The sequence below is a fragment of the Tepidiphilus baoligensis genome, assembly GCF_012911495.1.
GTDB classification, from domain to species: domain Bacteria; phylum Pseudomonadota; class Gammaproteobacteria; order Burkholderiales; family Rhodocyclaceae; genus Tepidiphilus; species Tepidiphilus olei.
Genome location: NZ_JAAAUB010000004.1, coordinates 57490 through 114587 on the forward strand (window position 1 = coordinate 57490; position 57098 = coordinate 114587).

The window sequence follows — 57098 nt, forward strand, 5'->3', positions numbered from 1 at the left end:
ACCGTGCCGGCGGGTTAGAATTCCGCCCTCTACCTTCTTTTGCCCCGATTCCACTTCCCAAAATTCCCGCATGACCCAAACGCTCCTTCCCGTGCTCGAGCGGCTGCGTTGGCCGCAAGCCGGCCAAACCTTCCGTATCCCTTGCCTCGCCGGCAGTGCCGATGCGCTCCTCGTCGCCGAACTCGCGAGCCGGCGCCGGCCGCTGGTGGTAGTCACCGCCTCGCCCCTGGACGCGCAGCGCCTCGCCGAAGAAGTGCGTTTCTTCGCCCCGCAGCTGCGGACGCGACTCTTTCCCGACTGGGAGACGCTCCCCTACGATCCCTTCTCGCCGCACCAGGATCTCGTCTCCGAACGCATCGCCACCCTCTACGCCTTCACCCAAGGCACGCTCGACCTCGTCTTCGTCGCCGCGGCCACGGCGCTCGGTCGCCTTCCTCCTCCCGCCTTCATCGCCGCACACACTTTCTCACTCAGGCAGGGCGCGGCCCTCGAGCTCGAGGGGCTGCGCCGGCAGCTGGCCTTGGCAGGTTACGAGCCGGTCGCCCAGGTGCTGCGTCCGGGCGAATTCGCCGTGCGCGGTGGCATCGTCGATCTCTTCCCCATGGGCGCGTCGCTCCCCTACCGCATCGAGCTCTTCGACGAAGAAATCGAGCGCATCAAGACCTTCGACCCCGACTCCCAGCGCACCCTCTACCCCGTGCCCGAAGTGGAGCTGCTGCCGGCGCGCGAATTCCCCACCGATGAAGAGGGTCGCACCACCTTCCGTCGGCGTTTCCGCGAGACCTTCGAAGGCGACCCGAGCCGCGCCATGCTCTACAAGGACGTCAGCCAGGGCGTATGGCCCGCCGGCATCGAGTACTACCTACCCCTCTTTTTCGACGAGACGGCCACGCTCTTCGACTACGTTGGCGCGGAAGCGACCTGGCTGCTCCACGGCGACTGCCCGGCGGCGATCGAATCTTTCTGGCAGGAACTGGAAGCGCGCCATCGGCTGCTGGGCGGGGACCGCAGCCGTCCCATCCTGCCGCCGTCTTCCCTCTTTCTCGATGCCGAAGGGTTCTACACCGCCTTGAAAGCGGTGCCGCGATTCGAGCTGCGCGGCGACGGGGCCGAGTCCGAAGAATCTCGCACTCCGCCGCCGGCGGCGATCGACGCGCGCGCACCCCAGCCCCTTGCGGCGCTGGAGCAAGCGGTGCATGCCGCCGCTGCGGCGGGCGAACGGGTGCTCCTGGTCGTCCAGACGCCGGGACGACGCGAAACGCTGCTCGAGCGGCTGCGCGAGGCCGGATTGGAGCCGGCGCTCGTCGAACATTGGCAAGCCTTCCTCGCCGGCGAAGCCCCGCTCGCGCTCACCGTCGGACCGCTCGAGCGCGGGTTTGCACTCCCTGCCGCGCGGCTCCTCGTCTATGGCGAGGGCGAGCTCTTCGCCACCGGCGCCAAACCCCGCAGCCGGCGCCAGACGAGCAAAGCCACCACGCCCGAAGGCTGGATCAAGGATCTCTCCGAACTCACGCCCGGCGCGCCGGTGGTGCATGAAGAGCACGGCATCGGTCGCTACCTGGGGCTCGTGCGCATGCCGCTGGGAGCGGACGAGGGCGAATTCCTCCAGCTCGAATACGCCGGCGGCGACAAGCTCTACGTACCCGTGGCCCAATTGCACCTCGTGTCGCGCTATCTCGGCGCCGACCCCGAGCACGTCGAGCTGCACCGCCTCGGCTCCGGCCAATGGGAAAAGGCCAAACGCAAGGCCGCCGAACAGGCGCGGGACACCGCCGCCGAGCTGCTCGCGCTCTACGCCCAGCGCGCCGCGCGTCCCGGCATCGCCTTCAGATTCGACGAACGCGACTACGAGGATTTCTGTGCCGGATTCCCCTTCGAGACCACGCCGGACCAGCAGGCGGCGATCGACGCCGTGCTCGCCGACATGCGCTCCGGCAAACCCATGGATCGGCTCGTGTGCGGCGACGTCGGCTTCGGCAAGACCGAGGTGGCGCTGCGCGCCGCCTTCGCCGCCGTGGCGAGCGGCAAACAGGTGGTGATCCTCACCCCCACGACGCTCCTTGCCGAGCAGCACTTCCAGACCTTTTCCGACCGCTTCGCCGACTGGCCGGTGCGCATCGCCGAACTCTCGCGCCTGCGCTCGAGCAAGGAGCAGAAAGAGGCCCTGGCGGGATTGGCCGAAGGGCGCATCGACATCGCCATCGGCACGCACCGCTTGCTGCAGCCCGATGTGCGCTTCGCCCGCCTGGGGCTGGTGATCATCGACGAGGAGCACCGCTTCGGCGTGCGGCAGAAAGAGGCGCTCAAGAAACTGCGTCAGGAAGTCGACGTGCTCACCCTCACCGCCACCCCCATCCCGCGCACGCTGGGCATGGCGCTCGAGGGGCTGCGCGACTTCTCCGTCATCGCCACCGCCCCCCAGAAGCGTCTGGCGGTGAAGACCTTCGTCGCCCCCCGCTCCGAGGGGCTCATCCGCGAGGCGGTGCTGCGCGAATTCAAGCGCGGCGGGCAGGTGTATTTCGTGCATAACGAAGTGCGTACGATCGAGAACGTGCGCGAAGAACTCGAGCGCCTGCTGCCGATGGCGCGCATCGTCGTCGGCCACGGCCAAATGTCCGAGCGCGAACTCGAGCGCGTCATGCGCGACTTCACGCACCAGCGCGCGAACCTGCTGCTGTGCACCACCATCATCGAGACCGGCATCGACATCCCCACGGCCAACACCATCCTGATCGACCGCGCCGACCGTTTCGGGCTCGCCCAGCTGCACCAATTACGCGGACGGGTCGGACGCAGCCACCATCAAGCCTACGCCTATCTCCTCACCGACCCACACGTCAAACCCAGCGCCCAGGCGCAGAAGCGGCTCGAAGCCATCGCCCAGCTCGAAGATCTCGGCTCGGGCTTCTATCTGGCGATGCACGACCTGGAGATCCGCGGCGCGGGCGAAGTCCTCGGGGAAGAGCAATCGGGCGAGATCCAGCGCGTGGGGTTCTCCCTCTACAGCCGCATGCTGGAAGAAGCCGTGCGCCGGCTCAAGAGCGGACAGGAGCCGGGCGATCTCACCCGCCCCTTCCGCACCGTGGCCGAGATCAACCTGCACGCCCCGGCGCTGCTACCCGACGACTATTGCCCGGACGTGAGCGTGCGGCTCGAGCTCTACAAACGGCTCGCCGACGCCGACAGCGACGCGGCGCTGCAAGAGCTCACCGAAGAGCTCGTCGACCGCTTCGGGCCGCTGCCGCCGCAGACGCGCACGCTGGTGGCCACCCACCGCCTGCGGATCGCGCTTGCCCCCTGCGGCGTCGCCAAGGTCGATGCGAGCGAAAAAAGCCTCAGCGTGCAATTCTCGCCGGACGCCCCCGTCGATCCGGCCAAGGTGGTCGCGCTCATCCAACACGATCGCAGTGTCAAGATGGTCGGACCCGACCGGCTGGTGCAGACCCGCCCCACCGCCGACGTAGACTCGCGCGTGCGCGCGGTGCGCGAGCTCGTCGCCCGCGTGCTCGCTCCGCGGGCGACCGAAACCGTATAATTCCCTTTTTGGCAGGACGCACGGACCCATGAGCAACCCACTGCTGGAAAACACCAACATCGAGCGCTTCGATCCCATGCCCTCGCCGGCCGAGATCAAGGCGCAGCACCCTCTGGGCGAGCGCGCCGCAGGCACGGTGGCGCAGGCGCGCCAGACCCTCGTCGACATCCTCGAGCGGCGAGATCCGCGGCTCTTCGTCGTCGTCGGCCCCTGCTCCATCCACGACCCCGTCGCCGGCCTCGACTACGCCAAGCGGCTCGCTGCGCTCGCCCGGGAAGTGGCCGAGACCATGGTATTGGTGATGCGGGTCTATTTCGAGAAACCGCGCACCGCCACCGGCTGGAAAGGCTACATCAACGATCCTTTCCTCGACGACAGTTTCCGCATCGACGTGGGCATGGCACGCGCCCGCGAATTCCTGCTCGCCGTCAATGAGCTGGGCCTGCCGGCGGCCACCGAAGCGCTCGACCCCATCGCACCGCAATACTACGGCGACCTCATCTCCTGGACGGCGATCGGGGCGCGCACGGTCGAATCGCAAACGCACCGCGAGATGGCTTCCGGCCTCTCCACCCCGGTCGGATTCAAGAACGCCACCGACGGCAGCCTGGACGTAGCCGTCAATGCCATCGTCTCGGCCTCGCGCCCCCACGCTTTTCTCGGCATCGACGAAGAGGGCCGCACCGCCATCGTGCGCACCCGGGGAAACCGCCACGGCCACCTCGTGCTGCGCGGCGGCGGCGGACGCCCCAACTACGACTCGGTCTCGGTGTCGCTCGCCGAGCAGGCGCTCGCCAAGGCGGGGCTGCCGCTGAACCTCGTCGTCGACTGCTCGCACGCCAATTCCTGGAAGAAACCCGAATTCCAGCCGCTGGTGTTGAAAGACGTGGTGCACCAGATCCGCGAGGGCAACACCTCCATCGTCGGCGTGATGCTCGAGAGTTTCCTCGAAGCGGGTAACCAACCCTTCCCCGCACCGCCCTCGCAACTCAAGTACGGTTGCTCGATCACCGACCCGTGCATCGACTGGGATACCACCGCCGCCATCCTGCGCTCGGCGAATGCGGTGCTGCGCGACGTGCTGCCCCAGCGAGGGCGCTGATGCCACAATTGCGCCTGCTCGCCGCCCCGGCGGCGCACCAGTGGCTGGCGCGGCACTCCCTGGCCGCGCACCCGCAAGGAACCTACCTCTCGCTCGCCCTGCCGGAGCGTCGCGCCGAGCTCGACCGCGAACTCTGCGCGATCGGCGCCGACTGGGCCTGGATCGACGAGGACGTCGCCCCGAACTGGCGGGCACTTCGGCTCTTCGTCACCGACATGGACTCGACGCTCATCGCCATCGAGTGCATCGACGAGATCGCCGATCTGGCCGGCCTCAAACCCGAGGTCGCCCGCATCACCGAAGCGGCCATGCAGGGTGAGCTCGATTTCCGCGAAGCACTGCACGCCCGAGTGGCGCTGCTGGCCGGCATCCCGGTGGCGCAGCTGGAAGAACTCTACCGCGAACGGGTACGCCTCAACCCCGGCGCGGCGCGGCTCGTGGCGGCGCTCAAAGCCAACGGCTGTTACTGCGTGCTCGTCTCCGGCGGATTCACCTTCTTCACCGAGCGCCTCGCGCGCGAGCTCGGTTTCGACGAACAGCACGCCAACGTGCTCGAAACGAAAGACGGCCTCCTCACCGGCCGGCTCGTCGGCCCCGTGATCGACGCCGCCGCCAAGGCCGGCATCCTGCGCGCCGCCGCCGCACGGCTGGGTGCGACCCGGCGCGAGATCCTCGCCGCCGGCGACGGGGCCAACGACCTCGCCATGCTCGCCCTCGCCGGCACCCGGCTCGCCTGGCGACCCAAGCCCCGCATCCTGCCCCACGTCAACGTCATCAGCATGGTGCAGGGGCTGGATACCGTGCTCGAACTCCTGCCCTAGGAAACGCTGAATCATTGGCTGCGCGGGCGAATCGCTGCGTTGCGCGGTGCTCGCTCCCTCGCCTATCCACTCGATATGTCTCGGTCGCTGCGCTACCTTCCGCCTTGCGCTTCATCCCGCTCGCTCATTTCTTCAGCGCCTCCCCTAAGCCGCCTTGCGCCGGAACACCGGCCGATCCGGATTCGAAGCCGCCGGATCGTAGGCATAGCCCTCGAGCGAGAAGTCGAGCAGTTCTTCCACCGTCTCCGCCCGTTTCAGGGCCGCATGGCGCACCATCAGCCCGCGGGCGCGCTTGGCGTAGAAGCTGATGATCTTGAAACGCCCGCCCTTCCAGTCCTCGAACACGGGACTCACCACCCGTGCGTCCAGCGCCGCCACGTCCACCACCTTGAAGTATTCCTCGGAGGCGAGGTTGACCAACACCGGCTCGCGCCCGGCCGCCGCCTGCGCCTCGAGCAGGCGCCGCAGACTTGCCGTCACCGCCTCCCGCCAATAGGCGTAGAGATCGCGCCCGAGCGGATTCTCCAGCCGCGTTCCCATCTCCAGGCGGTGCGGCAGGATGCGATCGAGCGGCCGCAGCACGCCGTAGAGGCCGGAGAGGATGCGCAGATTCTCCTGCAGCCAGGCGATCGCCGCCGCAGGCAGGCTCACCGCGTCCAACCCCTCGTAGACGTCGCCCGCATAGGCGAAGAGCGCCGCTTTCGCCTCTGCGGGCGCATGCTCGGGCGACCAGGCTGCGTAGCGCCCCACGTTCAGGGCCGCGAGCTTGTCCGACAAGTCCATGAGCGACTGCAACTCGGCCGGAGTCAGCCGCCGCAACCGCTCGACCAACCCCTGCGCCCGATCGAGGAAATCGGGCAGCGTCGTCTCCGCCACGGGAGCGGGCGTATCGAAGTCCATCGCTTTGGCCGGGGAGATCACGAGCAGCATGCATCGTCTCCTACTGTAGCAGAGCGGCACCAAGCCTTCTCAAATGTCATCTTGCCAATTTTCTACGATCAAACCAGGCACGCGGGAAAATTCGCCGACGTTGCGCGTGACCAGCCGTAAACCAGCAGATCGGGCAATGGCAGCGATTTGTAAGTCATAAGGACCGATCGGAGTTCCTTGGCGAGCCAAAAAAGCCCGAATCTCGCCACAATGTTCGGCAGCCCTGTCGTCGAATGGCAAACCTCGAACATAGGCGGCCAATTCCCGCAACCGTTGCTGATTCTCGGCGACCCGACCACTCTTGCAGGCACCGTACCATAATTCGGCCCACACGGGAGCACAGAGATAGAGTGCGTCGACGCCGATGCGACGAACGTTTTCCCGCACCTCGCGATGATTCTTCAACAAGGCAATCCAGACGTTCGTATCCAAAAGATAGCCCGTCATTCCAAGGACTCACGCGGCACATCAACGCCGAGATCGGCATCATCGATGTCATCGGGGAAATCCTCTCCCAGGCAACCCGCTATTTTTGCCAGAAACGATTCTGTTCGCTGCGCTGCAGCTCGAGCTGGGTTGCTGACGTATATTCCATGACGCCGTTCGATCCAGGAAATGAAATCAAGCGTCTCCTGTTGCAATTGGGGTGGCAAACGTTTCGCGTGCTCGAAAATGAGCTCGGAGAGATTCATGGATCGTTCCTCCCACTCGGCAGGGATCAGGAATGCCAACTTCTCGACTCCGACCAAAGAATCATACGTGAATTCCCCTGCCGTTGCGTTGCCGCACCGCCTCGAACAGACACACCGCCGCTGCCGCGGCGACGTTGAGCGACTCCATCGCCCCTGGCATGGGGATGCGCACGCAGGCGTCCGCCATGGCCAACCACTCGGGGCGCACGCCAGCGCCCTCCGTACCGAAGAGCCACAGCGCCGGCGCCCTCAGATCGAGCGTGTAGAGCGGCACGGCCTTCTCGGCGAGCGCCGTGGCGAAAACCCGGCCGCGGCGCGTGGCGAACCAGGGAGCGGGATCGTCGATCTGCGCGAACGGCAGCACGAAGTGCGCGCCCATCGCCGCACGCAGCACTTTGGGCGCCCAAGGATCGGCGCAACCCGGCCCAAGCAGCACCGCACCCACGCCCGCGGCAGCGGCGGTGCGCAGGATCGCGCCGACGTTGCCCGGCTCCTGCACCCCGTCGAGCAGCACGAGATCGCGCCCGGCGAGCTCCTGCGGCGCGAGCACCAGCGTACGGCGCGCGAACCGCGCCACGATGCCAGCGGGCGTCTCGGTGGCGGCAAGCGTGCGAAAAACCGGGGAAGCGACACGAATGCGAGCGCACGCGGGCGGCAGTGCCTCGAGCACGGCCGCGAAACGCGCTTCCCGACCTTCCTCGATGAACACCGCCTCCGGCATCCAGCCGGCCTGCAGCGCCGCGGTGAGCAGGTGATCGCCTTCGAGCACGATCCATGGCTCGCGCTTGCGAAAGGACGATTCGTTCAACCAGCGCCGGATCGCGCGCACTTGGGGATTGTCGCGCGAGCGGATCTCCTGCCAGGTGCTCATCGTTCGCTTCCGTTGGCCGCCGCGCGCACCGGGGCGAAACTGCGGCGATGCTCGGGACAAGGCCCGAGGCGCGCGAGCCCGCCAGATGCGCGGCGGTGCCGTACCCTTTGTGCCGGGCGAATCCATACCCGGGATAACGGCGATCCAGCGCCACGAGCCGCGCATCGCGGTGCGTCTTCGCCAGGATCGAGGCCGCCATGATGGCCGGCTCGAGCGCGTCACCACCGATGATCGTGCGTACCGGCACCTCCAGCTCCGGCGCCCGGTTGCCGTCGACCAGCACTTCGTCCGGCACCAGGGGCAATGCCGCCACGGCGCGCGCCATCGCCCGCAGCGTCGCCCGCAGGATGTTCCATTCATCGATCTCGGAGGCCGACGCCTCGGCCACCGCCCAGGCAAGTGCGCTGGCGCGAATTTCCGCCGCGAGCCGTTCGCGCCGGCTCGGGCTCAGTTTCTTCGAATCGTTCAAGCCCGACAGCGAGGCTCCGGGCGGGAGGATCACCGCCGCGGCCACCACCGGCCCGGCGAGCGGTCCGCGCCCCGCCTCGTCCACGCCACAGAGGTAACCCGCCATCGTCTATCTTCCCCCGAATCTCTGCCCGAACCGCGCCAGGATCGCCTCGCGTGCGCGACGGGCGGTGTCTTGGCGCAGCATGAGGTGCAATTCGGTGAAACGCTCGGTGAGCCGCTCGCGCGCTGGTGCGTCTTCGAACCAGCGCAACACCGCCGAGGCCAGATCGGCGGGATTCGCCTTGTCCTGCAGCAACTCGGGTACCACCGTCTCACGCAGCAGGATGTTGGGCAAACCCACCCACGGCAAATAGGCCATGCGCCGCAGCAGGCGGTATTGCCAGGGATTCATGCGATAGGCGATCACCATCGGGCGCTTGAGGAGCGCCGCCTCCAGCGCGGCCGTGCCACTGGCGAGTAGCACGACGTCGGCCGCCGTCATCGCCTCGTGCGCCCGCCGCGGCAGCACACGGGCCTCGAGCTCGGGCGCCTCGGCCAAGGCGGCGGCGACTAGGGTATCACCCAAGGCATTCGCCGTGGGCAAGAGCAAGACCAGCTCCGGCAGGGCTTGGCGCAGGCGCGCCGCGGCGGCGAGGAAGACGGGCAAGAGGTGCCGCAACTCCCCCTCGCGGCTACCCGGAAGGAGCGCCAGCACCGGCGCCTGCAGCGCGATTCCCAGCGCGGTCCGGGCTTCCGCCTGGTCCGGCACGAGCGGCAGCCGATCGGCGAGCGGATGGCCGACGAAACACGCCTCGACCCCGGTTTCGGCATAGAGCGGCGGTTCGAACGGAAAAAGGCACAGCATCAGGTCGACCGCGCGGGCGATCGTTTTCAATCGCCCACGGCGCCAGGCCCAGATCGAAGGGCTGACGAAATGCACCGTGCCGATACCGGCACGTTTGAGCCGCGCCTCCAGCCCCAGGTTGAAATCCGGTGCGTCGATCCCGATGAAGAGATCCACCGGCGGCGACTCGAACGCGCGCGCCAGTTCGCGGCGAAAACGCACGAGCTGCGGATAGCGCCTGAGCGCGTCGACGAAGCCATGCACCGCCAGCGGCTCGTAGGACCAGCGCGCCTCGAACCCTTGGGTACGCATCGCCTCGCCGCCCACGCCCCAGAAACGCGTCTCGGGCAGCGCCGGACGCAGTCCCTCGAGGAGCAGCCCTCCCAGGAGGTCGCCCGAAGCCTCTCCGGCCACAAGCGCGACCGAGGTCCTCTCAGCGGACGATGCCACGGCCCGGTTGCGCGAGAAAATCGACGAGCGGCTCCACCTCCGGCTGCTCGGCGGCGAGTTCGGCGATGCGCTCGCGCGCCTCGGCGAGCGTCAAGCCGCTGCGATAGAGGAGTTTGTAAGCGCGCCGGATGGCGGCGATCGCCTCGGGCGAAAACCCCCGCCGACGCAAGCCCTCGGCATTGATGCCATGCGGCGCGGCCGGATTGCCCGCCACCGTCACGTAGGGCGGAAGGTCTTGCAACAGCACTGTGCCCACCCCGCAGAAGCTGTGCGCCCCCACGCGAACGAATTGGTGCACGCCGGTAAAGCCGCCGAGGATCGCCCAGTCCCCCACCACGACGTGGCCCGCGAGCGTGGCGTTGTTGGCGAAAATCGTGTGATTGCCCACGACGCAGTCGTGTGCCACGTGCACGTAGGCCATGATCCAGTTGTCGTCCCCCACGCGCGTCTCACCCCCGCCCTGCACCGTGCCGACGTTGAAGGAGCAGTATTCGCGAATGGTGTTACGGTGCCCGATCGACAGCCGCGTGGGTTCTCCCGCGTACTTCATGTCCTGCGGCACCTGCCCCAGGGAGCAGAAAGGAAAGACGTGGTTGTCCTCCCCCAGCGTGGTGTGCCCTTCGAGCACACAGTGCGCCTCGATCCTCGTGCGCGCCCCGATCTTCACGTGCGGGCCGATCACGCAGTAGGGGCCGATCTTCACCCCCTCGGCGAACTCGGCGCCGGGAGCGACGATCGCGCTGGGATGGATTTCGACCGCGCTCATTTCAAGCCTTTCAGGGCGCACATGAGCTGCGCCTGGGCCGCGATCTCCTCGCCGACGCGGGCCGTGGCCGAATACTTCGAGATGCCGCGCACGTTGCGCAGCAATTCCACCTCCAACAGAAGCTGATCCCCCGGCACCACCGGACGGCGGAACCGCGCCTCGTCGATACCGGCAAAATAGACGATGGAATCGGCATTGGGGCGCGTGCCCATGGTCTCGAAGGAGAGCACGGCTGCAGCCTGTGCGAGCGCCTCCAGAATCAGCACGCCCGGCATCACCGGCGCGTGCGGGAAATGCCCCGGGAAGAAGGGCTCGTTGATGGTGACGTTTTTCAACGCCAGGATGCGTTTGCCCACCTCCATCTCGAGCACGCGGTCGACCAGGAGGAATGGATAGCGGTGCGGCAGATACTGCAGGATCTGTTCGATGTTCATCATGTCGCAGGGCTCGCGGCAAAAAATCGGGGAAAGCGAGGATCAGTCTTCGTCGGCGAGTTCGGCCAGACGCTTCTCGAGGCGGCGAATGCGCTCGGCCATGGCGTCGAGATGGCGCAAGTAGGCGAAGTTGCGCCGCCACTCCTCGTAGGGCTGTAGCGGGATGCCAGCGCCGTAGACGCCGGGCTTGGTAATGGACTTCATCACGCCGGAGCCGGCCATGATGGTCACGTCGTCGCAGATCTCCACGTGCCCGGCGATACCGACCTGCCCGCCCAGACGGCAACGGCGCCCGATGCGGGTGCTGCCGCCCACGCCGACGCAACCGGCCATGGCGGTGTACGCCCCGACGTGGCAGTTGTGTCCGATCTGGATCTGGTTGTCGAGGATGACCCCATCCTCGATCACGGTGTCTTCGAGCGCGCCGCGGTCGATCGAGGTATTCGCCCCGATTTCCACGTCGTCGCCGATCAGCACTCGGCCGATCTGCGGGATCTTCACCCAGCGCTCTTCCTCGCCGTCCCAGGCGAAGCCGAAACCGTCGGCGCCGATCACCGCTCCCGAATGGATGCGTACCCGCGCACCGATCACACAGCCCGGGTAGATCGTGACGTTGGCGGCGATGCGGCAATCGGACCCGACGCTAGAATTCGCGCCGATCACGCTGCCCGCGCCGATCACGGTACGTGCACCGATCCGTGCCCCGGCCTCCACCACCGCGTTCGGTCCGATGGTGCAGCTCGGATCGACCTCGCCCAGCACCACCGCGCTGGGATGCACCCCCGGCACGACCTCGGGTTCCGGGTGCAGCCACTGCGCCGCCTTGGCATAGAGCAGATAAGGATCGGCCGCGAGCACCAGCGCCAGATGGGACGGTGCGCGATCGGCGAATTTCGGCGAGACGATCACGGCACTCGCGCGGCACTGTGGCAGGCGCGCGAGATACTTCGGCTGCGCCACGAAGGTGAGGTCCCCAGGCCGTGCCGATTCGAGTGAGGCGACACGGCGCAGCTCGATAGAGGGATCCCCCCGAATTTCGACGCCAAACCGCGTGGCGAGATCCCCCAGCGTAACCATCGTCATCACAGATTACCCGATTCGAGCACCTTGATGACCTGGTCGGTGATGTCGATGCGCGGACTCGCGTAGACCGCATCCTGCAGCACGAGATCGTACTTACCGTCTTCTGCGACTTTCTTGATCGCCTTGTTGGCCTGGTCGAGCACGCGGGCGAGCTCCTCGTTGCGCCGCTGATTGAGATCCTCACGAAATTCACGCTGCTTGCGCTGAAAATCGCGGCTCAACTCGGCAAAAGCCCGCTCCTTGCGGTTGCGCTCGCCCTCGTTCATCGACGCGCCCTTGCGCTCCAGTTCCTGCTGCAGCGCCTGCAGCTCGTCGGCCATGCGTTTCAATTCCCGATCGCGCGGCTCGAATTCCTTTTCCAGCCGCTTCTGCGCCGCCACGGCCGGTGGCGCCTCACGCATCAGACGCTCCGAATTGACGAAACCGATCTTGGCTTCTGCCCAAGCCATCGCGCTCGTCAGCCCGAGCGACAATGCCAACAATACTGCCATGGATTTTCTCTTCACGCTGACCTCTCTCGTCTTCACAGGCATCAATAAATACCCCCCGTGACATCAAGCTTACGATGCCTTCTCCGGGAATGATATCGGGTTTAAAACATGGTTCCGAACTGGAATTGGAAGTTCTGCGTTTTGTCCTTGTAATTGGAACCACCGACGTCTTTACGCACCGGCACCGCGAAACTGAACTTCAACGGCCCCAGCGGCGAAGACCAGGAGAAACCTATACCCGTACTCACGCGCATGTCGTTGAACTTGACCGAATCGTCCTGATCCCAGACATAACCCGAATCGACGAAGACCGACATCCGGAAGGTCTTGTCCATTCCCAGACCCGGCAAGGGGAAATAATATTCCGCGTTGAGCACGAGCTTGCGCGTCCCACCATAGGCATCACCGTAATCGTCCTTGCGCCCGAGGCTGCCGGCGTCGAAGCCTCGGACCGAACCGATTCCACCAACATAGTAATTGCGGAAGAAGGGGACATCCTTTCCGCCCAAGGATTCGATCCAGCCGATTTCGCCGTTCAACATGAGCGCCTGACGCTCGGTGACCGGGATCCACCACTGGTGCTGGTAGGAAAGTTTGACGAGCTCGATGTCTCCCGGCGGAACGTCCACCTCGGCCAAGGCGCGCTGATAGCGACCTTTCATCGGATAGATACGCGAGTCACGGGTATCACGGGACCACCCCGCCGTCAGTGCCAGCGAAGAGACGCCATCGCAGTCGTAATCACCTCCGGATTCACAGAATTGTCGATAGCGAAAGGGGCTATCCCAATAGGTGTCGATCTTGGTCAAATCATAGGCCAAACCGAACTGGATCTGGTCATCCTCGCCAATGGGCCACCCCATACGCAACCCCGCACCGATGGAACGGGTTTTGTAGCGCGAAATGTTGTAGCTCTCCGAGGGATCGAAGGTACGGTAATAGAGATCGTACCCGAGCGAGACGCCGTCGATCGTATAGTACGGATCGGTGAAGGAGAGCGAGGCGGTTCGCTTCGAGCGGCTCGTATCGAGCTGAATGCCCAGCGACTTGCCGCTACCGAAGATGTTGTCCTGTGAGACCGCGCCCGAGAGCACGACGCTGTCCGAGCTCGAAAAACCCGCTCCGAGCATCAGGTTGCCGGTGGGCCTCTCCTTCACGGTAAAATTGACATCGACCTGGTCGGTGGTGCCGGGCACGGGCTGGGTCTCCACCTGCACCTCGTCGAAATACCCCAGCCGATCGACGCGCTGGCGGGATTTGTTGATTTTATCGGCGTCATACCACTCGCCTTCCATCTGACGCATTTCTCGCCGGATTACTTCGTCTCGGGTGCGTACGTTGCCCCCGATGTTGATGCGATTGACGTAAGTGCGTCGACCCGGATCGACGAAGATGGTGAAAGCCACCTGACGATTCTCGCGATCGATCTCGGGCGCGGCATTGACGTTGGCAAAGGCGTACCCTTCACTGCCGAGCCGGTCGACGACCGCTTTCACGGTCGCATTGAGCTTCTCGCGCGAAAAGACGTCGCCGGGCCTGAGTTGCGCGAGCTTGTGATATTCCTCTTCGGGCAAGATGAGATTGCCGGCGAAGCGCACCGCCGACACGGTATACCGTTCCCCTTCCCTGATCGAGACCGAGATGTAGATGTTCTGCTTGTCCGGGCCGATCGAAACCGACACCGACTCGATCTCGAAGTCCAGGTATCCCTGGTTCATGTAGAAGGAGCGCAACGCCTCCAAATCCTGCTGCAGCTTCTCACGCGAATAGCGATCGGACTTGGTGTACCAGGTCAGCCACCCCGGAGTGGTCAATTGGAACCTCCTGAGGAGTTCCTTTTCGGAAAAGGCCTTGTTGCCGACGATCTTGATCTCCGCGATCTTGGCCGGCTGGCCTTCGGTGATGTCGAAACGGATGGCCACCCGGTTGCGCGGCAAAGGCGTGATGGTCGTTTGGATATCTACCGCATAGTAGCCGCGAGAGAGGTATTGGCGCTTGAGCTCCTGCTCCGCCTGGCGCAGCAGGGCACGGTCGAAGATGCGCGATTCGGCCAAGCCGACCCCACGCAACGCCAGTTTGATGGCGTCGACCTCGAATTCCTTCATGCCGACGAACTGCAGCTCGCCGATGGCGGGCCGCTCGTCGACGAGGACCACCAGCACGTTGCCGTCGGCCTCGATGCGCACGTCGCTGAAAAACCCCGTCTCGAAGAGCTTGCGCACCGCCTCGTCGGCCTGCTCCTGGGTGATGCGCTCACCCACCTTCACCGGCAGATAGCTGAAGATGGTCCCGGCCTCGACGCGCTGGATCCCCTCGACGCGAATGTCCTCGACCACGAACGGCTCGAACGCATGCACCGCCCCCGCGAGTAGTGCTCCGATCAGAGCCACCACCGCCGCCAATTTTTTCTTCATCCGCTCACACTCGACCAAATCCGGGACACATCGTTGAACAGCGCGATCGCCATCAACGTCAGCAACAACGCCAGGCCGATCTGTTGCCCGATCTCCATCGCACGTTCGGACAAGGGCCGTCCGCGTACGGCTTCGAGCGAATAATACAGCAAATGCCCTCCATCCAGAATCGGCACCGGCAGCAGGTTCAACACCCCGAGACTGATGCTCACGAGGGCGACGAATCGTAGGTAATGCTCCAGACCCATTCTCGCCGTCTGGCCGGCGTAGTCGGCGATGGTGAGCGGCCCGGAGAGATTCTTGAGCGATGCCTCGCCAAGGAGCATGCGCCCGAAGAGCCTCAGGGTCATCGTACTCACCTCCCAAGTTTGCCGCAACGCCATGCCTGCCGCTTGAATCGGAGGGTAGCGAACGGACACGAGGAAGGTTTCATCGGACGGCGGCCGCACCGCCACGCCGATGCGGCCGATCGTGCCCCCCTGCCCGTCGTCGGTCGGCTCGGCGAATACCTCGCGCTCCGTAACGACTCCATCGTACTCCAGGGTAAAGCGCAAAGTCTCGCCGGGATGTGCCCGCACGATCTCGACGAGCTCGCGCCAATCGGCGATCTCCTTGCCTTCGATGGCACGCACCCGCATTCCGGGCACGATACCGGCACGTTCGGCCGGGCTGCCCGGGGCGACGCTGCCCACCACCGGCTCCAGTGGGGGACGCCAGGGCACGAGCCCGAGTTGCACCATGACGTCATCGTTGCCGTGATCGACGACGACGCCGGTAAGCGGCAAAGAGAAGACGAGGCGCTCCCCGGCGCGCTCCACCTCCAGAGCCACTTCGTTGCGACGCATGGCCGCGGCGAGCACTTCCCAGCGCAACTGCGGCAGACTCGCCACGGCGCGCCCATCCACAGCCAGCACCCGGTCTCCCGACAGCAGCCCTACCCGGGCCGCGAGACTTTCGGCGGGCGGGTCGATGCGCGCCACCGGTTCGCGTACGCCAACCGTGTAGAGGACGACGTAGAGGGCGATCGCCAACAACAGATTGGCCGCAGGACCTGCCGCCACGATCGACATGCGCTTGCCCACGGGCTGACGGTTGAAAGCACGTGGAAGGTCTTCGGGTGCCACCGCGCCTTCTCGTTCATCGAGCATCTTCACGTAGCCGCCCAGAGGCACGGCGGCGAGCACCCATTCCGTGCCATCGCGCCCGAGGCGGCGCGACCACAGAGCAGGCCCGAATCCGATGGAAAAGCGCAGTACTTTCACCCCACAGGCCCGGGCGACGAGGTAATGCCCCAGCTCATGGAAGAAGATGAGCCCACCCAAGGCGATCACGAAGGGCACGAGATAGGACAAAACGGTCATGCCACCTCCTGCGCGAGCACGTCCTGCGCCCGCTCTCTCGCCAGACGATCATAGGCGAGCACGTCCTCGAGCGAATCGGGTTCTTGTCGGGGTAAGCGCTCGAGCGTGGCCTCGATCACGGCCGGGATGCGATCGAAACCCAGCCGACCCTGAAGGAAGGCGGCTACCGCCACCTCGTTGGCCGCGTTGAGTACCGCCGGAACCGATCCGCCGGCTTCCAGCGCATCGTAAGCCAGACGCAGGCAGGGAAAACGGCGCAGATCGGGCGCTGCGAAGTCGAGCCGCCCCACGCGCACCAAATCGAGCGGCCTCACCCCCGCCTCGAGCCGCTGGGGGAATCCCAGCGCGTGCGCAATCGGCGTACGCATGTCGGGCGTGCCCAGCTGCGCGAGCAGTGAGCCGTCGCGATATTCCACCAAGGAATGCACCACGCTCTGCGGGTGGATCACCACCTCGATACGCTCGGGCGGCAAGCCGAAGAGCCAATGGGCCTCGATCACCTCCAGCCCCTTGTTCATCATCGTGGCCGAATCGACCGAGATCTTGCGCCCCATCGACCAATTGGGATGGGCGCACGCCTCTTGCGGCGTGATCGCGGCAAAGGTTTCCAACGAACGCTCGCGGAACGGGCCGCCCGATGCAGTGAGAATGATCCGTCGCACGCCGAAATCGTCCGGTCGGTTGCGATCGTAGTCCGTCGGCAGTGCCTGAAAAATGGCGTTGTGCTCGGAATCGAGCGGCAGCAACCGCACCCCATGACGATCCACCGCCTCCATGAAGAGCCCGCCAGCGAGCACCAGGGCTTCCTTGTTGGCGAGAAGGATCTTCTTGCCCGCGCACACGGCCGCCCACGTGGGAGGCAACCCCGCCGCGCCGACGATGGCAGCGACCACCGTGTCCACTTCGGGATGGCGGGCGATTTCGGCGAGCGCCGCTTCCCCCTCCTCCACTTCCGTCGCGATCCCCTCTCGGCGTAGCGCCTCACGCAAGGCGGCCGCAGCGCTCGCTTCACCCAGCACCGCCCATCGGGGGCGAAACTTCCGACACGCCTCGAGCAGCACGTTCCAGCGACGCTGCGCCGCGAGCGCCACGACCTCGAACCGTTCCGGGTGACGTGAGACCACGTCCAAGGTGCTCGCACCGATCGAGCCGCTCGCCCCGAGGATCGCCAACCGCTCGCGTTTCATTGCCGCTCCAGCCACCACAGGGCAAGGAAAGGCAGCGTTGCCGTCAGGCTGTCGATGCGGTCGAGCACGCCCCCGTGCCCCGGCAACAGCTCGCCGGAATCTTTCACTCCGGCAATCCGTTTCGCCCACGATTCGAACAGATCCCCCTCGATCGCCAGCACTGTCAAAGCGAGCAAGATGACGAGGAACGTTCCAAAGCTCGTACCCTCCGGTACGAGGCCCATGGCGTATAGAATCACCGCATAGAGCGACACGCCGGCAAAAGCCCCAATGGCCCCTTCCACCGTCTTGCCAGGACTGATCGCTGGCGCGAGTTTTCGCTGCCCCCAACGACGGCCAACGTAATAGGCGGCGGCATCGGCCACCCAGACGAGCGCCATCATCGCCAGTAGATGCAGCGCCGACGATTCACGCAGGAGAACGACCGCCAGCGCCGTCGGCCACAGTACCAAGGCGCCCGTGGCAACCCACGAACAACGGCTGCGCCAGCGCCAACCTGCGAACAAAGTCCAAGGGACGAAGCTCAGCCAGAAGGCAGCCCCGGCGATCATCACCGCACCGATCACGGAATGAAGGGGCGCGCCCAGGCTCACCCCGCTCAATCGCCACAAGAGGACATATCCCGCCGTATAGCCCAACGCCCAACCCCAGGCTGCCACCTCGCCCCAGCCGCCCAGCCGCACCCATTCCCTGCCCGCAAGAAAGACGACGACGGCAACGGACGCCGCCCACAAGGGTGCCGGTGCCCAAAAAAGCAGAACGAGCAAGCCGGCGATCAAGACCATCGCGGTGAGGAGCCGACGCGAGGCATTCCCAAGGGTGACGATCATGAAGATACAGCGAGCTGCTCGCTCGTACGGCCAAAGCGCCGCTCACGGCATTGGTAGGAGCGCACTGCTTCGTCGAGCGCCTCCTCGCGGAAATCCGGCCAGAGCGTATCGGTGAAATAGAGTTCGGTGTAAGCGAGCTGCCACAGCAAAAAATTGCTCAATCGCTGCTCACCTCCCGTGCGAATGAAGAGATCGGGCTCCGGCGCCCAGCCCAAGGCGAGCTCGGCCTGCAGCTCGAGCTCGGTGTAGCAACCGGCGCGCTCGGGATGTGCGCGCGTGAGCCGGTTCATCGCCTGCACGATGTCCCAACGGCCGCCATAATTGGCGGCGATGTTGAGACAGATCTTGGTGTTGCCGGCCGTACGTGCCTCGGCCTTGGCGATGAGTGACTGCAATTCGGCGTCGAATCGGCCGCGATCGCCGATGACGGTGAGCCGTACACCGTTGCGATGCATGCGCGTCACTTCGCGCTGCAGCATCATGCGAAAGAGCCCCATGAGGAAACCCACCTCTTCCGCCGGACGGCGCCAGTTCTCCGAGCTAAAAGCGAAGAGGGTGAGGTGTTCCACGCCCAGTTCGGCGCAATGGCGCACCACACGGCGCACCGCCTCTACGCCTTGACGGTGCCCTTCCGCGCGTGGCAGGCCGCGCAGCTTGGCCCAGCGACCATTGCCATCCATGATGATGGCGATGTGCCGCGGGATCGGGCGCACCTCGGGGATGCCCGTCGTCGATGTCAGAGGAAGTTCGGCCACGGTACCTCGCACTGCCCCGCCGGACGCTGCGACGGGGGATCGGATCAGATCTGCAGCAGTTCCTGCTCTTTCTTCTCGACGAGCTTGTCGATCTCACCGATGTAGCGGTCGGTGATCTTCTGGATATCATCCTCGGCGCGCCGCGCCTCGTCCTCGCTGACCACCTTCTTCTTCAAGGCGTCTTTGATCGCTTGATTGACGTCACGGCGCACGTTGCGCACCGCCACGCGCGCCTGCTCCCCTTCATGACGCACGACCTTGCCGAGTTCCCGGCGGCGCTCTTCGGTGAGCGGCGGCATGGGAACGCGCAGGATCTCACCCATGTTCGAGGGATTGAGCCCTAGGTCGCTCTCGCGGATCGCCTTCTCGATCTTGGAGAGCATGTTCTTCTCCCAAGGCTGCACCCCGATGGTGCGCGCATCGATCAGGGTGACGTTGGCCACCTGCGGCACCGGCACCATCGAACCGTAGTATTCGACCATCACGTGGTCGAGCAGGCCCGTGTGGGCACGGCCAGTGCGGATCTTGGCGAGATCGACTTTGAGCACCTCGATCGCCTTGGCCATGCGCTGCTCGGCGTCTTTCTTGAGTTCAGCGACGTTCATCTCCTCTCCTTACGAGTGGACCAGCGTGCCTTCGTCCTCGCCCATGATGACACGGCGCAAAGCCCCTGGCTTGAAGATCGAAAACACGTTGATCGGCAGCTTGATGTCGCGACACAAAGCAAAAGCGGTGGCATCCATCACCGCGAGATTGCGTCCGATCGCCTCGTCGAAGCTGATGCGGTGATAGCGCTTGGCGCTCGGGTCTTTTCGCGGATCGGCGCTATAGACGCCATCGACCTTGGTCGCCTTCAGTACGATCTGCGCCCCGATCTCGGCGCCGCGCAGCGCCGCCGCCGTGTCGGTGGTGAAGAAGGGATTGCCGGTGCCGGCAGCGAAAATGACGATACGACCCTCTTCCAGATGGCGAATGGCCCGAGCGCGAATATAGGGCTCGACCACCTGCTCGATGCGCAGCGCCGAGAGTACGCGCGATTCCACTTCGTGCCGGCGGAAGGCGTCCGACAGGGCCATCGCATTCATCACCGTGGCGAGCATGCCGATGTAGTCGGCGGTCGCCCGGTCCATGCCACTCGCCGCTCCCTGGATGCCACGGAAGATGTTTCCCCCGCCGATCACGATCCCGATCTGTACGCCCAACGAGCCGACTTCGACGATCTCGCCCACGATGCGCTCGACCACTTTCTCATTGATGCCGTAAGGGTCGTCGCCCATCAGAGCTTCGCCCGAGAGCTTGAGCAGGATGCGGCGATAGGCGGGGGTAGACATGAGATGACCTCGTCTTCAGGACTTGGCCGCGGCCGCCGCCTGCGCCGCCACTTCCGCGGCGAAGTCGGTCTGCTTTTTCTCGATGCCTTCGCCGACGACGAAGAGCGCGAAGGAAGCGACCTTGGCGTTGCGCTGCTTCAGGAGCGCCTCGACGCTGACTTTGTCATCCTTGACGAAGCCTTGGCCGAGCAAGGTGACTTCCTTGAGGTACTTCTGCACCGCCCCTTCAGCGATCTTGTCGAGAATCGCCTCGGGCTTGCCCGATTCGACTGCTTTCTGCCGCGCGATGCGCCGCTCGGTCTCGATGAGCTCGGCCGGCACCTGATCGGCCGAAAGGGCCTTCGGCTTGCAGGCGGCGATGTGCATGGCCAGGTCCTTGCCCAGCGCCTCGTCGCCCCCTACGAGATCGACGAGCACGCCGATCTTGGCGCCGCCGTGCACGTAGGCGTACACCTTGCCTTGCGCCTCGATGCGGACGAAACGGCGGATGGTGATGTTCTCGCCGATCTTGCCCACGAGTTCGGTGCGCACCTGCTCGACCGGCTTGCCGTCGAGTTCGAGCTGGGAGAGCGCTGCTACGTCGCCCGGGTTGCGCTCGGCCACCAGTTGCGCCAAGCGGTTGGCAAAGGCGATGAATTCGTCGTTCTTCGCCACGAAGTCGGTCTCGCAATTGACCTCGACCATGGCCGCGAGCTTGGCATCGGGCGAAATCCAGGTCGCGACGATGCCTTCGGCGGCCACGCGGCTCGCGGCTTTGCTCGCTTTGTTGCCGAGCTTGACGCGCAGGATCTCTTCGGCCCGCGCCATGTCGCCACCGGCCTCAGCCAGAGCCTTCTTGCACTCCATCATCGGCGCATCGGTGCGCTCGCGCAGCTCCTTGACCATACTTGCGGTAATTTCAGCCATCATCCGTCCTCACGAAAGATTGTCGGGTAGGTACACGCACGTGCGCCCACCCCATGCACACTGCCTCTGCCTTACTCGGCCGCCGGCGCTTCGCCTTCCTCGGAGGCCGTCTCACCTTCGGCGCCTTCGACTTCCACGAACTCGTCGGAAGCCGCTGCGACCACTTCCTGCAGCGCCATGGCCTTTCCTTCGAGCACGGCGTCGGCGATCGCCCGCGCGTACAGGCGCACGGCTCGGGCCGAATCGTCGTTGCCCGGGATCACGTAGTCGATTCCCTCGGGGCTATGGTTGGTGTCGACCACCGCCACCACCGGAATACCCAGCTTGTTGGCCTCGGCCACGGCGATCTTGTGATGCCCGACATCGATGACGAAAAGCGCATCGGGCAGACGCTCCATCTCCTTGATGCCGCCCAGGCTACGCTCGAGCTTGTCGAGCTCGCGCTGCAGACCCAGTGCTTCGCGTTTGGGCAGCTGCTGCACCGAGCCGTCGGCAAACGCCGCTTCCAGCTCCTTGAGCCGGGCAATGGACTGGCGCACCGTCTTGAAATTGGTGAGCATGCCGCCGAGCCAGCGTTCATTGACGAAGGGCATGCTGCAACGCTGGGCTTCCTCGGCGATGATGTCACGTGCCTGACGCTTGGTGGCGACGAACAGGATCGTGCCGCCCTTGGCCGAGAGCCGGCGCACGAACTCGAGCGCTTCGCGTAGCTGCGCCAGCGTCTTCTCGAGGTTGATGATATGGATCTTGTTGCGCTCCCCGTAGATGTAGGGAGCCATTTTGGGATGCCAGAAACGGGTCTGGTGCCCGAAGTGCACGCCGGCCTCGAGCATTTGACGCATCGTGACGTTCATGAAAACTCCAATGGATAAGGGTTGAACCTCCGCCCGCGACCCACCGTGCACGAACACGGACCCTCGTCGCTTGCGGGCGTGTGGAATGGGCCTGCCGCGTAGGTGGCAGGCCCGGCATTATAACGGACGGCAAGACCTTCCGTCAAAAAAGAAAAATGGCACGCCCCGTCTCAGACGTCCGCTTCGGGCCGGTCGAGCCCAAACGCCTTGTGCAGGGCACGCACGGCAAGTTCGAGATACTTCTCGTCGATCACCACCGAGATCTTGATCTCCGAGGTGGAAATCATCTGGATGTTGATCCCTTCTTCGGCGAGCGTACGGAACATCTTGGCGGCCACGCCCGGGTGGGAGCGCATACCGACGCCCACCAGCGAGACTTTGCACACCGATTTGTCACCGATCACCTGACGCGCCCCCAGGTCGTTCTTCACCCGTTCGAGAATCTCGAGCACCCGCTTCAGATCGTTTTTTGCCACGGTGAAACTGAAGTCGGTTGCCCCGTCGTGACCGACGTTTTGCACGATCATGTCCACGTCGATGTTGGCGTCGGCCACCGGCCCCAGGATCTGATAGGCGACGCCGGGCTTGTCGGGCACGCCGAGTAGCGTTACCTTGGCCTCGTCACGCTGGAAGGCGATGCCGGAAATGATGGGTTGTTCCATATTCGTTTCTTCCTCGACCGTGATCAACGTCCCTTCTCCCTCTTCTTCGAAACTGGACAGTACGCGCAACTTGACTTTGTATTTTCCGGCGAATTCCACCGAACGGATCTGCAGCACCTTGGAACCGAGGCTCGCCATCTCAAGCATTTCTTCGAAGGTGATGCGCTCCAGCCGCCGCGCCTCGGGCACGATGCGCGGGTCGGTGGTATAGACGCCGTCGACGTCGGTGTAGATCTGGCATTCGTCGGCCTGCAGCGCCGCCGCGAGCGCCACGGCGGTGGTATCGGAGCCGCCGCGCCCGAGCGTGGTGATGTTCCCCGCGGGGTCCACCCCCTGGAAACCTGCCACGACCACGACCTTGCCTTCGGCCAGATCGGCGAGCATCCGTTCGGGTTCGATGCTGAGGATGCGCGCCTTGGTGAAGGCACTATCGGTACGAATAGGAACCTGCCAGCCGGTGTAGCTCCTGGCCGGCACTCCGAGCTCCTGCAAAGCGATGGACAACAACCCGATCGTCACTTGCTCGCCGGTGGCCAGCACCACGTCCGTCTCGCGTGGATCGGGGGATTCGGACAGCGCCTGGGTGAGCGCCACGAGCCGGTTGGTCTCGCCGCTCATGGCCGAGACCACCACGACCACCCGATGCCCCTGCTGGTGATATTTCGCGACCCGGCGAGCGACGTTCTGGATCCGCTCCGGCGAACCCACGGAAGTGCCGCCGTACTTCTGCACGATGAGCGCCATCTTTCCCTCATGCCGAATTGAAACCAGCAATTATAAACACGATGGCCCAAAAGCCCAGCACTGGCCCGAGGTGAAATCTGCCGCCGTTTTTTCCACCCCCCCTCACGACGGAGTGATAAAATCGGCGACACAAAAAAATACGAATCAACTATCAAAAAGTAGTTGTCTTACAACATCAGACGTTATAAGATCATGCCTCGCTCAAGCACGACATGAGCGAGGCACTTTTCTCCTATCCACGAGTAATGGAGCGAATCTCGATGAAAAACTTTACCGGAAGCGACATCCGCGAACTGCGCAAGAAACTGGGACTCAACCAGTCCCAGTTCTGGTCCAAACTCGGCGTCACCCAGAGCGGGGGTTCGCGCTACGAAAGCGGGCGTAACATCCCCCGGCCAGTGCAGGCGCTGCTTCGGCTCGTTCATGTCGAACAGATCGACGTCAACAAAATCAAGCGGGAAGACTGGGAAGTCGCCCAGTATCTCAAAGCGACCGACTCAGAGAAATTCAAAGAACTGAAAAAAGAAGCCCGCGCCTGGGTGAAAACCCAGGGGAAGTCGAGTACGGCGGCAGACGAGGCCGAATCCGCCGAAGACTGAACGACCCTGCAGCACACGTCGCGAACCGGGCCGCTGGGGGGTCCCTGCCGCGACGAGACCTCTCACGAAGAGGGGCGAGACGAGCGCGCTGGAGCACGACACGACCGGAGCGCACGGCAAATCCGCTCGCCGGCATCCAGGTACCGCCCACGCCCCACATCACGCCATACCGACCGCCGCGACTTTGCATCACGCAAGCCGCGGCGGCTTTTTCCGTTAGAATCCTCTCACCATGCTGATCACCCGACGATTCGAATTCGACGCCGGGCACCGCATCCCCAATCATGAAAGCCATTGCCGCCACCTGCATGGCCACCGCTACGTGCTCGAAGTCACGCTACGGGGCGAACCGGTCACGCAAGCGGGCCGCAGTGACGAAGGGATGGTGCTCGACTTCTCCGCCGTGAAGACCCTCGTGCAGCGCGCACTGATCGAGGAATGGGATCACGCTTTTCTCGCCTATCGCGGCGACCAGTTGCTGTTGGATGCGCTCGAACGCATTCCCGATCACAAGACCGTCCTGCTCGACGCCGTCCCCACCGCCGAGAATCTTGCGCGCATCGCATACGAAACACTGGAGCCGCGCTTCGCCGCTCTCTACGGTGAACGGCTCTGTCTGGCACGGGTGCGCCTCTACGAAACCCCCAATTGCTGGGCGGATTATCCCGCCGGCTGAATCCCCCTGCTCTTGGCAAAAACCCTGGCGCTCGCGATAATCACGCTATAAAACACACGCACGCGATCGGAGACGGCGATGGAACGACTCGAGCACCCGCTGCCGGATGCGGCTGCCTGGATCCGGTTCTTCGCCGAGCGCGCCGACAAAGTTCCTATTCTCAGACACACCAAGCGTCACCTCGAAGAACTTCGCCCGATCGCGGAAACGCTCAATGCCCACGTCCTCTCACAGGTGGTGCTGCAAGATCCGCTGCTCACGCTGCGCCTGATGGTGACCCTGCAGAAACGCCGCCCACCAGACCTGCGCACGCGCGAGCTCACCACCATCGACCGCATCCTCCTCATGCTGGGCATCCGCGCCTTCTATGCCGAATGCGACCGCATGACGCTGGTGGAAGAGGAGCTCGCCGATCAGCCGCGCGAGCTGGCGATGCTGCTTCGGCTCATCGCGCGGCTACGGCGGGCGGCGCGTTTCGCCCGCGAATGGGCGCTCCTGCGCCGCGACATCGAAGTCTCGGAAGTGGTGGTCGCGGCGCTGTTGCACGACATCACCGAAGTCCTGATGTGGCTCTATGCCCCCCGGCTCATGTCGCTGCTCATCCGCTTGCGTCGCACCTACCCTGCCATCCCCCTCGAGCAGCTGCAGCGCAAGGTGTTCAACGCCACCGAAGTCGAGATCCGCAACGGCCTCATCGATGCGCTGGAACTGCCCGAGATCCTGAAAAAGCTGCTCGACGACCACCTCCTGGAGAATCCGCGCACGCGCACGGTATGGCTCGCCACGCGGCTTGCGCGCCACCTCGCCCACGGCTGGAACGATCCGCGCATCCCGGCCGACCTCGACGCCATCCAGGAACTGGTGCACGTCAATCGCGAGATCCTGCTCAAGCAGCTCGGCGCGCCGGAAGAGGCGATGGCGCGCTTGCTCGGCCCCGCAGGCGAGACGACGCCGCCCACCCAAACGAGCGGCGAAGCGGCGGCCGCCGTTTCGGCGGATGCGTCCAAGCCCTCCGGGCCGGACGCCCCCTCCGGCGGCGAATGAGCGCTCACCCCTCGCCGGCGGCGAGCACCTCCAACTCCGACCAGCGTTCCAGGAGCGCCTCGATCTCTTCCTGCAGCGCCGCGAGCCGCGACTTCAGGCCGGCCACTTCCTGCGCCCGCTCGCTGTAGAGCCGCGGATCGGCGAGCGCCTCGGCGAGCGCCGCCTGCTCGGCCTCCAGGGCCTCGATGCGCTGCGGCAGCGCCTCCAGTTCCTGGCGTTCGCGGTACGACAACCGCCGCGGTCGGGAAGACCGAGGTTCCTCCGGCGCGGCAACCTTGGCTTTGACAGGGGCCTTGGTCGGACCCGGAGCCGCGGATACCGATGCGACCTCTCCCTTCAGCCGCAGCCAGTCGCTGTAGCCGCCGACGCACTCTTCCCAGCGCCCGTCACCGGTCGAGGCGATCACCTGCGTGACCACGTTGTCGAGGAAGCGCCGGTCATGGCTCACCAGCAGCAAAGTCCCCGAATAAGAGAGCAGGCGCTCTTCGAGGAGCTCCAGCGTGTCGAGGTCGAGGTCGTTGGTGGGCTCGTCGAGCACCAGCACATTGGCCGGCTGAGCGAAGAGGCGCGCGAGCAGCAGCCGGTTGCGCTCCCCGCCCGAGAGCGTCTTCACTGGCGAGCGTGCCCGCTGCGGCGAGAAGAGGAAGTCCTCGAGGTAGCCGACGACGTGGCGCCGCTGCCCAGCGATCTCCACCGTATCCGAACCGGGACTGACGACGTCGATCAGCCGCGCCTCGGGGTCGAGCTGGGCGCGCATCTGATCGAAATAGGCGACGTTGCGGCGCGTGCCGTGGCGCACCAGACCCGCATCGGGTTCGATCTCGCCCAGGATCAGTTTGAGCAAGGTCGTCTTGCCGGCCCCGTTGGGACCGATGAAGCCGATGCGATCGCCCCGCAGGATGGTGGCGGAGAAGTCGCGCACCACCGTCTTCTCGCCCCAGGATTTCGTCACCCCCACGAGCTCGGCCACCAGCCGACCGCTCTGCTCGCCCGCCTCCAGCTGCAGACGCACCCGCCCCAGCCGCTCGCGGCGCGCCTCGCGTTCCTCGCGCAGCCGCTCCAGCCGGCGCACCCGGCCCTCGTTGCGCGTACGCCGCGCCTCCACCCCTTTGCGGATCCACGCCTCTTCCTGGGCGTGGAACTTGTCGAAGCGCGCCTGCGCCTGCGCCTCGGCCGCGAGCTGCTCGGCCTTGCGCCGTTCGTACTCGGCGAACGACCCGGGAAAGCTCGCCAGCCGCCCCCGGTCGAGCTCGACGATGCGGGTGGCGACCCGATCGACCAGAGCCCGGTCGTGCGTCACCAGCACGACGCTGCCACGAAAGGTGAGCAGCATCTGCTCCAGCCGCTCGATCGCGGCGATGTCGAGGTGGTTGGTCGGCTCGTCGAGGAGCAGCACTTCCGGCTCGGCCACCAGGGCGCGGGCGAGCGCCACGCGTTTCACCCCGCCGCCCGAGAGCGATGCGATGCGCGCCTCGGCCTCCAACCCCAGCGCCGCGAGCGCGGCGTCGATGCGGTGCTGCCACTGCCAGCCGCCTTCCCGCTCCAGCGCCTGCTGGACGGCGTCGAGTTCGGCAAGGAGCGCCGGCTCGGGAGTGGCCGCCACGTGGCGCGACAGCGCCTGAAACCGCCGCAAGAGGCCTGCCGCCTCGCCCAGCCCCTCGGTGAGCACCTCGGCCACCGTGGCCTGCGGCGGGAAGTCCGCTTCCTGCGGCACGTAGGCCAGACGCAGGCCCGGCTGGCGCCACAGGAGCCCGTCGTCGAGCGGCTGCTCGCCGGCGAGCACGCGCAGCAGGCTGGATTTGCCCGCACCGTTGCGCCCGATCAGCACCACCCGCTCACCCTCGTCGAGCTGAAAGGACGCGGCGTCGAGCAGAGGAACGTGACCAAACGCAAGATGGGCGTCGTCGAGGCGGAGCACAGGCATGACAAAAACCTTGAAAGGGAGTCCCCCCGCCAGGAATCGAACCTGGATCTAGCGCTTAGGAGGCGCTCGTTCTATCCATTGAACTACGGGGAGAGAGGGGTGATTCAGCGCGACGGCACTTCCGCATAGAGGTCGTGCACGTCGCAGTCGGTGACGAGGACTTCGGCGAATTCGCCCGGCTGCAAGTCCTCGCCGTTGGGAATGATGACGAGACCGTCGATTTCGGGCGCGTCGGCGCTCGAACGCGCGAGCGCCCCCTCTTCGTCGACCTCTTCCACCAGGACCGTGATCCGGCGCCCGATCCAGCGCTCCAGCCGCTGCGTGGAGATGTCCTCCTGCCACTGCAGCAGGCGCACGCGCCGTTCCTCGCGCACCTCCTCGGGCACGGCACCGGGAAGCGCATTGGCCGCCGCGCCCTCGACGGGGGAATAGGCGAAGGCGCCGACCCGGTCGAGCTGCGCCTCTTCGAGGAACTGCAACAGCAAGTCGAAATCCTCCTCGGTCTCACCAGGGAAGCCGGTGATGAAGGTCGAGCGGATCGTCAAGTCGGGGCAGATCTCGCGCCAGCGCCGGATGCGCTCGAGCACCCGTTCGGTGGCCGCCGGCCGCTGCATCGCCTTGAGGATGCGGGGGCTGGCGTGCTGGAACGGGACGTCGAGATAGGGCAGGATCTTGCCCTCGGCCATGAGCGGGATGAGCTCGTCCACGCTCGGATAGGGATAGACGTAGTGTAGCCGGATCCATACGCCGAGCTCACCCAGCAGACGGGCGAGCTCGGTGAGACGCTGGCGTACCGGCCGGCCGTCGACGAACCCCGTACGGTACTTGAGATCGACCCCGTAGGCGGCGGTGTCCTGCGACACGACGAGGATCTCCTTGACGCCGGATTCCACCAGCGCCTCGGCCTCGGCCATGATCTCGTGGATGGGGCGGCTGACGAGATCGCCGCGCAGCGAGGGGATGATGCAGAAGGTGCAGCGGTGGTTGCAACCCTCGGAGATTTTCAGATAGGCATAGTGCGGCGGCGTGAGCCGCAGTCCCTGCGGGGGGACGAGATCGGTGAAGGGGTCGTGCGGCTTGGGCAGATGGCGGTGCACGAGATCGAGTACCTCGGCCTCCGCATGCGGGCCGGTGATCGCCAGCACCTGCGGGAATTCTTCGAGGATACGCTGCGGCCGAGCACCCAGGCAGCCGGTGACGATGACCTTGCCATTCTCCGCCAGCGCCTCGCCGATCGCCTGCAGCGATTCTTCCACGGCTGCGTCGATGAAGCCGCAGGTATTGACGATGACCAGATCCGCCCCTTCGTAGTCGGGGCTCAGCGCATAGCCCTCGGCGCGCAGACGCGTGAGGATGCGTTCGCTGTCGACGGTGGCCTTGGGACACCCCAGGCTCACCATGCCCACGCGGGGCGCGGCAAACTCAAGTTTCATCGGGTTTGGTCGGTGAGGTCGTACCGCTCGAGGCGGATTCGTCCGTTTGCGGCCGCAGGCCGGAGAACATGGCGCCGAAGAGACCGCGCGTCTGGCTTTCTGCCTGTTGCTGCATCTGGGTAAGGAGCTGGCGCGACTGTTCGAGATAGGCGTTCATCATCGATTGTAGCGCCGGAGCCTGCAGCGAAAGAAACTGCGCCATCCAGTCGGTGCCGAGCGGCGCCTTGTCCCCGTAGAGCGAGCGCAGCTGCTCCTGGAACTTGTTCTGCATCTCGACGAAGGCGGCGATGCTGTTTTCCAGATAGCGCCCCATCAGGTTTTGCGACGCCTGACCGTAGAAACGGATGATCTGCGCGAGCATCTCCGAAGAAAAGAGAGGTTGACCGCAGGCCTCTTCCTCGAGGATGATCTGCAGCAGCACGCTGCGCGTGAGATCCTCCCCCGTCTTGGCATCGACGATACGGAAAGGCTCGTGCGAGAGCACGAGATTTTTCACGTCACCGATCGTGATGTAAGCGCTGCTGGCGGTATCGTACAAACGGCGATTGGGGTATTTCTTGATCAGGCGGATCTGCTGCGCATCGGTCATTGCCGATCTGTCCCACAAGGAGGCGGTAATGCCGCATTATACCGCAGCAGCAGGCAAAGGTTCCATACCGCCGCAAAACGACCGGGGCTACCGCCCGACACCGCCAGGTATCGCTTCGGCAGCCCCGATGGGCAGGGCGCCCTTTCGCCGATGCGCAAGGCACCGATGCTCAATACATGTGCTGACCGCCGTTGATGGCGATGTTTGCTCCGGTCATGTAAGCGGCCTCTTCGGAGGCGATGTAGGCCACCAGTCCGGCGATTTCCTCGGGCTTGCCCAGACGCCCCATGGGGATCTGCGGCAGGATCTTGGAGTCCAGGATCTCCTGCGGAATGGCGAGCACCATCTTGGTACCGATGTAGCCCGGCGAGACGGTATTGACCGTGACGCCGTAGCGCGCCACTTCGAGCGCCAGCGACTTGGTGAAGCCGTGCATCCCGGCCTTGGCCGCGGCATAGTTGGTCTGGCCGAAGGCGCCTTTCTGGCCGTTGACCGAAGAGATGTTGATGATGCGGCCCCACTTGCGCTCGACCATGCCGTCGATGACCTGCTTGGTCATGTTGAAGACGCTGTCGAGGTTGGTGCGCAGCACCGCGTCCCAGTCGGCCTTGGTCATCTTGCGCAGGGTCATGTCGCGGGTGATGCCGGCGTTGTTGACGAGCACGTCCACCGGGCCGATTTCCTGCACGATCTTCTCCACGCACGCCTTGCAGGAGTCGAAGTCGGCGACATCCACCGGATAGGCGGCGAAGTCGAACCCCTTGGCCTTCATGTCGGCGAGCCACTGCGGCGCGTTCTTGTTGTTGAGCGAATGCGTGGTGACGACGCGATAGCCCAGCTGGGCGAGCTTGATGCAGATCGCCTCGCCGAGTCCACCCATGCCTCCTGTGACCAATGCAATTCTCGTCGTCATTTCCCTTCTCCTCTTCTTCGATGACGCCGCCTGAGGCGGCGAAGTTACACAACGGGTTCGCGCACGAGCGGCAACGCGGGCTCTTTCACGTAGCGGCCCGGGGCAGGCTCGATGGGGCGGTACTGATCGTTGCCCAAGGTGGTGCGTGCCGGCACGAGCTTGCCCTTGTGGGCCTCCAGCCAGCGCGCCCAGTCCCACCACCAGCTGCCGGGTTGTTCCTGCGCCGCGGACAACCACGCTTCGGGCTCCTCGGGCAGGGCTTCGTTGATCCAGTAGCTGCGGCGATTCTTGCTTGCCGGGTTGATGGCACCGGCGATGTGCCCGCTCGCCCCCAGCACGAATCGGCGCGGACCGCCAAGCAAGTGTTGCGAGAGATAGGCGCCGCGCCAGGGCACGATGTGGTCCTCGCGCGCCGCCATCACGTAGGCCGGCATGTCGAGGCGGGTGAGGCTCACCGGCTCGCCGAGCATCGTCAATTTGTTGGGCACGCGCAGATTGTTCTCGAGATACATGTTGCGCAGGTAGTAGGTGACGAACGGCCCGGGCAGGTTGGTGCTGTCGCTGTTCCAGTAGAGCAGATCGAAGGGTTTGGGCGCCTCACCCTTGAGATAGTTGTTGACCACGTAATTCCAGACGAGGTCGTTGGCGCGCAGCGCCGAGAAGGTATTGGCCAGTTCCGAGCCCAGCATCAACCCGCCTTTGCCGATCGCCGCTTCGCGCGCAGTGACGCTCGCCTCGTCCACCAGGCAGCCCAGCTCGCCGCTCTCGGCGAAATCGAGCAGGGTCGTCATGAGCGTGAGGCTGCGCACGGGCGTCTCGCCGCGGGCACGCGCCACCGCCAGCGCACAAGAAAGCATCGTACCGCCGACGCAAAACCCCAGCGCATTGGGATCGGACACGCCGGTGACTTCGCGCACGATCTGTAACGCCCGCAGCGGCCCCAGTTCGAGGTAATCGTCCCAGCCGTAGTGCGCCTCGGTGATGCCCGGATTCTTCCACGAGATCATGAACACCGTGTGCCCCTGCTCCAGAGCGAAGCGCACGAGGGAATTTTCCGGCTGGAGGTCGAGAATGTAGAACTTGTTGATGTTGGGCGGAACGATGAGGAGCGGCCGCTCGCCCACTTTCTCCGTGAGCGGCGCGTACTGGATGAGCTGCATGAGGGGGTTTTCGGCGATCACCGCGCCGGGAGTGACCGCAAGGTTGCGTCCGACTTCGAAGGCGGACTCGTCGGTCATTGAGATGTGACCTTTGTGCAGGTCTTCGAGCAGGTTGGCGATGCCGCGCCGGATGCTCTCGCCCTGGGTTTCGAGCGCCTGACGGATGAATTCCGGATTGGTGGCGGCGAAGTTCGACGGAGCGAGCGCATCGACGATCTGGCGCACGAGGAAACGCGCCCGCGCCTTGGTCTTGCCGTCGGGGAAGTCGCTCTCTTCCACCCAGCGGGTGAGCATCTGCGCGTTGATCCAGTAGGCCTGGCGGAGGTAGTCGAAGATGGGACTTTCCTGCCACGCAGGCGAGGAGAAGCGCTTGTCGCCGCGCACCTGCGGCACCACCGGCTCGGCGGGCTCGCCCGCTCGGCGATGCAGCAGCTGGTCCCACAGCTGGGCGTGCTGCGCCAGCCACTGCTGCTGCCACTGGCGCAGCTTGTCCGGATCACCGGCCATGAGCTGCCAGTACTGCTGCCATGCCTGCAAGGGATGCCCCGGAGGAAGCGAAACGCCGGGCGGATTGGGGAAAGACGTCATATTTTCTCCTTGGTCGAATTCATTGTGGCACGAAAGGTGCATGGCGACAATCATGCGCTGCAGCATGCGTCATGTACCCCGAGGCGCGCCAGAGGCACAAAGCGAAGCGGCCGGTACACCTCCCTTCACGGCGGTAGGAATAGAACGCCTTGTCATGAAATGTACATATACCGCCCAGACTGACTGCGGCCGCTCCCGCGGCGAGCAGCTTCGCCCGCGCAATGCCGACGAGGTCGGCGAGCCAATGCGCACCGTCGCGGCCGGGTACGAAAAACCGGGCAAGCGACGGGGTCTGGTCGAGAAAAACTCCGCGCACTTCCTCCCCCACCTCGTAGTGCGCCTGCCCGATTCCCGGGCCAATCCAGGCAACGAAGCCCTGGGGCGGAAAATGCGCCGCCACCGCTTCCAGCACGCCGCCGGCGAGCCCGCGCCAGCCGGCGTGCGCTACCGCCACTCGGGTACCGTCGCAGGCGGCAAAAGCCACGGGCAGGCAGTCGGCAGTGAGCACGGCAAGCGGCAAGTTCGGCCGGGTCGTCACCGCCGCATCGGCCTGCGGCGGTGTTCCCTCCCAGGGCTCGCGATCGGCATCGAAGACGCGCGCGCCGTGCACCTGCTCGAGCCACAACGGCATGGCGGGAAGGAGTCGCGCGAGGCGTAGGCGGTTCTCCGCCACCGCCGCGGGGTCGTCGCCCACGTGCGTGGCGAGGTTGAAGGAGGCATACGGCTCACGGCTCACCCCGCCCTCGCGGTCGGTGAGGCGCAGTACTACGTTGCGCGGTGCTTCCGGCCAATGAATGCGGCGGATCATCGCCTCTCTCCCCGAAGGATTTCCAGCAGCCGGGTCATGTCCTCGGGCAGGGGCGACTCCCAACGGCATGGCTCGCCGCTTGCGGGATGCACGAGGGCAAGCCGCCGGGCGTGCAGCGCCTGACGCGAAAAACGCGCCGCCACCGCCCGCGGGGCGTAGAGAGGATCGCCCAGCAGGGGGAAGCCGAGGTGAGCCAGATGCACGCGGATCTGGTGCGTGCGTCCGGTCTCCAACCGGCATTCGACGAGCGTGGCCTCGGCAAAGACTTCCAGCGGGCGATAATGGGTCACCGCGGGCTTGCCCTGCGGCACGACCGCCATGCGGGTACGCACCCGGGGGTGCCGTCCGATCGGCGCTTCCGCCGTCCCGGCCCGCTCGAGTCGCCCCGCCACCACCGCCCAGTATTCGCGGTGTACGGTGCGCGCCTGCAGCTGGCGCACCAGGGCGGTCTGCGCTTCCAGCGTGCGGGCCACCACCATGAGGCCACTCGTGTCCTTGTCGAGCCGATGCACGATGCCGGCGCGCGGCACCGCCGCCAGGCCGGGATCGAGCGCGAGCAGTCCGTTGAGCAGGGTTCCCTCGAGATTTCCCGCCCCGGGATGAACCACCAGGCCCGCCGGCTTGTCAACGACGAAAATCGATTCATCGGCATGAAGGAGAGACAATGGCATCGCTTGCGCCTGCGGCGACTCCCCGAACACGAACGGCGGCAGCTTCAACGCCAGACGTTCGCCCCCGGCCAACCGGCGGCGTACCGAGTCGGCGAGGATTCCGTCGATACTCAGCCAACCTTCCTCGATCCACGCCTGCAGGCGCGAGCGCGAATGCTCCGGCCACAGCACCGCGGCGACGCGATCGAGCCGCTCGCCCGCGAGCGCAGCCGGCACGAGGCGCACGGTTTCCTCGACCGTGATCACGTCATCGTCGTCCCATTCCGCCTTATAATCGGTCACCGAGTCACTCATGCCCCGATCGTCATCTACCATGATCCTGCGTTCGCTCACCGCGCTCTTCCTCGCCCTTTCGCTCACGCTCACCGGCTGCAGCCTCATCCCCGAAAAAGCGGACGAGACCCGCGGCTGGAACGCGCAAAAGCTCTATTCCGAAGCCAAGGATGCCTTGAACGACGGAAATTATCAACGGGCCGTCGAACTCTATCAAAAACTCGAAGCGCGCTATCCCTTCGGGCGTTACGCCCAGCAGGCACAGATCGAGACCGCCTACGCCCACTACAAGGCGAACGAACCCGAGGAGGCGATCGCCGCCGCCGATCGCTTCATCCGGCTGCACCCCAACCACCCCAACGTCGACTACATGTATTACCTCAAGGGGCTGGCGACCTTCAACGAAGACCTCGGCCTGCTCGGGACGATCTCCAACCAGGATCTCTCCGAGCGTGATCCCAAAGGGATGCGCGAATCCTACGAGACGTTCCGCGAGCTCATCGAGCGCTTCCCCGACAGCAAGTATGCCGACGACGCGCGCCAGCGCATGGTCTATCTCACCAATGCCATGGCGCGCTACGAAGTGCATGTGGCTGACTATTATCTGCGCCGCGGCGCCTATCTCGCCGCCGCCAACCGGGCCAAGGCGGTGCTTGAGCATTTCCCCGACTCCCCCGCGCAGGAAGACGCGCTGTGGATCCTCATGCAGGCCTACGACAAACTCGGCCTCCAAGATCTGCGCGCCGACGCCGAACGGGTGATGCGCCACAACTTCCCGCAGTCGGCCTACTTCAAGGGTGGCAAGAAAGGTCCGGACAAGCCTTGGTGGCAGCTGTGGTGAGTTTCCCTTACTAAGGGGGCAGATCGAAGAACCGCCGCGAACGGCTGCAGGGCAAGGCGCCCGGAGCGCAGGATGCGAGACACCCCAGATAGGCGAGCATCAGGGCACCGCGCAACGCCGCCATGCAGCCGCGCAGAAGGTCATTCGAGCTGTCCCGAGGGTTTCTCCTAGGGCATGGGTTCCTACCCCGACAATGCTTTGCGCTACAATCTGCCGTTACACGGCGTAAGCGCCGAGCCCATCCACCCGAGGAGAACCCCATGTCGATGTCCGATCGCGATGGCTTCATCTGGTACGACGGCAAGCTCGTGCCCTGGCGTGAAGCCACCACCCACGTGCTCACCCATTCCCTGCACTACGGCCTGGCCGTGTTCGAAGGCTTGCGCGCCTATGCCACCGAGCGCGGCACCGCCATTTTCCGTCTGCGCGAGCACACCCAGCGCCTGCTCAATTCGGCCAAGATCTACATGATGCCGATTCCCTGGTCGCTCGAGGAGCTCATGGAAGCGCAGAAGGAGGTGGTGCGCGCAAACAACCTCGAATCCTGCTACATCCGCCCCATCGCCTTCTACGGTTCGGAGAAGATGGGCGTCTCGCCTAAAGGCGCCAAGGTGCACGTGGCCATCGCCGCCTGGCCTTGGGGCGCCTATCTGGGCGAAGACGGCCTGGAACGCGGCATCCGCATCAAGACCTCCTCCTTCCAGCGCCAGCACGTCAACGTGACCATGCCGCGCGCCAAGCTCGCCAGCACCTACGCCAACTCCATCCTCGCCAACCAGGAAGTCACCAGCCAGGGCTACGACGAGGCGCTGCTGCTTGACACCCAAGGGTTCGTCGCGGAAGGCGCCGGGGAAAACCTCTTCGTGGTCAAGGATGGGGTGCTCTACGAGCCGGAGATCGCCGCGGCGCTCACGGGCATCACCCGCGACACGGTGATCCGCATCGCCGATGAACTCGGCATCCCCTTCGTGTCGCGCAGGCTCACGCGCGACGACATCTACATCGCCGACGAAGCCTTCTTCAGCGGCACCGCCGCCGAGATCACGCCGATCCGCGAACTCGACGACCGCGTCATCGGCGAGGGCAAGCGCGGTCCCATCACCACCCGCATCCAGCAGCGATTCTTCGACATCGTCGCCGGCCGCGCGCCCGAGTACGACCACTGGCTCGCCTATCTCTGAGGAGCGCCCCGATGAGTACCTCCAATCCACTCGAGACCGTGCGCACGGAGCGCGAGCTCACCGTGCGCGCCGAGGATCTGCCGCTGCACTGCCCGCTTCCCGGCGAGCCGGTCGATCTGCTGCACCCGCGCGTCTTCCTCGACCCCACGGCCGAGGGCGAGGCCGTCTGCCCCTACTGCAGCCGGCGCTTCCACTTCGAAGGCCCTTTACCCAAACACCACTGATCCCTTTTGCGAGCCTCTGCGATGACGCTTCCCGACGCCAGCATCTTCAAAGCCTATGACATCCGCGGCATCGTCGATGAGACCCTCACCGAAGACGTCGCCCGCGCCATCGGCCGCGCCATCGGTAGCGAGGCGCGCCGACGCCGGGTGGAGGCGATCGTGGTCGGGCGCGACGGGCGTTTGTCCGGCCCACGGCTGGCCGCGGCGCTCGCCGAAGGAATCCTCGCCGCAGGCGTGGACGTCATCGACATCGGCGCCGTCCCCACCCCGGTCACCTACTTCGCCGCCGAGCATCTCGGCACCCGTTCCTGCGTCTCGGTCACCGGTAGCCACAATCCGCCCCAGTACAACGGGTTCAAGATGGTGCTCGCCGGTGAAACCCTCTACGGGCCGCTCATCCAGGACCTGCGTCGGCGTCTGGCCGAAGGCGACCTGGAAAGCGGTGCGGGGCAGCTGCGCCGGGCGGACGTGCGCGAAGCCTACTTCACGCGCATCACCTCCGACGTCAAACTCGCCCGCCCCATGAAGGTCGCAGTCGACTGCGGCAACGGCGTCGCCGGGGCCTTCGCCCCCGAGCTCCTCGAACGGCTGGGCTGCCGGGTCGACGCGCTCTTTTGCGAGGTCGACGGCACTTTCCCCAATCACCACCCCGATCCATCCAAACCCGAGAACCTGAACGACCTCATCGCGCGCGTCGCCGCCACCGATGCCGAGATGGGGCTGGCGTTCGACGGCGACGGGGACCGACTGGGCGTGGTCACCAAACACGGCAAGATCATCTTCCCCGATCGGCAGATGATGCTCTTTGCCGCCGACGTGCTCTCGCGCCATCCCGGCGCCCAGATCCTCTTCGACGTCAAATGCTCGCGCAAACTCGCCGAAGTCATCCGGGCGCATGGTGGCGTGCCGCTCATGTGGAAGACCGGACACGCCCTCATCAAGGCGAAGCTGCGCGAGACGGGGGCGCCGCTCGCCGGTGAGATGAGCGGGCACGTCTTCTTCAAGGATCGCTGGTACGGCTTCGACGACGGGCTCTATGCCGCTGCGCGCCTGCTGGAAATCCTCTCGCGCCACGACGATCCGAGCGCCGTGCTCGAGGCGCTGCCCGACAGCATCGCCACGCCCGAGCTCAACGTCAAGATGAAGGAGGGCGAGCCGTTTGCCCTCATCGAACGGCTGCAAGGCTACGGCGGTTTCACCGGTGCGCGTGAGATCATTACCATCGACGGCGTGCGCGTCGAATACCCCGACGGCTTCGGGCTCGCGCGCGCCTCCAACACCACCCCGGTGGTGGTGCTTCGCTTCGAGGCCGACACGCCCGAAGCGCTCGCGCGCATCCAGGAAGACTTCCGCCGCGCCCTCACGAGCGTGTGGCCGGGGATCGAACTGCCGTTTTGAACGATCGCAGCAAAGCGTCGCCGTCGCCACCGACCGGCAACGCTTCTGCGATCATCCCTGCAGCCGCTCCTGCGCCCACGCCTTGCCCTGCCCGAGCGCCTCGTCGAGCTTGGCCGGGTCGCCGCCGCCGGCCTGGGCGAGTTCGGGGCGACCGCCGCCGCGCGCACCCATCGCCTCGGCCGCGGCCTTGACCCAGTCACCGGCCTTGAGGCGGGCACTGAGCTCCTTGCTCACCGCGGCGAGCACCACGGCCTTGCCTTCGATCACGGTACCGAGCAGCACCGCGGCCTTGGGCAGGCGGGAACGCAGCGCGTCGGCGAGTTCGCGCAGCGCCTCGGGCGAGTCGGCCTCCACCCGGCGCACGAGCAGTTTCGCCTCACCCGCGGTCTCCGCGGCGGCGGCAAGCGCTGCCGCCTCGGCCTGGGCGAGCCGCTGCACGAGCCGCGCCCGTTCGCGCGCCGCCTCGCGCGTCTGCTCGAGCAGGGCCTCCACACGTGCGGGCACTTCCTCGCGAGCCACTTTGAGCGTCTGGGCGAGCCGCTCCAGCGTACGATCCACGCCTTGCACCCAGCGCAGCGCCACTTCTCCCGCGACCGCCTCGATGCGGCGCACGCCGGCGGCGATCGCGCTCTCGGCCACGATCTTCACCAACCCGATGTCGCCGGTGCGCGCCACGTGCGTGCCGCCGCACAGCTCCTTGGAGCTGCCGATGGTGAGCACCCGCACCGTCTCGCCGTATTTCTCGCCGAAGAGCATCACCGCCCCGCTCGCCTTGGCCGCTTCGAGCGGCATCACCTCGGCCCGCGTGGGGACGTTGGCGAGCACCTCGCGATTGACGAGCCATTCGATGCGCTCGATCTCTTCCTGGGTGAGCGGCTGATGGTGCGCAAAATCGAAGCGCAGGCGGTCGGCATCGACGAGTGAGCCTTTCTGCTCGACGTGCGACCCCAGCACTTCACGCAAAGCCTTGTGCAAGAGGTGTGTGGCGGAATGGTGCCGCGCGGTGGCGGCGCGGGCCTCGGCATCGACCCGGGCGCGCACTCGCTGCCCCAGCGCGAGCCGCCCCGTGCGCACCACGCCGTAATGGCCGAACACCTCGGCCTGGATCTTCTGCGTATCCTCGACGGAGAAGATCCCCTCCGGAGCGCGCAGCTCGCCGCGATCGCCCGCCTGGCCGCCGGATTCGGCATAGAACGGCGTGCGATCGAGCACCACCACGCCCTCCTCGCCCTCGGCGAGTTCCTCGACCGGCGCGCCGTCGCGATAGAGCGCCACGATCTCCCCCTCGTCTTCCAAGGTCTCGTAGCCCTCGAAGCGCGTCGTCGGCCCTTCGTATTCGAGCACCGCCTGCATCTTGAATTTGCCCGCGGCGCGCGCCATGGCCTTTTGCCGTGCCATGGCTGCGTCGAACCCCGCCACGTCTACGGTGAAGCCGCGCTCGCGCAGCACGTCGGCGGTCAGATCCAGCGGAAAACCGTAGGTGTCGTGCAGCTTGAAGGCGATCTCGCCGTCGAGCTCGCCCTGGCCATTGGCCTGCATCTGCGCGATCACCGTTTCCAGCAGCGACATGCCATGCTCGATGGTGCCGAAGAATCGCTCTTCTTCCTGCCTGAGGGTGGCTTCGATCACCGACTGGCGCGCCACGAGCTCGGGATAGGCCTCACCCATCTCGGCCACCAGGGCCGGCACCAGCCGGTGGAAGAACGGTGCGCGCACGCCGAGCTTCCAACCGTGGCGGATGGCGCGGCGGATGATGCGGCGCAGCACGTAGCCTCGCCCCTCGTTGCCGGGAATGACCCCGTCGGCGATGAGGAAAGAAGCGGCGCGGATGTGGTCGGCGAGCACCTTGAGGCTGGGCTGGTCTCGGTCGGTGCAGCCGGTGAGTTCCATGGCCGCGGCGATGAGTCGCTGGAAGAGGTCGATCTCGTAGTTCGAATGCACGCCCTGCAGCACCGCGGCGATGCGCTCGAGCCCCATGCCGGTGTCGACGCTGGGCTTGGGCAAGGGATGCATCTCACCCTTGTCGTCGCGGTTGTACTGCATGAACACGAGGTTCCAGATCTCGATGTAGCGATCCCCGTCCTCGTCGGGCGATCCCGGCGGGCCACCCGGCACTTCGGGGCCGTGATCGTAGAAGATTTCGGTGCACGGTCCGCAGGGGCCGGTGTCGCCCATCATCCAGAAATTATCGGAAGCGTAGCGTGCGCCCTTGTTGTCGCCGATGCGTACGATGCGCTCGCGCGGCACGCCGATTCCCTCGGCCCAGATGCGATAGGCTTCGTCGTCTTCGGCATACACCGTCACCCACAGCCGCTCGGGCGGCAGCTTGAAAACCTCGGTGAGCAGCTCCCAGGCGTAGGCGATGGCTTCGCGCTTGAAGTAGTCGCCGAAGCTGAAGTTGCCCAGCATCTCGAAGAAGGTGTGGTGCCGCGCGGTATAGCCGACGTTTTCCAGGTCGTTGTGCTTACCCCCGGCGCGCACGCATTTCTGCGCCGTGGTGGCACGCTTGTAGGAACGCTCCTCCAGGCCGAGAAAGACGTTCTTGAACTGGTTCATGCCGGCGTTGGTGAAGAGCAGCGTCGGGTCACCCTGAGGCACGAGCGAGCTGGAGGGCACGATCGTGTGCCCCTTGCTCGCGAAGAAGTCGAGGAAGGCTTTGCGGATGTCGGAGGTTTTCATGGGATGGGCGTCGGAATGAGCGAGAAATCGAACCGGTTAGTTTAGCCGAAAAGGGCGATCCCGGCTCAAGAAGGACGCTTGAGGAAATCGACCAACTCCTGTTTCCCCTGCTCTGGTTCCGGCCCGACCAGGCTCACCACGACGTGTGCTGCCAAGCCCGCGAGCACACCGAAGATACCGCAGGCCACCGGTTGGATGCCGAAGAGCTGCAGGTCGGGTCTGCCGCCGAAAGACTCGTGCGTCAGGAAGTAGTAGCCGAGACTTGCCATCAGCCCGTCACCATCGCCGCCAGGGCTCCGGCAGGAGCCGCCCGGCGCCAGAAGATGCCCAGGATCAGGGTCGGGAAGAGGAGCGAGGCGGCGAGCGAAAACGCCAAGCCCACGAGCAGCAGGATGCTATCGAAGCGCAGCATCGCCACCCAGGCGGCGATCACGGCCACGGACAGCAACAGCATCTTATTGACGATGAGGAGGCGCTGCGTGCTCGCCTCGGGCGCAAAGCGGCGGTAGTAGAGGTCGTGCCCCAGGGCGTTGGAGATGGTCAACAGCAGCCCGTCGGCGGTGGAAAGCGCCGCCGCCAGCCCGCCGGCCGCCACCAGGCCGACGAAGAAAGCGGGCAAACCGCCCATTTCCGGCAATGCCAGAACGATGCCATCGGGATTGAGTACGAGCTCGGCCAGCTGCAGTATCCCATCGCCGTTGATGTCCTCGAAGGCGACCAGACCGACGCGATACCAAGACACGAGCCAAGCCGGCAGCTCGTCGAAAGAGCGGCCGACCACGTGCTGCAGCACCTCGATTTTGGCGAACATGGCATAGATCGGCGCCGCCAAATAGAGGAGCGCCACGAAGAAGAGCGTCCAGGCGGTCGACTTACGCGCCTCCGATACGGTGGGCGTGGTGTAGTAGCGCATCAGGATGTGCGGCAGCGCTGCGGTCCCACACATCAGAACGAAGAGCAAGGCGAGGAAATTGATCCGGGCGTTTTGTCGCTCCTGCGGCGTATCCCCGTACCAGGCGTGGCTGAAGTCGCGCGGTGATCGGGCCTGAGCGAGCGCCGCATCGCGCAACCGCCGCCAATGGCCGCGCGCCTCCTCTGGCGTCGACGGCAAGGACTGGCGTTGGTGCTCCAGACGATAGATGGCGCGCGGATCCCCTTCCTCTTGACGCAGCCGGGCGAGCTCACGCTCGAGGATCTCGCGCTCGTGCAAGAGCGATGCGGGCAAATCGTCGATCTTGCGCTGGTATTGCTCGGCCCGTGCCCGGTAGAGCGATCGGGCGAGTTGTTCATCGGGGTCATCGCGCCGCTCGGACACGCCGTGCGCCACCGTCTGGACCATTTTACCCATGACCAGATGGGGCAAGGGTACTTCGAAGCGTTCGATCGACAGCACCACAATCGGCGCGAGATACGCGACGATGAGGATCAGATACTGCGACACCTGCGTCCAAGTCACCGCGCGCATGCCACCGAGAAAGGAGCAAACGAGGATGCCGGCCATGCCGATGAGCACACCGAGCCCGAAATCCACCCCGACGAAGCGGCTGGCGATGAGCCCCACGCCATAGATCTGCGCCACCAGATAGACGAAAGAAGCGAGCACCACCGCCACGACCCCAGCCAATGCCACGGGCCCGTTGTATCGCGCTTCGAGGAACTCGGGGATGGTAAAACGACCGAACTTGCGCAGATAAGGACCGAGCAAGAGGGCGACGAGCACGAACCCGCCGGTCCAGCCGGTGACGTAAGCCAACCCCTCGAACCCCTGATGATAGATGATCCCTGCCAAGCCGATGAAGGAAGCCGCGCTCACCCAATCGGCGGCGGTTGCCATGCCATTGGCAATGCCCGGCACTCCTCGCCCGGCGACGTAGAATTCGAGCAGGTCGGAGGTGCGCGCCAGCATCCCCACGCCGGCATAAAGGGCGATGGTGGCGAAGAGGAAAGTGAATCCGATGGCGCGCGCCGACATGCCAAAGGATTCGCCCAGCGCCAGCACCACGCAAAAGAGGGCGAACCCGATGAAATAGAAGAAATAGAATCGCCCCGCGGAAGGATTCATCGCTCCGCTCAATAACGCAGCCGGGCATAATAGGTCTGCTGCGACGCCTCACGTGCCTGGCGCAACGTGACCACGCCCTTCTCGGCGAGCAGCGGGATCATCTTGAGGAAGATCTCTGCCGTCACCAGCGCATCGCCCAAGGCCGTGTGTCGCCCCAGGACACGCACACCGAAATAGTGCGCCAGCGCTTCCAGCGAATGCTCCTGATTCGGCAAAAGGAAGGCCGCCAAGAGCAGCGTGTCGAGCACGGGCTGATCGAAGCGCACGCCGAGTTTTTCCTCCTTGAGCTGAAGGAATCGCATGTCGAAGGCGGCGTTGTGCGCCACGAGCACGGTATCCTGCGCGAAGCGATGGAAAGCCGGCAACACTTCCTCGATCGTCGGCTGCCCCTCCAGCATCTCCGGCGTGATGTGATGCACGGCGATGGAGGCCGGATCGAGAGGGCGACGCGGATCGATGAGCTGCTCGAAAGATTCGTGTTTGAGCAGGCGACCATTGACGATGCGGGTAGCGCCGATCTGGATGATCTCGTCGCCACCGCTCGGATCGAGCCCGGTGGTCTCGGTGTCGAACACGGTGTAACTCAGCTCGGCCAGTGACCTGTCCTCGAGCGCGGTCGCCTTGTCCGACCAGGCGAAAAGGTCGAAATCATAGAATTCTGGCCGTCCCTCCTCCAGCGCCGGCACGGCGGGCGTAGCCGATGGCGGGAGGCGAACGGACTGCTTGCGCGGCAGCGCCAGGCGCACGAAGGCACGATGGCGCGCTTTCTCCCGGTCGAACCACATGGCGGCTCCGTGACGATCGAGCACGTCACGCAAGGTGAGTGGCGAACGCGTTCCACCCAAGCCCAGAGGTTCCAGTTCCCAGCCGGTCACGATCTCGTTGCTGAGGCTGCCGCCCGACCACACCAGGTCGAGATAGACGAGCCGATCGTCGCCGGAAAGACGCAGTCGTAACATGGGCACGCCGTAGTCCTCGACGAGACGACCAGCGAGAAAAGCGAGTGCCTGCAGCAACGAGAAATGATCGGCCTCGAACCACAGCTCCTCGTCGAGGATCTCGAGCTCGAGGACGACGTCGAGGCGGCGCTTCAGGTAGGCCGCTGCCGCGTGCAGGAGATCCGCCCCGCGCATCGGTTCGAGTGGCCAACGAGCGCGCAGCGCGTCGGCAAAAGCCCGCGAAGCCACGTCGAGGCGCGTGCTCACCGCCTCGACTTCACGGGCGATCACGGCGCGGAAGCGTGCGCGCATCGCCTCGTCCACGTCGGGCAAGTGCAGCATCTCGGCAGCGAGACGGATGTTGGCGATGGCCGCCCGGTTGCCCTCGGTGAGCTCGAAGAGCAGCTCGTTGCGTGAAGCCTCGCGCTCGATCTGGTCGGTGACGTCTTCGAGCATGAGCACATAGCCGCTGATCTGCTCTTTCGCCGCCTCCCCGGCGATCGGTGAGACACGCACCCGGACGAGCGCGCCGGCTGGCGTTGCCGTCACCACCTGCATACTCGGACGAACTTCTCCTTGCTCGAGCATGACTTCGAGGGACTCGAAGACGTGCGCCACCAGATCGGGATCGAGCAGGGCATGGATCGAGCGCCCCAGGCCGATCCAGCCACTCGCAGCCACCGTGGCAGAATCGCCGAAGGACTGCGCCAGCCGGCGCGCCGCCTCGTTGTAGAGCAAAATCCGCCCTTCGGCGTTGCATACGATCACCGCCTCGGCCAATTGGGCCATCAACGCAGCCAAACGGTTGCGCTCTTCTTCGACGGCATGACGCGCCTCGCGCACTCGCGTGTCGAGCTCGGCGAGCAGGCGATCGCGCTCGTCGGCGAGCCGGTTGATCGCCTGGGCGAGCGTCACCACCTCGCGCGGTCCCTCCTCCGGCACGCGAAAACCCGGATTGGCCCGGCGCAGCACGTCCAGTCCCTCGGCCATGCGCAACAGCCCCTGGACGTAATGGCGAAAGAGGCGCGCGAGTAAGGCGATACCCAAGGCAAATCCCGCCACGGTGGTCACCCCGCCGAGCGGCAACCAGCGCTCGGCGAGAGCACGCAAGGCATCGCGCGCCTCCTCGGAGGCGTCGGCCCACACCATCGCGCCGGTGAGCAGGAAAGGTCCCGTCATCAAGGCGGCCAGCACCACCACCGCCAGCGCGAAGCGCCAGCGCGCCCCCATCAGACCGTCCCTGGCGCGAGCAACCGCTCTACGTGCTCGAGCAGTTCCTTGGTGGAAAAAGGCTTGGTGAGATAATCGTCCGCGCCCTGGGCGAGCCCCTTGGCGCGATCGATGTCCCGGCCCTTGGCCGTGAGGAGCACGATCTTGCACGCCTCGTGGCGCGGATCCTGACGCAGCAAGCGGCACACCTCGTAGCCATCCTTCTTCGGCATCATCACGTCGAGCAAGATGAGATCGGGGGCGAAACGCTCGGCTTGGGCCAAGGCCTCATCGCCATCATGCGCCACGGCTACGTCATAACCGGCCCGTTGCAGCAGAAATTCGAGCGAGATGAGGATGTTCTCCTCGTCATCGACCACTAGGATTTTCTTCGTCATCGTGTCCCCCACCTTCGTTGCCGGGTTCGAGCCGTTCGGCGATCGGCACCGTGAAAGTGAATCGCGCCCCCTCACCGGGCAACGATTCGACCCAGATCCGTCCGCCCAGATGTTCGACGATCCGCTTGCAGATCGCCAACCCCAACCCCGTACCTGGCGGTTTTGCCAAACCACCCGTCGCCTGGCGAAAACGCTCGAACACGTGGGGCATGAACTCGGGCGGAATTCCCGGGCCATTGTCGGCCACCTGCACGGCGACTTCCCCCGCCGCCTGTCGCCCTACCCGTATCGTGATTATACCCGCGCCCGCCGGTACGAATTTCAACGCGTTGTTGAGCAAATTGAGGATCACCTGCACGACCCGATCGCGATCCGCCCATACCGCCGGCAATCCCGGCTCGATCGACACCTCGAGGCGCGCCTGCTTCTCCTGCGCCAGCGGCACGATCGCCTCGATCGCCTCCTGGACCAAGTCCCGCATCTCGAGCGCTTCGGGCTGCCACTCGCCGTGACCGGATTCCAGCTTGGCCAGATCGAGCACCTGATTGACCAGTCGCGTCAGCCGCTCACATTCGCGCACGATGATGCGGTAGAAACGCAGACGATCCTCGCGCGGCAAATCGGGATCGTCGGCCAGGATCTCGGCCAGGGCCCGGATCGACGTCAGAGGCGTGCGCAATTCGTGCGTCACGGCCGAGATGAATTCATCCTTGAGGCGATCGAGCTCGGTGAGTTTCTCGTTGGCCTCCTGGAGCCGACGCGTCGCCTCCTCGAGCGCCCGCGATTTCTCTTCCAACATGCGAGAATAGGTGCGGATCTGGTTGGCCTCGTCGAGCACGTGCATCACGTCGTCGAAGCTGGGGGTCGCCTCTTCGAGCAAGGTCTCGAGCACCAGGCGCGCCGCCGCGCCGCCGATCGCCCCTGCCAGCATCGTCTCGGCGAAACGCACGAACGCGGCATCGACCTCCAGCGCCTCGACCGCGGCGAAACCACGCTCACGGGCATACCCCAGGAGTAGCTCGCGGGTTCTCTCCTCGCCCAGAAAGCGCGCCATCACCTGGGCCACCGCCGGCACCCCGACTCGACCGCGCCACACGCCGCCGGCTCCGGCACTGGACTCGACCCGCACGAACCGCCTCGCCCCCTGGGCTTCCGCCCCGTGCGGGGGAAAGACGAGGGACAAAAGCACGTAGACCAGGGTATTGAGCCCCAGACTCCAGACGACGCTCGCGGTGAGCGGCGCCATCCCCTCGACCCCGAAGAGGCGCTCCGGTTGCAGCCACACCATCCCCCATGGTCCCGTTTCGAGCCAATGCGCCTCGAACCAACCGGATTTGGCAAGCGATGGCAGCATCAGGGTATAGCCCCATACCAGCACACCGACTGCGATTCCCGCAGCAGCGCCCGTGCGCGACCCACCGGACCAGAACAAGCCCCCGAGCGCTGCCGGCGCGAGCTGAGCCACCGCCGCAAAGCTGATGAGACCGATCGATACCAAGGCGAACGACTCCCCCGTGAGCCGGTAGTACCCGTAGCCGCATGCAAGCACGGCGGCGATCACCACACGGCGCACCCAAAGCAGGGTCCCGGCGATTTCCGCATGCCCCAATTCCGCCACCTGACGGCGGCGTACCCACCACGGCGCCACCCAATCGTTGCACACCATGGTCGCCACCGCCACGCTCTCGACGATCACCATACTGGTGGCCGCCGAAATCCCCCCGAGGAACACGAGCAGCGCCAGCAACGACTGCCCCTGGGCGAGCGGCAGCGCCAGCACGTAGGTATCTGGATCGAGAGAAACGTCAGCGAAGAAAAGCTGCCCTGCCAGGGCCACCGGCAGCACGAACAGATTGATCAGCAAGAGGTAGGCGGGAAACTGCCAGGCTGCCCGATCCACGTGCCCCACCCGCACGTTCTCCACCACCATCACCTGAAACTGGCGAGGCAGCAAGAGGAAAGCGAGCCCGGAGAGCAGGATCATGACCGCCCAGTCGCCATAATGCAGGCCGTCGACGGCATCGAGCGGCGCAATCGCCGTACCGAATCTCGCCTGCGCCGCCTCCATGATCTCCCCCGGACCGGGGAAGACGACGAAAGTAACCCAGGCGCCGAGCAGGAGGAAAGCCGCCAACTTGACCACCGACTCGAAAGCGATCGCGGCCACCAGACCTTCGTGCCGCTCGGTCACGTCGAGATGCCGCGTCCCGAAGAGCGCGGCGAAGATCACGAGCACCACCGCAACCCATAGGCTGCGATCGCTCCACCATCCGGCCGCCGTGGCTTCTGGTACCCCCGTGAGCACGTCGAACGCGAACGCGATCGCCTTGAGCTGCAAGGCCACGTACGGCACCACGCCCACGAAGACGAACAGCGAGACGAAACGCCCCAGCCCTGCCGCCCGGCCGTAGCGCGTCGCGATGAAATCGGACACGGAGGTGATGCGCCACTCCTTGGCCACGCGCACCATGCGGCGCACCAAGACCGGGGCGAGCAGCATCACCAGCGTCGGCCCCAGATAGATGGGCAAGAACCACAAGCCACCGCTCGCCGCCCGACCGACGCTGCCAAAATACGTCCAGGCAGTACAATAGACCGCGATCGAGAGCGCATAGACCCAACCGGCGTCGGTGAGGGAACGCCCGAGCCGGGCTTGCCGATCGGCACGGTAGGCGACCGCGAAGAGCAAGGAGAGATAGCCGAAGGCGACGATGGCCGCGAGCCACGCAGGCAAAGGCTGCCAGGAAAACACCCCCTCAGCGCTCGGCATCGTCGCGCTCCGCGCCACGATAGAGGAAGAATGCCAGGCCCACCGATCCCGCCCACACGAGGAAGACGTAGACCGCCTGAGCCGTGCCGCCCAGTACGTCGGCCACCGCCGCCGCCACCGGATAGCACCACAGCACCGCCACGATCACCGTCCACACGACGGACCAGGTACGTCGATCGCGAACCATACCACCCTCCTCTTGGTACGTTGCGGCCGCCCCCAGGAGGGTAGACGCCGGCTGCGAGCCCGCGCGCGTGCCGGCAAACCCGCGGCGGTTTCCCCCAACACTCAGCGTGTCAGGCGTTTGCGCTGACGCACTTCGTCCTTGAGCATCCGGATCTTCGCGTCCAGTTCTGCCTCCCAAAAATAATCGCCTCGCCGGGCGCGACGCGCCTGCTCGAACTGATCGATGGCCGCCTCTAGCCGATCATCGAGCACGAAACTCTCCCCCTGGGCCCGATGCACCCAGGCTTCGTCCCCCTTGGCCGCAGCCACCTTGCCCAGCGCCTGCCAATAGCGACGCTCGCCCTTGTCGCGGTCGACGGCTTCGCGCGCGAGCTGCTCGGCCCGCTCCACCTGCCCCAGGCGTAGCGCCACGTCGATCGCATACAGGCGCGGCGCCGCCGCCTCGGGGGCTCGTTGCATCGCCCGCTCGAGCTTCGCCAGGGCATCCGGCAGACGCCCCTCGGCGGTGAGCACCTCCGCTTCCAGCAGATCACGCCAATGCTCGTCGGGCCACCCCTTGGCGTATTGATCGAAAGTCGCGCGGGCGCGTTTGACGTCGTTGGCGCGCAAAGCCGCACGCACCCTGGCCATCTGCCGGTCGATACCCGTCGCGCTGCCATCGAACGCTCGGGCCACGGCCTCGGAAGGGGTACCGTTCATCGCCATGAGCTTGGCCCGCGCCGCCGAAAAGCCGAGCGAATCAAGCCGTGGGCGCAGGGAATACTTGAAAGTCGGCGAGGAGATGCGGTTCTCCAGATCCGAGATCCGATCGGTCGTCAGCGGGTGCGTGCGCATGTATACCGGCGCGTTGTTCTCGTAGAGGCGGCTTTCGCGCAGCAACCGCCCAAAGAAGCGCGGCGCAGCGCTCGGGTCGAATCCCGCCTTGGCGAGAATGTCGAGACCCGTTCGGTCGGCATCGTGTTCGAATGCTCGAGAAAAACTCAACTGTTGCTGCACGGCGAATGCCTGACCGCCGACCGCGGCGGCTTCGGCCACTTGCGAGCCACCAGTCCTCGCCGCGAGGATCGCCACCAGCATCGACCCCAACATCACCATGTTGCTCGTCTTCTGCTGGTCGATGAGCTGCGCGATGTGCCGATGGATCACGTGCCCCATCTCGTGCGCGAGCACCGCCGCGAGCTCCGATTCACTTTCGGCAGTGAGAATCAAGCCGCTGTGCACCCCGATATAGCCACCCGGCATCGCGAAAGCATTGATCGTGTTGTCGCGCAGCACGAAAAACCTGTAGCGGCGAAAGGGCTGGTCGGAAGCCTCGGTCAGCCGACGCCCAATCGCGGCCAGATAATCCTCCAGCTCCGGATCGTCGAGATAATTGGGCTCCCGCTCGCGTATCTGTACCATCACCATCCGGCCGATGGCCTCCTCTTCCTGCGTACTGAATGCATCGGTGGCCACCGCACCGAGATCGGGCAGCCGATAAGCCCAACCCTGGCCGACGAAGGCGAGGAGGGAAAGGAAGAGGAAAAGTCGATGCCACATGCTGCCTATGATAGCCAAAAAACCAGAGGGTTTCGCTCGATCGTCGCTACGACAGGGAACGACGTCACGAGAATCCAGCGCCCAGGATTCCAGGGCAAGGCGTACGGCGCTACGAAACGCAACGAATGGACCCATCCGGTCGGCAAGCGTGCCCACCTCCTCGAGAGGGCGCAGCCATGCAACAGCGCCCTGGGGCATCCTGGGAGCCCAAAGCACCACGCCATCACATGCCACTCAAAAGGCATATAGGGTGATTATCCCACCCATAGTGGTAGAATTTTTCTTTTCTACTCACTCCCGAGGAGTTTTCCATGTTCATCAGCAATGCCTTCGCCCAAGGCGCCCCGGCTTCCGATCCGACGGGTGGCTTGATGCAGCTGTTACCCATCATCCTGATGTTCGTCGTGCTCTGGTTCCTGATGGTGCGGCCGCAGATGAAGCGCGCCAAGGAGCACAAAGCCATGATCCAGTCCCTCTCGAAGGGCGACGAGGTGGTCACCCAGGGAGGCATTGCCGGTCGCATCACGGAAATAGACAACGACTTCGTTCGCGTCGAGATCGCCAAGGGGGTGGAAGTGACGGTGCAAAAACCGACCATCGCCGCCGTTTTACCCAAGGGTACACTGAAGAACTTCTGAAGCGCGCCCCCGCCCATGAACCGCTACCCTCTGTGGAAGAACCTGCTGATCGCCTTCGTGCTGCTGCTGGGGGCGATTTACGCCGCACCCAACCTCTTCGGCGAGATCCCTGCCGTGCAAATCACCCCGGCACGTGCCGGTGCGCCGTTCGACCCCTACGCGCTCGCCGCCCGGTTGGAGCCGAAACTGGGTGAAGCAGGGCTCGCCCACCAAGGATTCCTCTACGATCCTGGCGCGCTGCGGATTCGTTTCGCCGACACCGAGACCCAGATCCAGGCCAAAGACCTGATCGAATCCGAGCTCAACCCCGATCCGGCAAAGCCCGAGGTGATCGTCGCGCTCAACCTCCTTCCCGGTACCCCCGAGTGGCTTGCACGCCTGGGCGCCAAGCCGATGTATCTCGGCCTCGACCTGAGAGGAGGCGTGCACTTCCTGCTCGAAGTCGACATGGAAGGCGCCGTGACCAAGCGGCTCGACGCCATCGCCGCCGATCTGCGCTCGCTCATGCGCTCAGAGCGGGTGCGGCACCAGGGCATCTCCCGCAGTGGCAAGCTGATCGAGGCGCGTTTCGCCGATGAGCCCTCCGCCGAGGCGGCGCGGCGCATCATCACCAGGAACATGCCGGATCTCGTCGTGGACATTCTGCCTCAGGGCGAGGCGGTACGCTTGGTGGCCCGGCTGACTCCCGCGGCCGAACAAACCATCCGCGAGTACGCGCTCAAGCAAAACATCACGACGCTGCACAACCGCATCAACGAGCTGGGCGTCGCCGAGCCGGTGATCCAGCAACAAGGGGCGGAGCGCATCGTCGTGCAACTACCCGGCGTGCAGGACGTGGCCAAGGCCAAGGACATCCTCGGCCGCACGGCCACCTTGGAAGTGCGGCTGGTCGATGACACCCCGGGGGCACTCGAAGAGGCGCTCGCTGGCCGCATCCCCCCAGGCACCGAGCTCCTCTACGAACGTAACGGTCGCCCCATCCTGGTCAAGAAAGACGTCGTCCTCACGGGCGAGCGGCTCACCGACGCCCAGCCTGGCTTCGACGGACAGACGGGCGAGCCGGCCGTGCATTTGACTCTGGATTCGGCTGGATCGCGCATCTTCCGCGACGTCACGCGCGAGAACGTCGGCAAGCGCATGGCGATCCTGCTCATCGAACGGGGACAGGCCGAAGTCGTCACCGCCCCGGTGATCCGCACCGAGATCAGCGGTGGCAGAGTACAGATCTCTGGAGCGATGACGGTGGAAGAAGCGCGTGACATCGCGCTGCTGCTACGCGCCGGCAGTCTGGCCGCGCCGATGCGCATCGTCGAGGAGCGTACCGTCGGCCCCAGCCTCGGCAAAGAAAACATCGAACGCGGCGTCACGGCCACGCTCTGGGGTTTCGTCATCATCGCCGTTTTCATCATCAGCTACTACCAGCTCATCGGTTTTTATTCGGTCGTGGCACTGGCGGCCAACCTGATGCTCCTCGTGGCGCTCCTGTCGCTGCTGCAAGCCACCCTCACTCTGCCCGGCATCGCAGCGATGGCGCTCACCCTGGGCATGGCTATCGACGCGAACGTGCTCATCAACGAGCGCATTCGTGAGGAGTTGCGCGCCGGCGTATCCCCTCAGATGGCCATCGCAACGGGCTACGAACGCGCATTTGCCACCATCCTCGACTCGAACGTGACCACGCTCATCGCCGGATTGGCCCTCCTGGTCTTCGGTTCCGGTCCCGTGCGCGGTTTCGCCGTGGTGCATTGTCTCGGCATCCTCTCGTCGATGTTCTCGGCCATCCTCGTGTCGCGCATGCTGGTCAACTTCACCTACGGCGGCAAGAAACGCATCGCCCATCTCTCGATCGGCTAAACGGAGAGCGCAATGGAATGGTTCCGTCCGCGGCAAGACATCCCCTTCATGCGGCATGCCCTGTGGTTCAACGCCGTGTCCGTCGTCACGTTCATGGCCGCCGTGCTCTTCCTCGTGCTACGCGGACTCAATCTCTCGATCGAATTCACGGGCGGCACGCTCGTCGAGGTTCGCGCAAGCCAGACCGTCTCGCCGGAAGTCGTACGAACCACCCTCGCCCAAGCAGGACTGCGCGAGGCTCAGGTGCAGAATTTCGGCTCCGCGCGCGATCTTCTCATCCGTCTCCCTCATTTGGGAGACGGTGAAAGCGCCCAGGCGAGCGAACGGGTACAGGCGCTCCTCGCTCAAGTGCCGGAAGTGGATTTCGAGGTGCGCCGCGTCGAATTCGTCGGGCCACAGGTGGGCAAGGAGCTCGCGACCAACGGTCTGATGGCGCTCGCTTTCGTCATACTGGGCATCGTCGCCTATCTGGCGATGCGTTTCGAATGGCGTTTCGCAGTATCGGCGATCGTCGCCAATCTCCACGACGTGGTCATCATCCTCGGCGTCTTCGCGGCCTTTCAGTTGGAATTCTCGCTTTCCGTACTCGCAGCGGTGCTCGCCGTGCTTGGCTACTCGGTCAACGAGACGGTCGTCATCTTCGACCGGGTCCGTGAAGTCTTCAGGAAACGCCGGGCCAAGATGGACACGCCCGCCGTGCTCGATCACGCAATCACCGCGACCATGTCGCGCACGATCATCACCCATGCCAGCACGCTGGCGATGGTGGTGACGATCCTGCTCTTCGGCGGCGAGACCTTGCGCAACTTCGCGCTCGCCCTCACCATCGGCATCGTCTTCGGCATCTATTCGTCGATTTTCGTCTCGTCGGCGCTGGTGATGTGGTTCGGCGTCAGGCGCGAAGACTTGGTGAAGCCGCCAAAGCAAAAGGAAGAAGCGGTGGTCTGACGCGCCTTTGTCAGCAAAAAGCCCCCGATCGGGGGCTTTTTCTTGCTCGATGCCGCCGTTCAGGGGTCACTGATCGACGAACGCCCGTTCGACCGCGTAATGCCCCGGCACGCCCATGCTGGGTGAGACCTGAAACCCCAGATCGTCGAGGATCTTGCTCGTGTCGGCGAGCATGCGCATGCTGCCGCACAAGAGCGCCCGGTCGGTCTCGGGATTGAGCTGGGGCATGCCGAGATCGGCGGCGAGCTTGCCGCTGGTGATGAGGTCGGTGATGCGGCCCTGGTGGATGAAGGGCTCGCGCGTCACGGTGGGGTAGTAGATGAGTTTTTCACGCACCATTTCGCCCAGAAACTCGTGCTGCGGCAGTTCCTTGGTGATGTAGTCGTAGTAGCCGAGCTCGCGCACCCAGCGCGTGCAGTGCACGAGGATCACCTTCTCGTAGCGCTCGTAGACGTCCGGATCCTTGATGATGGACATGAAAGGCGCGAGCCCCGTGCCGGTGGCGAGCAGAAAGAGGCGCTTGGCACCGGGCAGGAGGTTGTCCTGCACGAGCGTGCCGGTGGGTTTGGTGGAGACGAGCACCTCGTCACCCACCTCGAGGTGCTGCAGGCGGGAAGTGAGCGGGCCGTTGGGCACTTTGATCGAATAGAACTCGAGATGCTCTTCCCAGTTGGCGCTGGCGATCGAATAGGCGCGCAGCAGCGGCTTGCCATCGACCATCAGGCCGATCATCACGAACTGGCCATTGATGAAGCGAAAACCCGGATCGCGGGTGCAGCGGAAGCTGAACAGGGTGTCGGTCCAGTGATGCACCCAGATCACTTTCTCGACGCGGAGGTTCTTGGGCAAGGCGGGGGAAGAAGTCTGCTCGGCAACGGCACCAGTCTCTGCCATGACGGTCATGTCCTCGCGGTAGATGCAAAAAATATAATCATAGCACTGGTCTATCCACGATGCCAGACCCGGGCGCTTCGAACGACCCACTGCATGAAGGCAGGTGGTTTTCATCCGATACTCGTATGCTCGCCTACTGCCTACGAGAGAACGTGCATCCTACGCGTCGAACGCTCTACCCGGCGGCCGCGCGCCATGTTGGTTCACGCAGCCTCAAATGCGCCGGGCGAGCTCCTCGGCCTTGCCGGTGTATTGCTGCGGCACGAGTGCGAGCAGCCGCTCCTTGGCGGCTTGCGGGAGCGGCAAGCCGGCGATGAATCCACGCAGCGTTTCGGCGGTGATCGCCTTGCCGCGGGTCATTTCCTTGAGTTTCTCGTAGGGATTGGGAATGCCGTGGCGCCGCATCACGGTCTGCACCGCCTCGGCGAGCACTTCCCAAGCCTCGGCCAGATCGCGCTCGAGCGCGTGCGGATCGGCCTCGAGCTTGTCCAACCCCCGGCGCAGCGAATCGAGCGCGAGCAGCGTGTGGCCAAATGCGACACCCATGTTGCGCAGCACCGTGGAATCGGTGAGATCGCGCTGCATGCGCGACACCGGAAGTTTGTCGGAAAAATGGCGCAGCAAGGCGTTGGCGATACCGAGATTCCCCTCCGCGTTCTCGAAGTCGATGGGGTTGACCTTGTGCGGCATGGTCGAAGAACCGACTTCGCCCTCTTTGAGTTTCTGGCGGAAATATCCGTAGGAGATGTAGAGCCACAGATCGCGGCAGGCGTCGATGAGGATGGTGTTCGCCCGCGCCATGGCGTCGAAGAGTTCGGCCATCGTATCGTGCGGCTCGATCTGTATTGTATAGGGGTTGAACTCGAGCCCGAGCGATTCGATGAAACGGCGGTTGAAGGATTCCCAGTCGACCTCGGGGTAGGCGATACTGTGCGCGTTGTAGTTGCCCACGGCGCCGTTGAACTTGGCCGTGAGGCGCACGGCGGCGATGGCGGCGCGGGTGCGCTGCAGGCGCGCGGCGACGTTGGCCATCTCTTTGCCCAGGGTCGTGGGGCTCGCCGGCTGGCCGTGGGTGCGCGAGAGCATGGGCAGGGCCGCGTGTTCGTGCGCGAGTGCCCGGAAGCGTTCGATCACGGCGTCGAGCGCCGGCAGCAGCACCCGGTCGCGCCCGGCGGTGAGCATGAGCGCGTGCGCGGTGTTGTTGATGTCTTCGGAGGTGCAGGCGAAATGTACGAACTCGCGCGCCCGCTCGGCTTCGGGCAAGCCTTCGAGCCGCTCCTTGATCCAGTATTCGACGGCCTTGACGTCGTGGTTGGTGCGCGCCTCGATCGCCTTGATCGCCGCGGCATCCGACGGCTTGAATTCCTCGACGAGCAAGTCGAGCTCGCGTTGGGTGCGGGGGGAAAGTTCAGGAACTTCGCTGATGCGAGGATCGGCGGCGAGCGTCTTGAGCCATTCGATCTCGACGCGCACGCGCTCGCGCATGAAGCCGTATTCGGAGAAAATCGGGCGCAGGGCGTCGAGCTTGGTGGCGTAGCGGCCATCGAGCGGGCTCAGGGCAAGGAGGGTGGCAGGATCGGTCATCGCGGCATGTTCCTTAGCTGCGGTATTCGGCGTTGATGCGGACGTAGTCGAAGGAAAGATCGCAGGTCCAGACGGTGGCGGCGGCCTCGCCCCGGGCGAGATCGACGCGCACGGTGATTTCGGCGTGCTTCATGACGCGGGCGCCGTCTTCCTCACGGTAGGAAGATGCCCGACCGCCCCCTTCGGCCACCAGGATGGAATCGCCCTCGGCTTCGAGCCAGACGCGGATCGCCGCGGGATCGAGATCGTCGATGCCGGCGTAGCCGATGGCGGCGAGGATGCGGCCCAGGTTGGGGTCGGAAGCGAAGAAGGCGGTCTTCACCAGCGGCGAGTGGGCGATGGCGTAGGCGACCTTGCGGCATTCTTCGCGCGACGCGCCGCGCTCCACCCGCACGGTGATGAACTTGGTGGCGCCTTCGCCGTCGCGCACGATGGCCTGGGCGAGCCAGCGCGAGACTTCGATCACGGCGGCGCGCACCTTGCGGTAGTCTTCGTCGTCGCTCACCGCGAGCTCGCGCGACATGGCCGCGCCGGTGGCGATCAGCACGAAGGAGTCGTTGGTAGACGTGTCGCCATCGACGGTGATGGCGTTGAAGGATTCATCAGCCGCCTCGCGCACCAGGGCATCGAGCAAGGGTTTGGCGAGCCTGGCGTCGGTGGCCACGAACCCGAGCATGGTGGCCATGTTGGGGCGGATCATGCCGGCGCCCTTGCTGATGCCGGTGATGGTGACGACGGTTCCATCGGAGAGGCGCACTTGACGAGAGCACGCTTTGGGCACGGTATCGGTAGTCATGATCGCCTGCGCGGCCTCGGCCCAGGCGTCGGTGCGCAGGTTGGTGACGAGCGAAGCGAGTGCGGCCTCGATCTTTTCCACCGGCAGCGGCTCGAGGATGACGCCGGTGGAAAACGGCAGCACTTCCTGCGGCTCGACTCCCAGCACCTGCGATACGGCCTTGCAGGTGCGGTGCGCCGCCTCCAGCCCCTCGGCGCCGGTACCGGCGTTGGCCACCCCCGTATTGATGACGAGCGCACGGGGCGCGGCATCGCCCGTCAAATGTTCGCGGCAGACCTGCACCGGCGCAGCACAGAAGCGGTTTTGCGTGAAGACGCCGGCCACGCGACTGCCGGGCGCGAGCGAGATCACGGTGAGATCGCGCCGGCCGGTCTTGCGGATGCCTGCCTCGGCCACGCCGAGTCGCACCCCGGCGACGGGGCGAAGGTCCTTGGGATCGGGAGCAGAGAGATTGACGGCCATCGCGAGACTCCGTTCAGTTCAGTTCAGTTTGCCGTGACAATGTTTGTATTTCTTGCCGGAACCGCAGGGGCAGGGATCGTTGCGGCCGACCTTGGGTAGCACATTGGTCTGCGGCCGCGCCTTGACGGCCGTCTCCCCTTCTTCCGCAGCGGATTCGCCGTGGAGGTAGTGCACGTCTTGGACCTCGGGAGGGCGTTCGACGACCTCTTCGACCGCGGCCTCGGTACGCACCTGCACCGACAGGAGGATACGGCTGACGTCGCGCCGGATGGCATCGAGCATGGCCTCGAAGAGCTCGAAGGCCTC

The 57098-nt window shown here is 65.1% G+C and carries 50 protein-coding genes, 1 tRNA gene and 2 pseudogenes (2 of these 53 only partly in view); 14 read left to right on the forward strand and 39 right to left on the reverse strand.

Annotation, left to right across the window (positions count from 1 at the left end; translation table 11 throughout):
• The 4 genes in view from GV368_RS04190 to serB are tightly spaced (at most 52 nt apart) and all read left to right on the forward strand, a layout consistent with a single transcriptional unit that may run on beyond the window.
• Positions 1-18, forward strand: the end of a protein-coding gene (locus GV368_RS04190; protein ID WP_169115606.1) for a dienelactone hydrolase family protein. It extends 723 nt beyond the left edge of the window; 18 of the gene's 741 nt are visible here — the last part of the coding sequence; its start codon lies off the left edge, out of view; the stop codon is at positions 16-18.
• Positions 19-70: 52 nt separating this feature from the next.
• The gene (mfd, locus tag GV368_RS04195) at positions 71-3535 is read left to right on the forward strand and encodes a transcription-repair coupling factor (RefSeq protein ID WP_169115607.1); all 3465 of its coding nucleotides are present in this window, start codon (positions 71-73) and stop codon (positions 3533-3535) included.
• Between the two features lie 28 nt (positions 3536-3563).
• A complete protein-coding gene (locus GV368_RS04200) occupies positions 3564-4637 on the forward strand; it encodes a 3-deoxy-7-phosphoheptulonate synthase (protein ID WP_169115608.1) in 1074 nt (357 codons plus the stop codon).
• Positions 4637-5458, forward strand: a complete 822-nt coding sequence (gene serB / locus GV368_RS04205) for a phosphoserine phosphatase SerB (RefSeq protein WP_169115609.1) — start codon at positions 4637-4639, stop codon at positions 5456-5458. Before GV368_RS04200 ends, serB begins: the two co-directional genes overlap by 1 nt.
• Positions 5459-5602: 144 nt before the next feature.
• Here the strand turns inward: serB and yaaA are convergent, their stop codons facing one another.
• The 20 genes and pseudogenes from yaaA to GV368_RS04305 form a co-directional block, all read right to left on the reverse strand.
• Positions 5603-6388 carry a peroxide stress protein YaaA gene (gene yaaA / locus GV368_RS04210; RefSeq protein ID WP_169115610.1) on the reverse strand — a complete coding sequence of 262 codons (786 nt, stop codon included), beginning with the start codon at positions 6386-6388 and terminating at the stop codon, positions 5603-5605.
• 39 nt (positions 6389-6427) lie between these two features.
• On the reverse strand, positions 6428-6835 hold the full coding sequence (locus tag GV368_RS04215; protein ID WP_142808746.1) for a type II toxin-antitoxin system VapC family toxin: 408 nt from the start codon (positions 6833-6835) through the stop codon (positions 6428-6430).
• The gene (locus GV368_RS04220; RefSeq protein ID WP_142808744.1) at positions 6832-7080 is read right to left on the reverse strand and encodes a DUF2281 domain-containing protein; all 249 of its coding nucleotides are present in this window, start codon (positions 7078-7080) and stop codon (positions 6832-6834) included. The genes GV368_RS04215 and GV368_RS04220 overlap by 4 nt, the downstream gene beginning before the upstream one ends.
• Positions 7081-7141: 61 nt before the next feature.
• Complete coding sequence (locus tag GV368_RS04225) at positions 7142-7951, reverse strand: TrmH family RNA methyltransferase (RefSeq protein WP_169115611.1); 810 nt, start codon at positions 7949-7951, stop codon at positions 7142-7144.
• Positions 7948-8525 (reverse strand): annotated as a pseudogene (rnhB, locus tag GV368_RS11735) (ribonuclease HII). The gene GV368_RS04225 and the pseudogene rnhB overlap by 4 nt, the downstream one beginning before the upstream one ends.
• Before the next feature lie 3 nt (positions 8526-8528).
• Entirely contained in the window at positions 8529-9695 is a 1167-nt protein-coding gene (gene lpxB / locus GV368_RS04235; protein ID WP_169115612.1) for a lipid-A-disaccharide synthase, read from the reverse strand.
• Positions 9679-10461, reverse strand: a complete 783-nt coding sequence (lpxA, locus tag GV368_RS04240) for an acyl-ACP--UDP-N-acetylglucosamine O-acyltransferase (RefSeq protein WP_142808736.1) — start codon at positions 10459-10461, stop codon at positions 9679-9681. The genes lpxB and lpxA overlap by 17 nt, the downstream gene beginning before the upstream one ends.
• Entirely contained in the window at positions 10458-10895 is a 438-nt protein-coding gene (gene fabZ / locus GV368_RS04245) for a 3-hydroxyacyl-ACP dehydratase FabZ (RefSeq protein ID WP_028874423.1), read from the reverse strand. Before fabZ ends, lpxA begins: the two co-directional genes overlap by 4 nt.
• Before the next feature lie 42 nt (positions 10896-10937).
• On the reverse strand, positions 10938-11978 hold the full coding sequence (lpxD, locus tag GV368_RS04250) for a UDP-3-O-(3-hydroxymyristoyl)glucosamine N-acyltransferase (protein ID WP_206673271.1): 1041 nt from the start codon (positions 11976-11978) through the stop codon (positions 10938-10940).
• Positions 11978-12469: an OmpH family outer membrane protein gene (locus GV368_RS04255; protein WP_194240891.1), complete on the reverse strand. Its 492-nt coding sequence runs from the start codon at positions 12467-12469 to the stop codon at positions 11978-11980. The genes lpxD and GV368_RS04255 overlap by 1 nt, the downstream gene beginning before the upstream one ends.
• Positions 12470-12570: 101 nt before the next feature.
• On the reverse strand, positions 12571-14883 hold the full coding sequence (gene bamA / locus GV368_RS04260) for an outer membrane protein assembly factor BamA (protein ID WP_169115613.1): 2313 nt from the start codon (positions 14881-14883) through the stop codon (positions 12571-12573).
• Positions 14880-16244, reverse strand: a complete 1365-nt coding sequence (gene rseP, locus GV368_RS04265) for an RIP metalloprotease RseP (protein ID WP_169115614.1) — start codon at positions 16242-16244, stop codon at positions 14880-14882. The genes bamA and rseP overlap by 4 nt, the downstream gene beginning before the upstream one ends.
• The gene (gene ispC / locus GV368_RS04270; protein WP_142803487.1) at positions 16241-17431 is read right to left on the reverse strand and encodes a 1-deoxy-D-xylulose-5-phosphate reductoisomerase; all 1191 of its coding nucleotides are present in this window, start codon (positions 17429-17431) and stop codon (positions 16241-16243) included. The genes rseP and ispC overlap by 4 nt, the downstream gene beginning before the upstream one ends.
• Positions 17428-18261 (reverse strand): phosphatidate cytidylyltransferase, encoded by an 834-nt coding sequence (locus GV368_RS04275; protein ID WP_169115615.1) that lies wholly within the window; start codon positions 18259-18261, stop codon positions 17428-17430. Before GV368_RS04275 ends, ispC begins: the two co-directional genes overlap by 4 nt.
• The gene (uppS, locus tag GV368_RS04280) at positions 18258-19016 is read right to left on the reverse strand and encodes a polyprenyl diphosphate synthase (protein WP_328514226.1); all 759 of its coding nucleotides are present in this window, start codon (positions 19014-19016) and stop codon (positions 18258-18260) included. Before uppS ends, GV368_RS04275 begins: the two co-directional genes overlap by 4 nt.
• A gap of 44 nt (positions 19017-19060) precedes the next feature.
• Complete coding sequence (gene frr / locus GV368_RS04285; RefSeq protein ID WP_169115616.1) at positions 19061-19621, reverse strand: ribosome recycling factor; 561 nt, start codon at positions 19619-19621, stop codon at positions 19061-19063.
• Positions 19622-19630: 9 nt separating this feature from the next.
• Positions 19631-20347, reverse strand: a complete 717-nt coding sequence (gene pyrH, locus GV368_RS04290) for a UMP kinase (RefSeq protein ID WP_142803490.1) — start codon at positions 20345-20347, stop codon at positions 19631-19633.
• Between the two features lie 15 nt (positions 20348-20362).
• Positions 20363-21253 carry a translation elongation factor Ts gene (gene tsf / locus GV368_RS04295; RefSeq protein ID WP_169115680.1) on the reverse strand — a complete coding sequence of 297 codons (891 nt, stop codon included), beginning with the start codon at positions 21251-21253 and terminating at the stop codon, positions 20363-20365.
• 71 nt (positions 21254-21324) lie between these two features.
• On the reverse strand, positions 21325-22107 hold the full coding sequence (gene rpsB / locus GV368_RS04300) for a 30S ribosomal protein S2 (RefSeq protein ID WP_169115617.1): 783 nt from the start codon (positions 22105-22107) through the stop codon (positions 21325-21327).
• 170 nt (positions 22108-22277) lie between these two features.
• The gene (locus GV368_RS04305) at positions 22278-23513 is read right to left on the reverse strand and encodes an aspartate kinase (RefSeq protein WP_169115618.1); all 1236 of its coding nucleotides are present in this window, start codon (positions 23511-23513) and stop codon (positions 22278-22280) included.
• 260 nt (positions 23514-23773) lie between these two features.
• Here GV368_RS04305 and GV368_RS04310 point away from each other — a divergent pair, with 260 nt between their 5' ends.
• The 3 genes from GV368_RS04310 (at position 23774) to GV368_RS04320 (ending at position 25832) form a co-directional block, all read left to right on the forward strand.
• Complete coding sequence (locus GV368_RS04310; RefSeq protein WP_169115619.1) at positions 23774-24112, forward strand: helix-turn-helix domain-containing protein; 339 nt, start codon at positions 23774-23776, stop codon at positions 24110-24112.
• A 232-nt stretch (positions 24113-24344) separates the two neighbouring features.
• Complete coding sequence (queD, locus tag GV368_RS04315; protein ID WP_169115620.1) at positions 24345-24788, forward strand: 6-carboxytetrahydropterin synthase QueD; 444 nt, start codon at positions 24345-24347, stop codon at positions 24786-24788.
• A 78-nt stretch (positions 24789-24866) separates the two neighbouring features.
• Complete coding sequence (locus GV368_RS04320; protein ID WP_169115621.1) at positions 24867-25832, forward strand: HDOD domain-containing protein; 966 nt, start codon at positions 24867-24869, stop codon at positions 25830-25832.
• A 4-nt stretch (positions 25833-25836) separates the two neighbouring features.
• On the opposite strand, the gene GV368_RS04325 is transcribed toward GV368_RS04320, so the two are convergent.
• The 8 genes from GV368_RS04325 to GV368_RS04360 form a co-directional block, all read right to left on the reverse strand.
• Positions 25837-27756, reverse strand: a complete 1920-nt coding sequence (locus GV368_RS04325) for an ATP-binding cassette domain-containing protein (protein WP_169115622.1) — start codon at positions 27754-27756, stop codon at positions 25837-25839.
• Between the two features lie 21 nt (positions 27757-27777).
• A tRNA-Arg gene (locus tag GV368_RS04330) sits at positions 27778-27849 on the reverse strand.
• Between the two features lie 11 nt (positions 27850-27860).
• Positions 27861-29189 carry a 30S ribosomal protein S12 methylthiotransferase RimO gene (gene rimO / locus GV368_RS04335; RefSeq protein WP_141055812.1) on the reverse strand — a complete coding sequence of 443 codons (1329 nt, stop codon included), beginning with the start codon at positions 29187-29189 and terminating at the stop codon, positions 27861-27863.
• Entirely contained in the window at positions 29179-29778 is a 600-nt protein-coding gene (gene phaR, locus GV368_RS04340; RefSeq protein WP_169115623.1) for a polyhydroxyalkanoate synthesis repressor PhaR, read from the reverse strand. Before phaR ends, rimO begins: the two co-directional genes overlap by 11 nt.
• Positions 29779-29947: 169 nt before the next feature.
• Positions 29948-30691, reverse strand: coding sequence for an acetoacetyl-CoA reductase (gene phbB / locus GV368_RS04345; RefSeq protein ID WP_169115624.1), 744 nt, complete (start codon positions 30689-30691; stop codon positions 29948-29950).
• A 44-nt stretch (positions 30692-30735) separates the two neighbouring features.
• Positions 30736-32439 carry a PHA/PHB synthase family protein gene (locus GV368_RS04350; RefSeq protein ID WP_178086736.1) on the reverse strand — a complete coding sequence of 568 codons (1704 nt, stop codon included), beginning with the start codon at positions 32437-32439 and terminating at the stop codon, positions 30736-30738.
• A gap of 19 nt (positions 32440-32458) precedes the next feature.
• Positions 32459-33247, reverse strand: a complete 789-nt coding sequence (pgeF, locus tag GV368_RS04355) for a peptidoglycan editing factor PgeF (RefSeq protein WP_055423696.1) — start codon at positions 33245-33247, stop codon at positions 32459-32461.
• Positions 33244-34212, reverse strand: coding sequence for an RluA family pseudouridine synthase (locus tag GV368_RS04360; protein WP_169115626.1), 969 nt, complete (start codon positions 34210-34212; stop codon positions 33244-33246). Before GV368_RS04360 ends, pgeF begins: the two co-directional genes overlap by 4 nt.
• Positions 34213-34231: 19 nt before the next feature.
• On the opposite strand from GV368_RS04360, the gene GV368_RS04365 reads away from it, so the two are divergent.
• The 4 genes from GV368_RS04365 to GV368_RS04380 all read left to right on the forward strand — a co-directional run bounded on the left by GV368_RS04365 (position 34232) and on the right by GV368_RS04380 (position 37835).
• Complete coding sequence (locus tag GV368_RS04365; RefSeq protein WP_178086737.1) at positions 34232-35032, forward strand: outer membrane protein assembly factor BamD; 801 nt, start codon at positions 34232-34234, stop codon at positions 35030-35032.
• A 260-nt stretch (positions 35033-35292) separates the two neighbouring features.
• Positions 35293-36213 (forward strand): branched-chain amino acid transaminase, encoded by a 921-nt coding sequence (locus GV368_RS04370; RefSeq protein ID WP_142808695.1) that lies wholly within the window; start codon positions 35293-35295, stop codon positions 36211-36213.
• An 11-nt stretch (positions 36214-36224) separates the two neighbouring features.
• Positions 36225-36437 (forward strand): zinc-finger domain-containing protein, encoded by a 213-nt coding sequence (locus tag GV368_RS04375; protein WP_142808693.1) that lies wholly within the window; start codon positions 36225-36227, stop codon positions 36435-36437.
• A gap of 21 nt (positions 36438-36458) precedes the next feature.
• Entirely contained in the window at positions 36459-37835 is a 1377-nt protein-coding gene (locus GV368_RS04380) for a phosphomannomutase/phosphoglucomutase (RefSeq protein ID WP_169115628.1), read from the forward strand.
• Between the two features lie 51 nt (positions 37836-37886).
• On the opposite strand, the gene alaS is transcribed toward GV368_RS04380, so the two are convergent.
• The 7 genes and pseudogenes from alaS to GV368_RS04415 form a co-directional block, all read right to left on the reverse strand.
• On the reverse strand, positions 37887-40514 hold the full coding sequence (gene alaS / locus GV368_RS04385) for an alanine--tRNA ligase (RefSeq protein ID WP_169115629.1): 2628 nt from the start codon (positions 40512-40514) through the stop codon (positions 37887-37889).
• A gap of 65 nt (positions 40515-40579) precedes the next feature.
• Positions 40580-42576 (reverse strand): annotated as a pseudogene (locus GV368_RS04390) (sodium:solute symporter family protein).
• A gap of 8 nt (positions 42577-42584) precedes the next feature.
• A complete protein-coding gene (locus GV368_RS04395; protein WP_169115630.1) occupies positions 42585-44744 on the reverse strand; it encodes a 3'-5' exonuclease in 2160 nt (719 codons plus the stop codon).
• Entirely contained in the window at positions 44744-45121 is a 378-nt protein-coding gene (locus tag GV368_RS04400; RefSeq protein ID WP_142803510.1) for a response regulator transcription factor, read from the reverse strand. Before GV368_RS04400 ends, GV368_RS04395 begins: the two co-directional genes overlap by 1 nt.
• Positions 45093-47891, reverse strand: coding sequence for an ATP-binding protein (locus GV368_RS04405; protein ID WP_169115631.1), 2799 nt, complete (start codon positions 47889-47891; stop codon positions 45093-45095). The genes GV368_RS04400 and GV368_RS04405 overlap by 29 nt, the downstream gene beginning before the upstream one ends.
• Positions 47878-48078 (reverse strand): hypothetical protein, encoded by a 201-nt coding sequence (locus GV368_RS04410; protein WP_169115632.1) that lies wholly within the window; start codon positions 48076-48078, stop codon positions 47878-47880. The genes GV368_RS04405 and GV368_RS04410 overlap by 14 nt, the downstream gene beginning before the upstream one ends.
• Before the next feature lie 101 nt (positions 48079-48179).
• A complete protein-coding gene (locus tag GV368_RS04415; RefSeq protein WP_169115633.1) occupies positions 48180-49616 on the reverse strand; it encodes a beta-barrel assembly-enhancing protease in 1437 nt (478 codons plus the stop codon).
• Positions 49617-49927: 311 nt separating this feature from the next.
• Here GV368_RS04415 and yajC point away from each other — a divergent pair, with 311 nt between their 5' ends.
• Genes yajC through secF form a run of 3 tightly spaced genes read left to right on the forward strand, consistent with a single transcriptional unit; the run spans position 49928 to position 53056 of the window.
• Complete coding sequence (gene yajC / locus GV368_RS04420; RefSeq protein ID WP_142803514.1) at positions 49928-50254, forward strand: preprotein translocase subunit YajC; 327 nt, start codon at positions 49928-49930, stop codon at positions 50252-50254.
• A 15-nt stretch (positions 50255-50269) separates the two neighbouring features.
• Positions 50270-52108 carry a protein translocase subunit SecD gene (secD, locus tag GV368_RS04425; RefSeq protein ID WP_169115634.1) on the forward strand — a complete coding sequence of 613 codons (1839 nt, stop codon included), beginning with the start codon at positions 50270-50272 and terminating at the stop codon, positions 52106-52108.
• A 12-nt stretch (positions 52109-52120) separates the two neighbouring features.
• A complete protein-coding gene (gene secF, locus GV368_RS04430) occupies positions 52121-53056 on the forward strand; it encodes a protein translocase subunit SecF (RefSeq protein ID WP_169115635.1) in 936 nt (311 codons plus the stop codon).
• A 66-nt stretch (positions 53057-53122) separates the two neighbouring features.
• Here the strand turns inward: secF and GV368_RS04435 are convergent, their stop codons facing one another.
• The 4 genes from GV368_RS04435 to secA all read right to left on the reverse strand — a co-directional run.
• On the reverse strand, positions 53123-53950 hold the full coding sequence (locus GV368_RS04435; protein ID WP_142808670.1) for a ferredoxin--NADP reductase: 828 nt from the start codon (positions 53948-53950) through the stop codon (positions 53123-53125).
• A gap of 213 nt (positions 53951-54163) precedes the next feature.
• Entirely contained in the window at positions 54164-55534 is a 1371-nt protein-coding gene (gene purB / locus GV368_RS04440) for an adenylosuccinate lyase (RefSeq protein WP_169115636.1), read from the reverse strand.
• A 13-nt stretch (positions 55535-55547) separates the two neighbouring features.
• Positions 55548-56792 (reverse strand): bifunctional glutamate N-acetyltransferase/amino-acid acetyltransferase ArgJ, encoded by a 1245-nt coding sequence (argJ, locus tag GV368_RS04445; RefSeq protein WP_169115637.1) that lies wholly within the window; start codon positions 56790-56792, stop codon positions 55548-55550.
• A gap of 18 nt (positions 56793-56810) precedes the next feature.
• Positions 56811-57098, reverse strand: partial view of a preprotein translocase subunit SecA gene (secA, locus tag GV368_RS04450; protein WP_169115638.1) — the 3' portion only. 2433 nt of this gene lie beyond the right edge of the window; only the last 288 of its 2721 coding nucleotides appear in the window; the start codon falls outside the window, past its right edge — the gene reads right to left on this strand; it ends in the stop codon at positions 56811-56813.

What these genes read in the sequence shown, in the direction of transcription:
- GV368_RS04305 (WP_169115618.1), bottom strand. Translation starts at nt 23,513, where the DNA reads ATGGCGCTCATCGTGCAGAAGTACGGCGGCACTTCCGTGGGTTCGCCG.
- rseP (WP_169115614.1), bottom strand. Translation starts at nt 16,244, where the DNA reads ATGACCGTTTTGTCCTATCTCGTGCCCTTCGTGATCGCCTTGGGTGGG.
- GV368_RS04410 (WP_169115632.1), bottom strand. Translation starts at nt 48,078, where the DNA reads ATGGTTCGCGATCGACGTACCTGGTCCGTCGTGTGGACGGTGATCGTG.
- secD (WP_169115634.1), top strand. Translation starts at nt 50,270, where the DNA reads ATGAACCGCTACCCTCTGTGGAAGAACCTGCTGATCGCCTTCGTGCTG.
- GV368_RS04225 (WP_169115611.1), bottom strand. Translation starts at nt 7,951, where the DNA reads ATGAGCACCTGGCAGGAGATCCGCTCGCGCGACAATCCCCAAGTGCGC.
- GV368_RS04255 (WP_194240891.1), bottom strand. Translation starts at nt 12,469, where the DNA reads ATGGCAGTATTGTTGGCATTGTCGCTCGGGCTGACGAGCGCGATGGCT.
- queD (WP_169115620.1), top strand. Translation starts at nt 24,345, where the DNA reads ATGCTGATCACCCGACGATTCGAATTCGACGCCGGGCACCGCATCCCC.
- lpxA (WP_142808736.1), bottom strand. Translation starts at nt 10,461, where the DNA reads ATGAGCGCGGTCGAAATCCATCCCAGCGCGATCGTCGCTCCCGGCGCC.
- GV368_RS04365 (WP_178086737.1), top strand. Translation starts at nt 34,232, where the DNA reads ATGATCCTGCGTTCGCTCACCGCGCTCTTCCTCGCCCTTTCGCTCACG.
- bamA (WP_169115613.1), bottom strand. Translation starts at nt 14,883, where the DNA reads ATGAAGAAAAAATTGGCGGCGGTGGTGGCTCTGATCGGAGCACTACTC.
- GV368_RS04320 (WP_169115621.1), top strand. Translation starts at nt 24,867, where the DNA reads ATGGAACGACTCGAGCACCCGCTGCCGGATGCGGCTGCCTGGATCCGG.
- argJ (WP_169115637.1), bottom strand. Translation starts at nt 56,792, where the DNA reads ATGGCCGTCAATCTCTCTGCTCCCGATCCCAAGGACCTTCGCCCCGTC.
- GV368_RS04370 (WP_142808695.1), top strand. Translation starts at nt 35,293, where the DNA reads ATGTCGATGTCCGATCGCGATGGCTTCATCTGGTACGACGGCAAGCTC.
- GV368_RS04200 (WP_169115608.1), top strand. Translation starts at nt 3,564, where the DNA reads ATGAGCAACCCACTGCTGGAAAACACCAACATCGAGCGCTTCGATCCC.
- GV368_RS04360 (WP_169115626.1), bottom strand. Translation starts at nt 34,212, where the DNA reads ATGAGTGACTCGGTGACCGATTATAAGGCGGAATGGGACGACGATGAC.
- secF (WP_169115635.1), top strand. Translation starts at nt 52,121, where the DNA reads ATGGAATGGTTCCGTCCGCGGCAAGACATCCCCTTCATGCGGCATGCC.
- frr (WP_169115616.1), bottom strand. Translation starts at nt 19,621, where the DNA reads ATGAACGTCGCTGAACTCAAGAAAGACGCCGAGCAGCGCATGGCCAAG.
- rpsB (WP_169115617.1), bottom strand. Translation starts at nt 22,107, where the DNA reads ATGAACGTCACGATGCGTCAAATGCTCGAGGCCGGCGTGCACTTCGGG.
- serB (WP_169115609.1), top strand. Translation starts at nt 4,637, where the DNA reads ATGCCACAATTGCGCCTGCTCGCCGCCCCGGCGGCGCACCAGTGGCTG.
- GV368_RS04310 (WP_169115619.1), top strand. Translation starts at nt 23,774, where the DNA reads ATGAAAAACTTTACCGGAAGCGACATCCGCGAACTGCGCAAGAAACTG.
- phbB (WP_169115624.1), bottom strand. Translation starts at nt 30,691, where the DNA reads ATGACGACGAGAATTGCATTGGTCACAGGAGGCATGGGTGGACTCGGC.
- tsf (WP_169115680.1), bottom strand. Translation starts at nt 21,253, where the DNA reads ATGGCTGAAATTACCGCAAGTATGGTCAAGGAGCTGCGCGAGCGCACC.
- yaaA (WP_169115610.1), bottom strand. Translation starts at nt 6,388, where the DNA reads ATGCTGCTCGTGATCTCCCCGGCCAAAGCGATGGACTTCGATACGCCC.
- GV368_RS04275 (WP_169115615.1), bottom strand. Translation starts at nt 18,261, where the DNA reads ATGATCGTCACCCTTGGGAATGCCTCGCGTCGGCTCCTCACCGCGATG.
- pgeF (WP_055423696.1), bottom strand. Translation starts at nt 33,247, where the DNA reads ATGATCCGCCGCATTCATTGGCCGGAAGCACCGCGCAACGTAGTACTG.
- pyrH (WP_142803490.1), bottom strand. Translation starts at nt 20,347, where the DNA reads ATGTCTACCCCCGCCTATCGCCGCATCCTGCTCAAGCTCTCGGGCGAA.
- GV368_RS04415 (WP_169115633.1), bottom strand. Translation starts at nt 49,616, where the DNA reads ATGTGGCATCGACTTTTCCTCTTCCTTTCCCTCCTCGCCTTCGTCGGC.
- GV368_RS04350 (WP_178086736.1), bottom strand. Translation starts at nt 32,439, where the DNA reads ATGACGTCTTTCCCCAATCCGCCCGGCGTTTCGCTTCCTCCGGGGCAT.
- lpxD (WP_206673271.1), bottom strand. Translation starts at nt 11,978, where the DNA reads ATGACGATGGTTACGCTGGGGGATCTCGCCACGCGGTTTGGCGTCGAA.
- GV368_RS04395 (WP_169115630.1), bottom strand. Translation starts at nt 44,744, where the DNA reads ATGGGGGCGCGCTGGCGCTTCGCGCTGGCGGTGGTGGTGCTGGCCGCC.
- GV368_RS04400 (WP_142803510.1), bottom strand. Translation starts at nt 45,121, where the DNA reads ATGACGAAGAAAATCCTAGTGGTCGATGACGAGGAGAACATCCTCATC.
- ispC (WP_142803487.1), bottom strand. Translation starts at nt 17,431, where the DNA reads ATGAAACGCGAGCGGTTGGCGATCCTCGGGGCGAGCGGCTCGATCGGT.
- yajC (WP_142803514.1), top strand. Translation starts at nt 49,928, where the DNA reads ATGTTCATCAGCAATGCCTTCGCCCAAGGCGCCCCGGCTTCCGATCCG.
- GV368_RS04215 (WP_142808746.1), bottom strand. Translation starts at nt 6,835, where the DNA reads ATGACGGGCTATCTTTTGGATACGAACGTCTGGATTGCCTTGTTGAAG.
- purB (WP_169115636.1), bottom strand. Translation starts at nt 55,534, where the DNA reads ATGACCGATCCTGCCACCCTCCTTGCCCTGAGCCCGCTCGATGGCCGC.
- GV368_RS04380 (WP_169115628.1), top strand. Translation starts at nt 36,459, where the DNA reads ATGACGCTTCCCGACGCCAGCATCTTCAAAGCCTATGACATCCGCGGC.
- GV368_RS04405 (WP_169115631.1), bottom strand. Translation starts at nt 47,891, where the DNA reads ATGCCGAGCGCTGAGGGGGTGTTTTCCTGGCAGCCTTTGCCTGCGTGG.
- GV368_RS04325 (WP_169115622.1), bottom strand. Translation starts at nt 27,756, where the DNA reads ATGCCTGTGCTCCGCCTCGACGACGCCCATCTTGCGTTTGGTCACGTT.
- mfd (WP_169115607.1), top strand. Translation starts at nt 71, where the DNA reads ATGACCCAAACGCTCCTTCCCGTGCTCGAGCGGCTGCGTTGGCCGCAA.
- alaS (WP_169115629.1), bottom strand. Translation starts at nt 40,514, where the DNA reads ATGAAAACCTCCGACATCCGCAAAGCCTTCCTCGACTTCTTCGCGAGC.
- GV368_RS04375 (WP_142808693.1), top strand. Translation starts at nt 36,225, where the DNA reads ATGAGTACCTCCAATCCACTCGAGACCGTGCGCACGGAGCGCGAGCTC.
- GV368_RS04220 (WP_142808744.1), bottom strand. Translation starts at nt 7,080, where the DNA reads ATGAATCTCTCCGAGCTCATTTTCGAGCACGCGAAACGTTTGCCACCC.
- GV368_RS04435 (WP_142808670.1), bottom strand. Translation starts at nt 53,950, where the DNA reads ATGGCAGAGACTGGTGCCGTTGCCGAGCAGACTTCTTCCCCCGCCTTG.
- rimO (WP_141055812.1), bottom strand. Translation starts at nt 29,189, where the DNA reads ATGAAACTTGAGTTTGCCGCGCCCCGCGTGGGCATGGTGAGCCTGGGG.
- fabZ (WP_028874423.1), bottom strand. Translation starts at nt 10,895, where the DNA reads ATGAACATCGAACAGATCCTGCAGTATCTGCCGCACCGCTATCCATTC.
- phaR (WP_169115623.1), bottom strand. Translation starts at nt 29,778, where the DNA reads ATGACCGATGCGCAGCAGATCCGCCTGATCAAGAAATACCCCAATCGC.